Source organism: Marinobacter sp. NFXS9 (genome assembly GCF_040148665.1).
Classification (GTDB): domain Bacteria; phylum Pseudomonadota; class Gammaproteobacteria; order Pseudomonadales; family Oleiphilaceae; genus Marinobacter_A; species Marinobacter_A mangrovi.
This window is the reverse complement of sequence record NZ_JAGDDW010000003.1, coordinates 57,672-114,679: the sequence shown is the minus strand read 5'-3', so window position 1 is coordinate 114,679 and position 57,008 is coordinate 57,672. Positions and strand designations below refer to the sequence as shown.

Annotated in this window: 54 protein-coding genes (2 of these 54 cut by a window edge); 32 read left to right on the top strand and 22 right to left on the bottom strand. The window is 61.2% G+C overall.

The features are described from left to right. Window positions 1-400: the 3' end of a DNA topoisomerase IV subunit B gene (gene parE / locus J3364_RS06425; protein WP_349557549.1), read on the top strand. Its footprint begins 1,496 nt before the window's first position; only the last 400 of its 1,896 coding nucleotides appear in the window; the start codon falls outside the window, past its left edge; its stop codon occupies window positions 398-400. Between the two features lie 307 nt (window positions 401-707). Here the strand turns inward: parE and J3364_RS06420 are convergent, their stop codons facing one another. Further along, window positions 708-1,976 carry an EAL domain-containing protein gene (locus J3364_RS06420; RefSeq protein WP_349557548.1) on the bottom strand — a complete coding sequence of 423 codons (1,269 nt, stop codon included), beginning with the start codon at window positions 1,974-1,976 and terminating at the stop codon, window positions 708-710. A gap of 204 nt (window positions 1,977-2,180) precedes the next feature. Between J3364_RS06420 and J3364_RS06415 the strand changes: the two genes are divergently transcribed. The 3 genes from J3364_RS06415 to J3364_RS06405 all read left to right on the top strand — a co-directional run bounded on the left by J3364_RS06415 (window position 2,181) and on the right by J3364_RS06405 (window position 3,847). Next, a complete protein-coding gene (locus tag J3364_RS06415) occupies window positions 2,181-2,558 on the top strand; it encodes a hypothetical protein (protein WP_349557547.1) in 378 nt (125 codons plus the stop codon). A 69-nt stretch (window positions 2,559-2,627) separates the two neighbouring features. Continuing rightward, window positions 2,628-3,197, top strand: a complete 570-nt coding sequence (locus tag J3364_RS06410) for a cytochrome b (protein WP_349557546.1) — start codon at window positions 2,628-2,630, stop codon at window positions 3,195-3,197. Between the two features lie 56 nt (window positions 3,198-3,253). Then, on the top strand, window positions 3,254-3,847 hold the full coding sequence (locus J3364_RS06405; RefSeq protein ID WP_349557545.1) for a YceI family protein: 594 nt from the start codon (window positions 3,254-3,256) through the stop codon (window positions 3,845-3,847). A gap of 252 nt (window positions 3,848-4,099) precedes the next feature. Here J3364_RS06405 and J3364_RS06400 read toward each other — a convergent pair whose 3' ends face one another. Beyond that, on the bottom strand, window positions 4,100-5,737 hold the full coding sequence (locus J3364_RS06400; protein WP_349557544.1) for a methyl-accepting chemotaxis protein: 1,638 nt from the start codon (window positions 5,735-5,737) through the stop codon (window positions 4,100-4,102). A gap of 94 nt (window positions 5,738-5,831) precedes the next feature. Next, complete coding sequence (locus tag J3364_RS06395) at window positions 5,832-6,077, bottom strand: hypothetical protein (RefSeq protein WP_349557543.1); 246 nt, start codon at window positions 6,075-6,077, stop codon at window positions 5,832-5,834. Between the two features lie 446 nt (window positions 6,078-6,523). Between J3364_RS06395 and parC the strand changes: the two genes are divergently transcribed. Beyond that, window positions 6,524-8,815 (top strand): DNA topoisomerase IV subunit A, encoded by a 2,292-nt coding sequence (gene parC, locus J3364_RS06390; protein ID WP_349557542.1) that lies wholly within the window; start codon window positions 6,524-6,526, stop codon window positions 8,813-8,815. Continuing rightward, window positions 8,808-10,040 (top strand): phosphoserine phosphatase SerB, encoded by a 1,233-nt coding sequence (gene serB, locus J3364_RS06385; RefSeq protein WP_349557541.1) that lies wholly within the window; start codon window positions 8,808-8,810, stop codon window positions 10,038-10,040. The genes parC and serB overlap by 8 nt, the downstream gene beginning before the upstream one ends. A gap of 295 nt (window positions 10,041-10,335) precedes the next feature. On the opposite strand, the gene J3364_RS06380 is transcribed toward serB, so the two are convergent. The 3 genes from J3364_RS06380 to epmB form a co-directional block, all read right to left on the bottom strand. Beyond that, on the bottom strand, window positions 10,336-12,420 hold the full coding sequence (locus J3364_RS06380) for an EAL domain-containing response regulator (RefSeq protein WP_349557540.1): 2,085 nt from the start codon (window positions 12,418-12,420) through the stop codon (window positions 10,336-10,338). Window positions 12,421-12,725: 305 nt separating this feature from the next. Further along, a complete protein-coding gene (locus J3364_RS06375) occupies window positions 12,726-14,516 on the bottom strand; it encodes a cyclic-di-GMP receptor FimW-related protein (RefSeq protein ID WP_349557539.1) in 1,791 nt (596 codons plus the stop codon). A gap of 310 nt (window positions 14,517-14,826) precedes the next feature. Further along, window positions 14,827-15,858: an EF-P beta-lysylation protein EpmB gene (gene epmB / locus J3364_RS06370; RefSeq protein WP_349557538.1), complete on the bottom strand. Its 1,032-nt coding sequence runs from the start codon at window positions 15,856-15,858 to the stop codon at window positions 14,827-14,829. Between the two features lie 45 nt (window positions 15,859-15,903). On the opposite strand from epmB, the gene efp reads away from it, so the two are divergent. Next, a complete protein-coding gene (gene efp, locus J3364_RS06365; RefSeq protein WP_349557537.1) occupies window positions 15,904-16,479 on the top strand; it encodes an elongation factor P in 576 nt (191 codons plus the stop codon). Between the two features lie 7 nt (window positions 16,480-16,486). Next, entirely contained in the window at window positions 16,487-17,467 is a 981-nt protein-coding gene (gene epmA / locus J3364_RS06360) for an EF-P lysine aminoacylase EpmA (RefSeq protein WP_349557536.1), read from the top strand. Here the strand turns inward: epmA and asd are convergent. Continuing rightward, on the bottom strand, window positions 17,464-18,321 hold the full coding sequence (asd, locus tag J3364_RS06355) for an archaetidylserine decarboxylase (protein ID WP_349557535.1): 858 nt from the start codon (window positions 18,319-18,321) through the stop codon (window positions 17,464-17,466). The two genes, epmA and asd, sit on opposite strands and share 4 nt — an antisense overlap. Before the next feature lie 5 nt (window positions 18,322-18,326). Next, window positions 18,327-19,142, bottom strand: coding sequence for a sulfurtransferase (locus J3364_RS06350; protein ID WP_349557534.1), 816 nt, complete (start codon window positions 19,140-19,142; stop codon window positions 18,327-18,329). Between the two features lie 248 nt (window positions 19,143-19,390). Between J3364_RS06350 and motA the strand changes: the two genes are divergently transcribed. Continuing rightward, window positions 19,391-20,242 (top strand): flagellar motor stator protein MotA, encoded by an 852-nt coding sequence (gene motA, locus J3364_RS06345; protein ID WP_203141684.1) that lies wholly within the window; start codon window positions 19,391-19,393, stop codon window positions 20,240-20,242. Between the two features lie 39 nt (window positions 20,243-20,281). After that, complete coding sequence (gene motB, locus J3364_RS06340) at window positions 20,282-21,241, top strand: flagellar motor protein MotB (protein WP_349557533.1); 960 nt, start codon at window positions 20,282-20,284, stop codon at window positions 21,239-21,241. Between the two features lie 13 nt (window positions 21,242-21,254). On the opposite strand, the gene rsgA is transcribed toward motB, so the two are convergent. Further along, window positions 21,255-22,289: a small ribosomal subunit biogenesis GTPase RsgA gene (gene rsgA, locus J3364_RS06335; RefSeq protein ID WP_349557834.1), complete on the bottom strand. Its 1,035-nt coding sequence runs from the start codon at window positions 22,287-22,289 to the stop codon at window positions 21,255-21,257. A gap of 137 nt (window positions 22,290-22,426) precedes the next feature. On the opposite strand from rsgA, the gene orn reads away from it, so the two are divergent. Next, window positions 22,427-22,972: an oligoribonuclease gene (orn, locus tag J3364_RS06330; RefSeq protein ID WP_203141687.1), complete on the top strand. Its 546-nt coding sequence runs from the start codon at window positions 22,427-22,429 to the stop codon at window positions 22,970-22,972. On the opposite strand, the gene queG is transcribed toward orn, so the two are convergent. Continuing rightward, entirely contained in the window at window positions 22,966-24,030 is a 1,065-nt protein-coding gene (queG, locus tag J3364_RS06325; RefSeq protein ID WP_349557532.1) for a tRNA epoxyqueuosine(34) reductase QueG, read from the bottom strand. The genes orn and queG overlap by 7 nt on opposite strands. A gap of 107 nt (window positions 24,031-24,137) precedes the next feature. Between queG and J3364_RS06320 the strand changes: the two genes are divergently transcribed. From J3364_RS06320 to J3364_RS06270, 11 genes are all read left to right on the top strand, one after another. Further along, entirely contained in the window at window positions 24,138-25,688 is a 1,551-nt protein-coding gene (locus J3364_RS06320) for an NAD(P)H-hydrate dehydratase (protein WP_349557531.1), read from the top strand. A gap of 50 nt (window positions 25,689-25,738) precedes the next feature. Further along, window positions 25,739-26,263: a tRNA (adenosine(37)-N6)-threonylcarbamoyltransferase complex ATPase subunit type 1 TsaE gene (gene tsaE, locus J3364_RS06315; RefSeq protein ID WP_349557530.1), complete on the top strand. Its 525-nt coding sequence runs from the start codon at window positions 25,739-25,741 to the stop codon at window positions 26,261-26,263. Between the two features lie 37 nt (window positions 26,264-26,300). After that, a complete protein-coding gene (locus J3364_RS06310; RefSeq protein WP_349557529.1) occupies window positions 26,301-27,647 on the top strand; it encodes an N-acetylmuramoyl-L-alanine amidase in 1,347 nt (448 codons plus the stop codon). 92 nt (window positions 27,648-27,739) lie between these two features. After that, window positions 27,740-29,635, top strand: coding sequence for a DNA mismatch repair endonuclease MutL (gene mutL, locus J3364_RS06305; protein WP_349557528.1), 1,896 nt, complete (start codon window positions 27,740-27,742; stop codon window positions 29,633-29,635). A gap of 2 nt (window positions 29,636-29,637) precedes the next feature. Next, the gene (miaA, locus tag J3364_RS06300) at window positions 29,638-30,642 is read left to right on the top strand and encodes a tRNA (adenosine(37)-N6)-dimethylallyltransferase MiaA (RefSeq protein WP_349557527.1); all 1,005 of its coding nucleotides are present in this window, start codon (window positions 29,638-29,640) and stop codon (window positions 30,640-30,642) included. Between the two features lie 179 nt (window positions 30,643-30,821). Further along, complete coding sequence (hfq, locus tag J3364_RS06295; RefSeq protein ID WP_123632609.1) at window positions 30,822-31,070, top strand: RNA chaperone Hfq; 249 nt, start codon at window positions 30,822-30,824, stop codon at window positions 31,068-31,070. 102 nt (window positions 31,071-31,172) lie between these two features. Next, window positions 31,173-32,507: a ribosome rescue GTPase HflX gene (gene hflX / locus J3364_RS06290; RefSeq protein ID WP_502882482.1), complete on the top strand. Its 1,335-nt coding sequence runs from the start codon at window positions 31,173-31,175 to the stop codon at window positions 32,505-32,507. A 175-nt stretch (window positions 32,508-32,682) separates the two neighbouring features. Beyond that, complete coding sequence (hflK, locus tag J3364_RS06285; RefSeq protein WP_349557525.1) at window positions 32,683-33,873, top strand: FtsH protease activity modulator HflK; 1,191 nt, start codon at window positions 32,683-32,685, stop codon at window positions 33,871-33,873. A gap of 2 nt (window positions 33,874-33,875) precedes the next feature. Further along, the gene (hflC, locus tag J3364_RS06280; RefSeq protein WP_349557524.1) at window positions 33,876-34,760 is read left to right on the top strand and encodes a protease modulator HflC; all 885 of its coding nucleotides are present in this window, start codon (window positions 33,876-33,878) and stop codon (window positions 34,758-34,760) included. 239 nt (window positions 34,761-34,999) lie between these two features. Next, window positions 35,000-36,187 (top strand): ATP phosphoribosyltransferase regulatory subunit, encoded by a 1,188-nt coding sequence (locus tag J3364_RS06275; protein ID WP_349557523.1) that lies wholly within the window; start codon window positions 35,000-35,002, stop codon window positions 36,185-36,187. A 38-nt stretch (window positions 36,188-36,225) separates the two neighbouring features. Continuing rightward, entirely contained in the window at window positions 36,226-37,524 is a 1,299-nt protein-coding gene (locus J3364_RS06270; RefSeq protein WP_349557522.1) for an adenylosuccinate synthase, read from the top strand. A gap of 81 nt (window positions 37,525-37,605) precedes the next feature. On the opposite strand, the gene cmoB is transcribed toward J3364_RS06270, so the two are convergent. The 6 genes from cmoB to J3364_RS06240 all read right to left on the bottom strand — a co-directional run bounded on the left by cmoB (window position 37,606) and on the right by J3364_RS06240 (window position 42,329). Then, entirely contained in the window at window positions 37,606-38,592 is a 987-nt protein-coding gene (gene cmoB / locus J3364_RS06265) for a tRNA 5-methoxyuridine(34)/uridine 5-oxyacetic acid(34) synthase CmoB (RefSeq protein ID WP_349557521.1), read from the bottom strand. 21 nt (window positions 38,593-38,613) lie between these two features. Next, window positions 38,614-39,384: a carboxy-S-adenosyl-L-methionine synthase CmoA gene (cmoA, locus tag J3364_RS06260; protein ID WP_349557520.1), complete on the bottom strand. Its 771-nt coding sequence runs from the start codon at window positions 39,382-39,384 to the stop codon at window positions 38,614-38,616. Further along, window positions 39,368-39,763 (bottom strand): PA3694 family proteiin, encoded by a 396-nt coding sequence (locus tag J3364_RS06255; protein ID WP_349557519.1) that lies wholly within the window; start codon window positions 39,761-39,763, stop codon window positions 39,368-39,370. Before J3364_RS06255 ends, cmoA begins: the two co-directional genes overlap by 17 nt. 1 nt (window position 39,764) lies before the next feature. Continuing rightward, window positions 39,765-40,778 carry a serine/threonine protein kinase gene (locus J3364_RS06250; protein WP_349557518.1) on the bottom strand — a complete coding sequence of 338 codons (1,014 nt, stop codon included), beginning with the start codon at window positions 40,776-40,778 and terminating at the stop codon, window positions 39,765-39,767. Between the two features lie 83 nt (window positions 40,779-40,861). Further along, window positions 40,862-41,284, bottom strand: a complete 423-nt coding sequence (locus tag J3364_RS06245; RefSeq protein ID WP_123632599.1) for a hypothetical protein — start codon at window positions 41,282-41,284, stop codon at window positions 40,862-40,864. A gap of 103 nt (window positions 41,285-41,387) precedes the next feature. After that, window positions 41,388-42,329: a DMT family transporter gene (locus tag J3364_RS06240; protein ID WP_349557517.1), complete on the bottom strand. Its 942-nt coding sequence runs from the start codon at window positions 42,327-42,329 to the stop codon at window positions 41,388-41,390. 117 nt (window positions 42,330-42,446) lie between these two features. Between J3364_RS06240 and J3364_RS06235 the strand changes: the two genes are divergently transcribed. Further along, complete coding sequence (locus J3364_RS06235; RefSeq protein WP_349557516.1) at window positions 42,447-43,553, top strand: NAD(P)/FAD-dependent oxidoreductase; 1,107 nt, start codon at window positions 42,447-42,449, stop codon at window positions 43,551-43,553. Here the strand turns inward: J3364_RS06235 and J3364_RS06230 are convergent. Further along, complete coding sequence (locus tag J3364_RS06230; RefSeq protein WP_349557515.1) at window positions 43,546-44,106, bottom strand: ComF family protein; 561 nt, start codon at window positions 44,104-44,106, stop codon at window positions 43,546-43,548. The genes J3364_RS06235 and J3364_RS06230 overlap by 8 nt on opposite strands. Window positions 44,107-44,367: 261 nt before the next feature. Here J3364_RS06230 and bioB point away from each other — a divergent pair, with 261 nt between their 5' ends. From bioB to J3364_RS06185, 9 genes are all read left to right on the top strand, one after another. Further along, on the top strand, window positions 44,368-45,435 hold the full coding sequence (gene bioB, locus J3364_RS06225) for a biotin synthase BioB (RefSeq protein ID WP_407944052.1): 1,068 nt from the start codon (window positions 44,368-44,370) through the stop codon (window positions 45,433-45,435). 8 nt (window positions 45,436-45,443) lie between these two features. After that, complete coding sequence (gene bioF, locus J3364_RS06220) at window positions 45,444-46,613, top strand: 8-amino-7-oxononanoate synthase (RefSeq protein WP_349557514.1); 1,170 nt, start codon at window positions 45,444-45,446, stop codon at window positions 46,611-46,613. Further along, the gene (locus J3364_RS06215; RefSeq protein ID WP_349557513.1) at window positions 46,610-47,347 is read left to right on the top strand and encodes an alpha/beta fold hydrolase; all 738 of its coding nucleotides are present in this window, start codon (window positions 46,610-46,612) and stop codon (window positions 47,345-47,347) included. Before bioF ends, J3364_RS06215 begins: the two co-directional genes overlap by 4 nt. Next, window positions 47,319-48,158: a malonyl-ACP O-methyltransferase BioC gene (gene bioC, locus J3364_RS06210; protein ID WP_349557512.1), complete on the top strand. Its 840-nt coding sequence runs from the start codon at window positions 47,319-47,321 to the stop codon at window positions 48,156-48,158. The genes J3364_RS06215 and bioC overlap by 29 nt, the downstream gene beginning before the upstream one ends. Before the next feature lie 15 nt (window positions 48,159-48,173). Continuing rightward, the gene (bioD, locus tag J3364_RS06205) at window positions 48,174-48,866 is read left to right on the top strand and encodes a dethiobiotin synthase (protein ID WP_349557511.1); all 693 of its coding nucleotides are present in this window, start codon (window positions 48,174-48,176) and stop codon (window positions 48,864-48,866) included. Between the two features lie 48 nt (window positions 48,867-48,914). Further along, window positions 48,915-49,163, top strand: a complete 249-nt coding sequence (locus J3364_RS06200; RefSeq protein ID WP_123633017.1) for a flagellar basal body rod C-terminal domain-containing protein — start codon at window positions 48,915-48,917, stop codon at window positions 49,161-49,163. A 25-nt stretch (window positions 49,164-49,188) separates the two neighbouring features. Next, window positions 49,189-49,845: a putative metalloprotease CJM1_0395 family protein gene (locus tag J3364_RS06195; RefSeq protein WP_502882481.1), complete on the top strand. Its 657-nt coding sequence runs from the start codon at window positions 49,189-49,191 to the stop codon at window positions 49,843-49,845. 221 nt (window positions 49,846-50,066) lie between these two features. After that, on the top strand, window positions 50,067-51,866 hold the full coding sequence (locus J3364_RS06190; RefSeq protein ID WP_349557509.1) for an acyl-CoA dehydrogenase C-terminal domain-containing protein: 1,800 nt from the start codon (window positions 50,067-50,069) through the stop codon (window positions 51,864-51,866). Between the two features lie 210 nt (window positions 51,867-52,076). Further along, window positions 52,077-53,867, top strand: coding sequence for an acyl-CoA dehydrogenase C-terminal domain-containing protein (locus J3364_RS06185; protein WP_349557508.1), 1,791 nt, complete (start codon window positions 52,077-52,079; stop codon window positions 53,865-53,867). Window positions 53,868-53,955: 88 nt separating this feature from the next. Here the strand turns inward: J3364_RS06185 and J3364_RS06180 are convergent, their stop codons facing one another. The 5 genes from J3364_RS06180 to leuS form a co-directional block, all read right to left on the bottom strand. After that, window positions 53,956-54,588 carry an endonuclease gene (locus J3364_RS06180; RefSeq protein WP_349557507.1) on the bottom strand — a complete coding sequence of 211 codons (633 nt, stop codon included), beginning with the start codon at window positions 54,586-54,588 and terminating at the stop codon, window positions 53,956-53,958. Between the two features lie 207 nt (window positions 54,589-54,795). Next, the gene (locus tag J3364_RS06175) at window positions 54,796-55,065 is read right to left on the bottom strand and encodes a hypothetical protein (protein ID WP_349557506.1); all 270 of its coding nucleotides are present in this window, start codon (window positions 55,063-55,065) and stop codon (window positions 54,796-54,798) included. A 133-nt stretch (window positions 55,066-55,198) separates the two neighbouring features. After that, entirely contained in the window at window positions 55,199-56,209 is a 1,011-nt protein-coding gene (gene holA, locus J3364_RS06170; RefSeq protein WP_349557505.1) for a DNA polymerase III subunit delta, read from the bottom strand. Further along, entirely contained in the window at window positions 56,206-56,784 is a 579-nt protein-coding gene (locus J3364_RS06165; RefSeq protein ID WP_349557504.1) for an LPS-assembly lipoprotein LptE, read from the bottom strand. The genes holA and J3364_RS06165 overlap by 4 nt, the downstream gene beginning before the upstream one ends. Before the next feature lie 36 nt (window positions 56,785-56,820). Beyond that, window positions 56,821-57,008, bottom strand: partial view of a leucine--tRNA ligase gene (gene leuS / locus J3364_RS06160; protein ID WP_349557832.1) — the final stretch only. Its footprint extends 2,398 nt past the window's final position; 188 of the gene's 2,586 nt are visible here — the last part of the coding sequence; the start codon falls outside the window, past its right edge; it ends in the stop codon at window positions 56,821-56,823.

The following is a 57,008-nucleotide window of genomic DNA, read 5'->3' as shown; positions in this document are numbered from 1 at the left end:
TGCCACGTTGCTGTGCGCGCTGTTCGTCAAACACTTCCGTCCGCTGGTCGCTGCCGGCCATGTGTTTGTGGCCATGCCGCCGCTCTATCGGGTCGATCTCGGCAAGGAAACCTTCTACGCCCTGGACGAACACGAGAAGCAGGGCATCCTCGATCGGATCGAAGCGGAAAAGCGCCGGGGCAAGATTTCGGTCACCCGCTTCAAGGGTCTGGGTGAGATGAACCCGCTCCAGCTGCGCGAGACCACCATGGCGCCGGATACCCGCCGGCTGGTGATGTTGACCCTGGCTGACAACGACGGCACCGACGAGCGCATGGACATGCTGCTGGGCAAGAAACGGGCGTCCGATCGCCGTTCCTGGCTTGAGGCCTACGGGAATATGGCGGACGTTCCGGTCTGATCCTCTCTTAAGGGGGGGGCAGGGTGCTCCGACGCTGAAGCGTCGGTGTAGGTTGGGCTGACGCAGGAAGCCCAACAACAGGTATCACCGGACGTTCCCGTTATCGAGGACATGCTAGATGCATGGGGTCTCATAAACCTGCTTGGCGACCACTGGATGAGATTGGTCGTGAACCCGGCTATTGGGCTTCCTGTGTCAGCCCAACCTACAGGTTTTGTGCATCGAAAGGGCACCCCTGTGGGCTGCGCCGAAGTTGCACATGACGTCCTGCCCCGGATATCCCTCCAATCCCTTCAATCTGAAAAAACTACCGCGAAATAATATCGCAGCACAGCACCTTGGTTGTGTCATCGTGCTGGAAGGCCTGGGATAGGGTGACGCACATATAGGCGCCGGTGACGGAGAGATAGGGGCGGGTGACCTGGAGGCGGTTGGGCTGGTTCAGGGCCTGTCTGAGGTAATGCTGGCGGAACCAGTCGGCGTTGTGGGTGTTTTCAAGCGGGCGGAAACGGGGGTCGAAGCACTCGATCATGTTGTCCGAGCGCAGGGTGTCTTCCGTTTGCACGCCCTTGTCGTCGATCAGGTAGCAGCGGGATACGGTATGGTGCCGGGTCAGTGGTCGGCAGGCGCTGGCAAACGTGATCCCGGCGCGAATCGATTCGGTGGCCTGCTGGAAACGATCCCGGAAGTAGCGGCTGAGTTCGTAGGTCGGGTCGAGTTCTGTTTCGCTGTTCTTCTTGTAGTCATTCAGCAAGGCATCCAGGTCGGACGCCGTGCGAGTAACGTCGGCCAGCTCGAGACCCGGGCGCCGAAAATAGAATCCCTGTACGAAATCCACACCGCCGTCGATGGCGATCATCGCCTGCTCCCGGGTTTCCACACCTTCCAGCAGCACCAGGCAGCCGGATTGATGGAGCAGGGACACAATACCGTTTAGGATCTGGCGGGCGCGCTTGTCATTGGTGGCCCGGGTCAAAATTTGACGATCCAGTTTGACGATGTCCGGAGCCAGGTTCCAGATGCGTTCGAAGTTGGAGTGACCTGCGCCGAAGTCGTCGATAGCGGTCAGGCAGCCCAACTGCTTGTAGTAATTCACTGTATCGCGCAGCTGCTCGGCGTCGTCTGTGGGCTGCTCCACGATCTCCACCACGATACGATGGGGCGGAAAGCCAATGCGGGACAGTAACTGTCCGAAAAAGGAATCGTGCCGCCTGCCCGTGGCGACCACTCGGGGCGACACGTTCAGGAACAGCCAGTTCACGTCATCATCGAGTGTGGCGAAATTCTGTATGTGCAGGTAGCGGCAGAGCCGGTCCAGCAGGACGTCTTCCGGGTCGCTGGTCGGGAGCTGGAACAGGTGCAGTGGCAGGACGCTGGCGTTGTCGGTATCGAACGCGCGAATCAGGGCTTCGTAGCCGATGATGCGCTTGTGGGAAATACTGAAGATTGGTTGCAGCGCCGTGCGTAGCTTGAGGCCCTGGAAACTGGCCGTCCAGCCCGCATCAGCGTGGTTGAGCATGGGTGTGAGGAGATCCAGCTCGGGTTCGCTGCTTTGATTGACAACGCTTTTTGACATCGAGACTACTGCGCGCGTTAGAGCTTGCCCGTGCCCACCGTTTGAACCGGTTGGGTAATTTCATTTTTTGCAACGGGCGTTCGCTGAACGGTAAGAATGACCGTTTGTTCAGTTGCGAGCAGAATGCCAAAGATTACAAAAGGAAGCCAGTGGGAAACGCAAAATGGTTAAAAACCAGACGGCTTTCGCCGGGTAGAAGAGAGGGTGGCCGCCGTGGAAGGCGGCATCACCGGTACACGGCCGGACTGGCAATCCATCCTGCCGGCTATGCGGAATACGGGATCAGTTGTTGCTCGGGATAACAACGTCTTCGTCGAATTCGACTTCCATTGTTGTAGCTCCTGTGTCGCTGCTGGGCTTAATTCCGCTCGGCGGAATCAGACGATGTTCATTAACTATGATGTTAATAAGCATAGGCAACAATCAGTAAAACCCGTATTCGACCAAGGTGGCGTGTCGCCAGAAGTCTCCGTTTCAGGCGTTTTTCGGCCCTTCACCACATCAGAATTGCTTACATCCATCAGTATTTTTGAACGAAGCCAACAAAACATTTTGATTGGCCGCTGGCTGTTGCCTTTCTAAGATGGGCGTATTGGCTGGACAGACATCGTGATCCGATAAATCACGAAGGGCAGCGGAGGCTGAATCCATATGGCGCTTCAAACGATGAATACCCGGCAGCAATTCGGCTGGGTCATGATCCTGATTCACTGGCTGGTCGCCATCGCGGTGTTCGGGCTTTTCGGCCTGGGCCTGTACATGGTTGATCTGACCTACTACGACGCCTGGTACAACGAAGCTCCCCATATTCACGAGAGCATTGGCTTCTTGGTGATGCTGGTGATGCTGTTCCGGGTTGTCTGGCGACTGGCGTCTCCTCCTCCCGACACGCTGCCTTCCCACAAGGCCTGGGAAAAGGCCGGCGCCCATATGGCCCACCTGGGCATGTACCTGCTTTTGTTTGTCGTGCTGATTTCCGGTTATTTGATTCCGACGGCGGACGGTTCTGGCGTTGAAGTCTTCAACTGGTTCACCGTGCCCTCTGTGACCGGTCAGCAAAAGGGGATGGAGAGCATTGCCGGTGATGTTCACTACTGGGCGGCCTGGGCACTGGTTGTGCTGGCCGTGATTCACGCCATTGGCGCCATCAAACACCATGTCGTGGATAAAGACGAAACGCTGCGCCGCATGATTGGATTGAAAGGGCGCCCGGGACACTAGATTCGATGTAAACCAGTAAGGCCCTGATGGGGCCTAAACCATTAAGGAGAGCAATGATGTTGAGGAAACTGGCTATCTCATCCGCGGTATCCATGGCGGTGCTGGCAGGCGGTGCCCAGGCGGCAGACGGGGACGGCACTTACGCGTTCGATACCAAGGGCGACCATCAATTCATCATGTTCAAGATTTCGCACTTGGGCTACAGCTATATTTATGGCCGCTTCAATGAGTTCGATGGCCAGTTCACCTACAACGCCGAGGACCCGTCCAAGAACTCGGTGCAGGTGACAATCGACACCAGCAGTGTCGATTCAAATCATGCCGAGCGTGACAAGCATCTGCGCAGCGATGACTTCCTGGCGGTGGATGAGTTTCCGCAGGCCACCTTCAAGAGCAAGAAGGTGATCTTCGATGGCGATGACAAGGACGAGGCCAAGATTGTCGGTGACCTGACTCTGCGCGGTGTCACCAAGGAAATCACGCTGGATGCGGACATGGTTGGCCATGGCAAGGATCCCTGGGGTGGCTACCGTATGGGCTTCGAGGCCGAAACGGACCTGCGCCTGAAGGACTTTGGCATTCCCATGGATCTGGGGCCGCAATCCGAAACGGTGGAGATGATCATCACCGTCGAAGGCGTGCGTCAGTAAGCCGAGTGATCCCCGTAAAAACGGGGTAGATGACAAAACACCGCCTGGTTTACTATGGCGGTGTTTTTCGTTTTCAGGACTGTTTTATGGAGCGCGTCAGGCGCAACCGATCCCTTCGCTTCGTGACCTTGAGTATGACGCTGGTGCTGCTGGCACTGGTAGTTGCGAACGCCTCTGGTCTGTCGGCCTGAGTTTCCAGGGTTGTCAGGGTCAGTCCTGAGCCCCTTGGGCGCCAGGACTGACCATTCTCTCCTAAACCCGATAGCGGCCAACCTGAGTGGTCAGTGTCTGCGCATGTCCAGCCAGCAGTTGACTGATCTGGTCGATCTCGACGGAACGGGCGTCGCTGTTCTGGGCTAGATCGTTGATCCGGGTAATGCTTCGGTTGATCTCGTCCACCACCTGAGTCTGTTCCTCGGTCGCTGACGCCACGCTGGCGTTGACGTCGCTGATGCTGTTCATGGCGTTCAGGATTTCCGTCAACTCCCGTTCGGCTTCGCCGGAGAGTTTGACCGTCTGCTCCGCCTGCTCGTTACCGGTTTCCATGACCGAGACGATATCGGAGACCCCGGTCTGCAGGGTGGTTATCATCGACTGGATGTCCGACGTGGATTCCTGCGTGCGTTGGGCCAGGGTGCGGACTTCATCCGCCACCACGGCAAAGCCGCGGCCCTGCTCGCCGGCCCGGGCGGCCTCGATGGCCGCGTTCAGGGCCAGCAGGTTGGTCTGTTCGGCAATGCCGCGGATGACGTCCAGTACGGACGTGATGTTGCTGGAATCTTCCGACAGCTTCCGGATCACGCCCACCGCCTTCTCGATCTGATCGGAGAGTCGGTTCACTTCTTCCGAGGCGTTGTGAATGATGCGGGCGCCGGATTCGGTATTGCTCTGGGCGCTACGGGTCACATCGGCGGCGGTGCCGGCATTGGCGGCCACTTCCTCAATCGCGCTCTGCATCTGGTTGATGGCCGTGGCGACCTGCGTGATAGCGTCGGTCTGTTGGGTGATGCCCTCCCGGTTATCCGCGGCGGCGCGGTCGAGTTTTTCGGCGCCGTCCTTGAGCTCCGTCGACAGCTCCTTGATTTCCCGCACCATGCTCTGAAGGTTGCCGATTACGGCGTTAAAGCTGTTGGCCAGGCGTCCGAGGTCGTCATTGGATTCCACCGGAACACGGCTGCTCAAGTCGCCTTCGCCTTCGGCGATATCATCCAGGCGCGTGCGCAGTTCGTTGATGGACTGGATGATCAGACGAGTTGCCACAAAGAAGATCAGACTGCTAATGGCCAGCACGATGATGGTGACGACAACGGTCGTGGTCATGCTTTGATGGCCGGCGGCGGTGGCACCTTCCGAGGTGGCCAGGGCATTCTCGTCGGCGAAGGCGCCAGCCACGTCATAATATTCCCGCAGCGAGGAGAACAGCGGCAGAACGGTCTTGCTGATGGCTTGCCGCGCATCATCGACATTGCCGTTGCCGACCATGGTGTTGACTTTGTCGGCAGCGGCTTTCCATTTCTGGTAGGCGGTTTCGAAGCCATTGAGCTCCTGGTCCACGCCATCTTCCGCCAGGAGGGTGCGGACGGTTTCCATGCGGTCGATCGCCTGTTTGGCATTCTCGTCAAAGTCAGCCTGGAAGCCGGCGGTGTCTTCGCCTCCCTGAGCCGCCAGGATCATATTCTGTTGCGCGGTATAGGCCTGGTAGAGGTCGCGATCCGCGTTGAGGGCGGCGCTAACCGCGGGTACGTAATTGTGGGAAACGCGATCGGTGTCGCCGATCAGGCCCTGGGTCGTAGTCAGATTGACAATACCCAGCGCGATGATGGCCAGTGCGGTGAGTGCAAACGGTAGAACAATCTTGGTTTTAAGACCCAGTTTGCGGATGACATTCATTATTATTCTCCCCGACGTTAATGACTGACAGGCTTATGTCAGAATAGCAGGGAAGAGCGAGGCGGGTGTGGGTAAAGTGTTTCGGTGTGCCAAATCAGGACTGGTGGTGGTGCGCACGCTCACATTGGCAAAGACGATATTGGCGGAACATCTGCCCGCTGAAGACCACGATCCAGATCAGCAGGCCAGCATAGAGATAGGCATTGGCCAAGTGCAGCCCACCGCTGATGGCAAATTCGACGAGCAGCATCAAAACCAGGGCCAGCCCGGCATTGATGGTCGCAGCGGCCATAGCGCGGCCACAGGCTTTGAGCGACAGTTTCAGCGTATGTGTCTGCATAGGGATAACGAAATACCTTATCTGTAGACGACGCGTCCGCTGCGCCTGATGTAGTCGGGGGAGATCACACCTTTGGGGGTGACCTCCGCACTTTGGATGTTTCCATCCGGCGACATCACAAAATTGAGAATAAAGAGCACCCCCGGGGGGCTCCATTCGTGGATTCCGCTATTCCATCTTCGGGTTTTCACCTGAAAAAGCGTGCTAAAGCCAGTGATTACGCCGCCTGTGGCGCGATCCCCAGCATCCGGCTTGGAAGGGCGTATTGCGGATAATCTGTATGCGTTTTGAACAATATGGGCGTTCTTGGGGCGTTTTTGAACGCTTGAGTTCAACGGATGCGCCTTAGGGTTGGTGTGTTTGCGACGGCCTTTCTATAATGGCCGCTTGCTGTCTGATCGGGACAGCTGTACCCGACCGAACTTTGTCCAGGAGAAGGGGCCACTATGGCTGAATTTCAGACGACCGACGAAGGCTTTGAGCGCGTATCGCTGCGTGACTATACGGAGAAGGCGTATCTCGATTACTCCATGTACGTCATTCTGGATCGCGCGCTGCCCCACGTGGGCGACGGTCTGAAGCCGGTACAGCGGCGCATCATCTACGCCATGAGCGAACTGGGACTCAAGGCGACCGCCAAGTACAAGAAATCGGCCCGTACCGTGGGGGATGTACTGGGTAAATTCCACCCTCATGGCGATAGCGCCTGTTACGAAGCCATGGTGCTCATGGCCCAGCCGTTCTCATACCGCTACCCGTTGATCGACGGGCAGGGCAATTGGGGCTCGCCGGACGATCCCAAGTCCTTTGCCGCCATGCGTTATACCGAATCCAGGCTGGCACCGTTCTCGGAAGTCCTGCTGAGTGAGTTGGGGCAGGGCACGGTCGACTGGGTGCCGAACTTCGACGGCACCATGGACGAGCCCGCGAGTCTGCCCGCGCGTTTGCCCCACGTCTTGCTCAATGGCACCACCGGTATTGCGGTGGGCATGGCGACGGATATTCCGCCGCACAACGTCCGTGAAGTGACGTCGGCGTGTATTCGTCTGCTCGATGCGCCGGACACCACGGTCGAACAGCTGTGTGAACACATCAAGGGACCGGATTTCCCGACCCGCGCTGAAATCATCACGCCGCGCAAGGATCTCCGCCAGATGTACGAAACTGGCCGCGGCTCCCTGCGTATGCGCGCCAAGTGGTCGCAAGAGAGTGGCGAGATTGTGGTCACCGAGCTGCCGCATCAGGTGTCCGGTGCCCGGGTACTGGAGCAGATCGCCCAGCAGATGCAGGGCAAAAAACTGCCGATGGTGGCGGACCTGCGGGACGAGTCGGATCACGAAAACCCGACGCGACTGGTCATCGTGCCCCGCTCCAACCGGGTGGATATGGACGGTCTGATGACCCACCTGTTCGCCAGCACGGACCTGGAGAAGACCTACCGGGTGAACCTGAACGTCATTGGTATCGATGGCCGCCCCCAGGTCAAGGATCTGCGGACCATGCTGACCGAGTGGCTCAGCTACCGCACCACCACCGTCCGCCGTCGGCTGCAGTTTCGCCTCGACAAGGTGCTCTCGCGCCTGCATATCCTCGAAGGTTTGCTGGTTGCCTTCCTCAATATCGACGAAGTTATCGAGATCATTCGCTACGAGGACAAACCCAAGGACGAACTGATTCGCCGCTTTAACCTGAGCGCCGATCAGGCCGAAGCCATCCTCGAGCTGAAACTGCGCCACCTGGCCAAGCTTGAGGAAATGAAGATCAAGGGCGAGCAGGCCGAGCTGTCCGAAGAGCGCGACCACCTGCAATCCATTCTGGGTTCTGAGTCCAGGCTGCGGGACCTGATCAAGTCCGAGCTTGAAGCCGATGCCGAGACCTTCGGGGACGAGCGCCGCTCGCCGATTGTCGAACGGGAAGAAGCGCGCGCCTTCAGCGAAGTGGATCTGGTTTCCAACGACCCGGTGACGGTGGTTCTGTCCGAGAAGGGCTGGGTGCGAGCGGCCAAGGGCCACGATATCGATCCGGAAGGCCTCAGCTACAAGGCCGGTGACCGCTTTGCCCTGTCCGCCCGGGGGCGTAACAACCAGCAGGCCATTTTCCTGGATTCCACTGGCCGGGCCTATGCCCTGATGGCGCACTCACTGCCATCCGCGCGTGGGCAGGGGGAGCCGCTGACCGGTCGGATCAATCCGCCGTCCGGAGCCGACTTTGCCGGGGTGCTGATGGGCGAACAGAGCCAGCGGGTGCTCCTGGTGACTGATGGCGGCTATGGCTTCGTCACCAATCTGGAGAACATGATCAGCAAGAACCGTAACGGCAAGACGGTGGTCAGCGTTCCCAAAGGGGCGCGCATCATGGCGCCGGTGACCGTGCCCAAAGGTGACGATCAGCATGTGGCGGCCATCACCAATGAAGGTCGAATGCTGGTGTTCCCGCTGGAAGAGTTGCCGGAGCTGGCAAAAGGTAAAGGCAACAAGATCATCAGTATTCCATCGGCCCGGGTCCAGAACCGGGAGGAATTCGTGGTGGCGATCGGCGTGTTCAGCGCGGCCGACCAGCTGCAGATTCAGGCCGGCAAGCGCAAGATGACGCTACAGTTCAGTGATCTGGAGCACTACATCGGCGAGCGTGGCCGGCGTGGCCACAAGTTGCCCCGCGGGCTGCAGCGCGTCGACTCTCTGGAAATCGTTGCCGCCACACCGGCGCAACCGGAAGAGGGGACCGACGAGAGTGAGTGAGCTGGTTCTGATCAACGTGTCCGGGCGTGACAAGCCCGGCCTCACCTCGGAAATTACCGGGATCATGGGGCGCTATGATGTGCGCATCCTGGACATCGGTCAGGCGGTGATCCACGATCATCTGACCTGGGGCATCCTGGCGGAAATCCCGGATGAATCGAACGCGCCGCACGTCATCCGGGACGTGATGTTTCGCCTGCATGCCCTGGATCTCCAGGTGCACTTCGCGCCGATCACGGAGGCGGAATACCAGCAGTGGGCCGCCGGCCGTAACCGGGCCTGTTACATCGTGACGTTGCTGGCGCGTGACATCAAAGCCGAGCACATTGCCCGGGTGTCGGAGATTACGGCACGTCACGGCCTGAACATCGACAACATCACCCGGCTGTCTGCCCGCCCGTCGCTGAATCCGGCGGACAACCGCATTGCCTGCATCGAGTTTTCCGTACGGGGCACACCGGACGATCTGGAAACGCTGCGCACGGATTTTCTCAAGATCGCCGGTGACCTGAATGTGGACATCGCGTTCCAGGAAGATTCCATCTTCCGGCGCAATCGCCGCCTCGTGGTGTTCGATATGGACTCCACGCTGATCGAGGCGGAAGTGATCGATGAGCTGGCCCGGGAGGCGGGCGTGGGCGATCAGGTGGCGGAGATTACCGAGAGAGCCATGCAGGGTGAGCTGGACTTCAGTGAGAGCTTTGCCGAACGTCTGGCCCTGTTGAAGGGTCTGGATGAGGCGGTCCTGCAGTCGATTGCCGGGCGTCTGAAAATGACCGAAGGCGCCGAGCACTTGATTCGTACCCTGAAGGCGCTGGGCTATCGCACCGCGATCCTGTCCGGTGGCTTTACCTACTTTGCCCGTTATCTGCAGGAACGGTTGGGGATCGACTTCGTACACGCCAACGAGCTGGCGATCGAGGATGGCAAGGTCACCGGGGCGGTGTCCGGTCGTATCGTCGACGGTCAGCGCAAGGCCGAGTTGCTGCTCGAAATTGCGGCGCGGGAAGGTGTGTCCCCGGAGCAGGTTATTGCGGTGGGCGACGGTGCGAATGATTTGCCGATGCTGAGTCAGGCGGGGCTGGGTGTGGCGTTCCGAGCGAAGCCGCTGGTCAAGGAATCGGCTCGCCATTCCATCTCGACCCTGGGGTTGGACGCCATTTTGTACCTGATTGGTTTCCGCGAGAGTGATGCGGTCCATACCCTGAAGGCAACACAATCTTAGTCTGCCCGCCAAGCTTGATCGAAGCCAATGGGCGCCATCGCTGGAGAAAAGGACAGGGATGTCCTTGACCGCAATAGCGGGCCAGGGATGGCCCTCTAGGGCGGCGGAAGCGATGGCGCCCATTGGCTTTAGCCCCCCGATACCGGAAGATCCCGAATCTAAGAGCTAGCTGAGTTCCTTTGCCGGACTTTGGGGGCCGTACTTAAGCAGTGGGGTAAGCTTAGGGCCCATACGGGGCCCTGGAATATACGTTTAGTGCTCGAGTGGGCGGACATGGCGGGAATGCGGGGACCGCTTACTGGTCCCCGAAGTCGTAATCCATCTCCGGTACCGGTGCCTGCAGGTAGTAACCCTGGATGTAGTTGACGCCGGCTTGCCACAGGGTGGCAAGTACAGAGGCGTTTTCCACCAGCGGGATTATGGTCAGTTTGCCGTTGTTTTGCAGGGACGCCACCATTTCCTTCACCTCTTCCTTCACTTCGTCGCTCTTCTGGATTTCCTCGGTGAAGGAGCCGTCGATCTTCACGTAGTCCACATCCACATGCTTGAGCGTGTTGAAGGGGTTCAGGGCACAGCCGAACTGGCAGATGGAAACTTTGCAGTGCAGCTCACGCAGGGCTTTGGCGAACTCCCGGGCCTGCTTCATGTAGTTGTTGGCATCGCCTTCGCGAAGCTGGAAGATCAGTGAGTCGCCGGGCAGGCGGGCGGCCTTGAGCGCCACGCTGAGCCAGGGGGTAAAGGTCTTGTCCTGGATCGTTTCGGCGGTGACATTAAGGAACAGCCGTGTGTCATGGCCCTTGGAGCGATGGCTGGCCAGATGCTTGATCGTTTGCAGGATCACCCAGCGGTCGATCTTGGCTGCCATGTCCGACGGCCCGGTGGGCGGCAGGAAGTCATACGGTGAGACTTCCTCGTTGTCCTTGTCCAGCATGCGGACAAAGGCCTCGTAGTGTTCCTCGCCTTCGCCACGCAGGTTGATGATCGGCTGGAACAGCAGGCGGAAACGATCCTCGTCCAGGGCCTTCTGGATGGCTTCGACAGAGTTGTTGTCGTTGAGGTTCTCGTAGGTGGCCGGATTGTAGACCAATACGCCATTGCCGTTTTCGTGGCCTTCCAGCTTGCGCACTTCGGATGACGCGGTGTGCGCGCGGCCCAGCAGATCCGGGGCCTTCGGTGCGTTCTCGGTGATGGCGGCAATGCCGATGCTGACGGAGATCTGGACCGTCTTGCCGGAAATCTCGAACAGGTGGTCTTCGATGGTCTTGCGGATCGACTCGCAGATGTCCGCCATGCGGTTTTCCTGGCAGGGCAGGGCGAGCAGGCAGAAGGCATCATCACTCAGGCGGGCCAGGGTCATGTTGTCGTCGACCGCGTCGCGCAGGATGTTGGCCACATCCCCCAGCATCAGGTCGGCACCGGCGATGCCGACCTGGCCGCGCACCTGCATGAAGTTGTCCAGTGCGATGTAGGCCAGGCCGCCGGTTTCCTTGGATTCACCGGCCCTGACGATCACACGGCCCAACTCATCCATCAGGTGTTGGCGATTGTAGAGACCCGTCAGCAGATCCTGGGTGCTGATCTGTTTGAGTTTCTCTTCCAGCTCAGCGTTGTCCTGCTCCGGTTGCACCACAATCTGGGTGCATGGCTCGCCGTCGTAGGTGGCGGCCGACACGCGCATGACGATGTTCAGCTCATTGCCGTCGCTGCGTTTGGCGACGCAGTTGAGCGCCATGCCGTCTTCCTTGTGCTCGGCAAAGGCCTTCATGAAGATCTTGTAGTCCTCATGGCTGGACGGGGCGAGCGTGTCGAGGATCGGGATGCAGATCATCTCGTCGATGTCGTCGTAGCCGAGGAAGTCCATGTAGGACTGGTTGGCGTAGATGTGCATCCCGTCGTTGATGTAGGCGATGGCGTCCTTGGAGCTTTCCAGCAGCAGCTGGCAGCGTTGCTCCGATTCACGCAGGTGCGATTCCAGGATGCGACGCTGGTTGCGCGCTTCCAGGCTGGCCAGTTCCCGGTTGACGGTCAGCATCACCAGATCTTTCTGGCCATCGGGGACCGCTGCCTTGGCGCCCAGTTTCATCACCTGGATGGCGCGATCCGTGTTGAACTCCGGCGTGATCAGGATGAACGGGATGTCTTTGTCCAGCCGCTTGATCAGCGACAGTGCCGTATCCGGGGACACTTCCTGGTCCAGGTCCCGTGCCAGCATCAGGTCCCAGTTTGACGTCCGCAAGGCTTCTTCAAGATCTTCCTCGGAGGTGACCCGGTGTGCCCGGGTGGCCCGGCCGGAGTTCCTGAGGAGACTGACCAGGGTTTCGGCATCGTTTTGGGAAGGGTCGAGGATCAGCAGATGAACCGTCGTATTCTTCTTCTGCATTCGTTAACCATCTCGCACAGCCCGTTCTTCCTCGATCCTTGGGAAAGAACGGTGATTTATTCGGGTGTCTCAGCGCTCAAGGCGAGCCTGTCGCAGAACGACGGCAACGATCCTGTGACGTCGGGCGATAACACTCAGGTTAGCACTCGACCGGCCCGATCGCGCCTGCGATTGTGTTCCCGGCCGTAACCGGACGTTGTCCAAGGTGTTACAGCACCCGGGCTGCACCGTTCTGGCAGTGAGCCCGCACCGGCCCATCGTAAGTCGATAAAGCCGATCTTGGGCAAGCTCGCCGACTGTGCAGCTTACAGGGAAGGCCAGAGAGAGTCGAATTCGTCTTCGCTGGTGTTGGGCCCGGGGCCTTCTGAGTCCTGGCTGCTGGGGCTGCTGCTTTGCAGGCGCAGTTCGAATTGGCTGATGCTGCCGGTTGCCGAAAGACGCTTGGACAATTGGCCGTTGTCTTCACGGTCGCCCTGGCGCAGCACGATCCGACTGCCCTGTTGGAAGGGCAGGCGCGGCGTAATCAGGGTTGCGGGCTGACCGATCACAGACACCTCCGGTAACAGGAGGCCGCGCAGGAATTCGCTGCTGTTGCCGACTTTCTGAATCAGGCGTACGCCGCACGGGGTGGCACTTGGTGCCAACAATTCAACGCCGATCTGGGTGCCTTGCTGGCGTAATTGTCGAATCCAGCGAACTACGGCCACGCTCCAGGGATGGGAGGCCTGCTCGCGAACGGCCAGCACTTCGCCAGCTTGCAGCGATGGTGGCATCTCGCTGGTCCAGGACACGCAGTAGCCCCCGGGACTGGTGTTCACCAGGGGCGTCTTGTAGGTCTTCGGCCGGCTGCCGCCTTCATCGCGGGTGCCGGCGCTGGTCTTGAAGTTGATGGGGGTGTCCGCCGAGGACATGAAGTCGCCGGTAGGCGCAGCGTCGTGGGCGCCGGCCCAGGCATCGTTATTGCGCTTGGCCCGGGCGATGAAATAGTTCTCCTCGTCGTCCGAGGTTGCGCCGCTCTCGATGAATGCCTTGAAGGATTTTTCGCCGGCGATGTAATAGTGCGCGGCCGAGAGGCCCACGGCGACCTGCAACTCGCCCTGCGTGGTGATGCGCTTGAAGTTGCGCTTGGTCAGGACGCCGAAGGCCTGGGATAGATGCGCCAGCAGGTTTTCCGAGACGTTGGCCGGCATCGGCAGGGAATGACCGGCCTGCTTGTCCTTCTCGTTGCGGCGGTTCTGGTAATCGGCGATGTCCGCGGACAGCTCTACCGTGTTAAAGCCAAAGCTGTCGCCATTCCGTTCTTCCGGGCCCAGCAGGCTGCTGTAGATCGGGGCCGCATCGCGCTCCATGTTCACCAGGAACAGCGATTCTTCGCCGATCTCCTGGGAACAGGTCACCCGATCGGTCCAGCACTCAAACAGCTCATACGCTTGCACCAGCTCATTCTGGCGCAGCTGGTTCGGTCTCGCGCACCCCAATAGCAAGAGGCGCTTGTAGGCATCTGCAATGGTGTTGCTCTGGCGGTGCATCAGGTTTTCGTCTTCGACCTGAACGTCATACAGTTTGTTGCGCAACGCAAAACGGTAGACACGGTGGCATTCCAGCCAGCTTCGGGTCGGGCTCGGGCAGTAAAGCTGATGCGCGCGCAGGATGGTCTGCCCCAGGTCGGTCACGATGCGGTGGCAGGCCATGGCAATGGTCTTGCGGTTCTTGTCGATGGCGCCGCTGTCGAGCAATTCAATCAGCGTGGTTTTGTAGCCATTGGCCAGGTGCAGCTGAAGAGCCTGGGATAGGTTGGCAATCTTACGCTGTTTGTCGGGCAGGGCGATCGCCAGTCCCAGATAATGCCGGGACAGCTCCTTGCACACGAAGTTGATACGGTGACGGATCAGCTCAAGCAGGGCCAGGCGTTGCTGCGGCGCGATAATCAGCTGGTTGAGTTCAATGATCGCGTGGTACAGCTGACGGGAAGTCTCACCAATATTGGCCACAGGCAAAGCGCCGACCCACCGACCAAAGGCTTTGGGTGTCGCATCGCAGAAAGACAGGTTCGCTATCTTCTGTTCCGGTAGCGTGAGCTCAGGTTTTAAAGTCATACCGTCCGTATGCCCCTCTGCCTTGGGCGAATTGGCGCTTGCACCGTCCCTTGATGCGTTGCTTTTGTTGGCGCGTCTCAGCTTTGATGAGCGGCGAGAAAAAGACCGGAAATACATATCTTTATATACCTCACCACGACTTTAAAATAGCAAAGACCATTCACAAAGCCAGAAACCTGAAAGTTGACATTGTTTGACAAAAAAGTCGATGTATCCTCCCGAACGCCCCATTCTCAAGGCTTTTGCGACGCTTTTGAAGACACACCGGGGCGGTTTCACGGTCAACCGATTGTCGAATTCTGGACCTGGGTCACAGGTTGAGTGGTGTCTTGCTGGCTTCTCCCGGCACTTCCCGTACCAGTCGCGGCACCAGGAAGCCAGGCAGGCGTGTCAGTAAGTCGCGAACCAGCTGCCGCGCCTGATCGTCGCTGACGTCGAAATGCGCTGCCCCGGCCACCGGGTCGAAGGCATGCAGGTAATAGGGGAGGATGCCGGCGGCAAACAGTGATTCGCTGAGTTCCGCCAGGGTGTCGGCGTCATCGTTGACGCCGCGCAGGATGACGCTCTGGTTGAGGAGGGTGGCGCCCGCCTCCTGCAAGCGGCGCATGGCCGCCCGGACGGCGTCGTCGATTTCCCGGGGATGATTGATGTGGACGACGATGACCTTTTGCATCGGCAGGCCTTCAAGCCAGGCCAGCATGGCGTCATTGACGCGCTGGGGGATGACCACCGGCAGGCGGGTGTGAATGCGCAAGCGGGTCAGGTGTGGAATGGCGGCCAGATCGGCGGCCCAGTCGGCCAGCCGGTTGTCGTTCACGGCCAGAGGGTCGCCGCCGCTGAAGATGACCTCGTTGATCTCAGGGCTGGCGTGGAGTGTGGCCAGGGCCTCGGTTCTGGCATCGGGCGAGAGCCGGTTGTCGGCATAGGGGAAATGACGACGGAAGCAGTAGCGGCAATTAATGGCGCAGGTGCCGGTGACCATCAGCAGGGCGCGACTGCGATACTTACGGATCAGACCCTGTTGCAGTGTGTGCTCGGCCTCTTCCAGCGGATCGGTGAGGTAACCTGGCGCCGGCCGGCTCTCCGCATCCAGCGGCAGGACCTGACGCAGCAGCGGGTCGTCCGGGTCGCCATGGGTCATGCGTTGGAGAAACGGCCGGGGAACCCGGATGCTGAACAGCCGGTCACCGGTACGAGCGCCGGCCAGCAGATGATCCGGCAGGCCCAGCTCCCGAAGCAGCTGCTCCGGATTGTTGATGGCGCGAGCCAGCTCCTGCTGCCAGGCGAGTTCGGAATCGGTAACGTCCCGGGCTTCTACCGGGGTGGGGGTTCGCTGTATCATGAGCCCCTTTGAATTTCCAACAGCGATTTTTCAGGTGAGATTTTCATGGCTTCGTATTCTACCAATGAATTCCGCGGTGGTCTTAAGGTTTTGCTGGACGGCGACCCGTGTGTGATCCTCGAGAACGAATTCGTCAAGCCCGGAAAGGGCCAGGCGTTCAACCGCGTCAAGCTGCGCAACCTGATGAGCAACCGGGTCTGGGAGCGCACCTTCAAGTCCGGCGAGAGCCTGGAAGCGGCAGACGTCATCGACCAGGAGATGGAATATCTCTACACCGACGGCGAATTCTGGCACTTCATGGCCACCGACGGTTCCTTCGAGCAGCACCCGGCCGACGAGAAGGCGGTGGGCGACACCATGAAGTGGCTCAAGGAACAGGACGTCTACACCGTCACGCTCTATAACGGTACCCCGCTGTCGGTGACCCCCCCCAACTTTGTCGAGCTGGAAGTGGTGGACACCGATCCGGGCATGAAGGGTGACACCGCCCAGGGTGGCTCCAAACCGGCGACCCTGTCCACCGGCGCTGTGGTCAACGTGCCTCTGTTCATCGTCATTGGTGAAGTGTTGAAGGTAGACACCCGTTCCGGCGAGTACGTGAGCCGGGTCAAAACCAACTGATCCGGATATGTCCCGGGAATCGGACTGGCAGCCAACAGCATCCCGGGCCGCCCTGCGCGAGCGGGCCGGACTGTTGTCCTACCTGAGGCAGTTCTTCGCCGCCCGTGATGTGCTGGAAGTGGAAACCCCGCTGCTGGCCCGTCACGGCGTCTCTGATCTCCATCTCGACTGTATTACGGCCCATCCGGGCCCGGCGTCCGATTTTCCGGGCGGTACGGTCTATCTCCAGACCTCCCCTGAATACCACATGAAACGCCTCCTGGCTGCGGGCAGTGGTGCCATCTACCAGGTGTTCCGGGCGTTCCGCGATGGCGAGCGCGGCGTGCGCCACAATCCGGAATTCTCGCTGCTGGAATGGTATCGGCCGGATTTTGACGATCGGGCCCTGATGGATGAAGTCGGTGAGTTGGTGTGTGGCTGGCTGGGTATTGATGTGCCCGCACGGCTCACGTACCGCGAGGCGTTCCTGCAGCACGTCGGCCTCGATCCCTTTACGCTACCACTTGATGAGCTGCGCGATGCGGTGTCCGGTCGGGCCGGCAACCCGGTGTTTGCGGACGACTTCGATCGCGATACCTGTCTCGATTTCCTGATGACTCACGCGGTTGAACCTGCACTGGTGGGCGAGGGCGCGGTGTTCATTCACGACTATCCGGCCAGCCAGGCCGCGCTGGCGCGTACCCGGGACGCTGGCGGATGCGCCGTGGCCCACCGCTTTGAGCTGTATCTCGATGGGTTGGAGCTGTGCAATGGCTATTGGGAGCTGACGGACGCGGCGGAACAGGCGCGCCGCTTCGAGGCGGATAACGCCTTGCGGCGGGCGCACGGCAAGCCCGAAATGGCTGCGGACGACTATTTGCTGGAGGCGCTCCGGCATGGCTTGCCCGCGTGTTCGGGCGTGGCCCTGGGGCTGGACCGTTTGTTGATGTGCAAGCTGGGAACGCGAGACATCCGGGATGTCGTCGCGTTCCCCATCGAGCGGTCTTAGACCACTTTCGAGCCGATCCGCTGGCCCATACGCAGCACCGATTCAGGACCCAGTTCATCCGACCACTGCATCACATCCTTCGGGAACAGCAGGATGACGGTTGAGCCCAGTCGGAAACGGCCCATCTCGTCCCCTTTATCGAACCGGATCGGTTTGTCGGCACTGTAGTCCACGCTGCTGACCCCGTCCGTGCCCGGTGCCACCACGCCGGCCCAGGTGGTTTCCACGCTGCCGACGATCATCGCGCCCACATGCACCATGGCCATCGGCCCCCATTCCGTGTCGAACAGGGTGACGACCCGCTCATTGCGGGCGAACAGGTTGGGCACGTTGGCGGCCGTGACGGGATTGACGGAGAACAGCCGGCCCGGCACATAGGCCATTTCCTTGAGGGTGCCCGCCAGCGGCATGTGGATGCGGTGGTAGTCCTTGGGCGCCAGGTAGATGGTGGCGAACTCGCCGCCGGCAAACGGTTTGGCGCGCTGTTCGTCGCCGCCCAGCAGTTCGGTCAGGTTGAACGACTGACCCTTGGCCTGGAAGATGCGGCCGTCCTTGATGGCGCCGAGTTGGCTGATGGCGCCGTCCACGGGGCTGGTCAAGGCATCCGTTGCCTCATCGACGGGGCGCAGCCCGGGTTTCAGGGCCCGGGTGAAGAAGTCGTTAAACGTGGCATAGGATGCGGGGTCGGCATCGACCGCTTCGCTCATATCGACGCCATAGCGCTCGATGAACCAGCGGACGACCCGGTTCTTCAGGGCCGGCACCTGATCGTTGTCGGCCAGTCGTCCGGCCAGTCGCGACAGCCCGAGCTGGGGCGTCAGGTACTGGCTCATCACAAAGAGCTTGTCTCGCATCGGTTCTAGATCTCCACAGGTGTGTCAGGATGGTTGCCCCACTCGGCCCAGGAGCCCGCATAGGCGCGCACCCGCGGATAGCCGAGCACCTTGGCCACCAGGTAGGTCAGGCCGGACCGGTGGTGGGTCTGGCAGTGAGTGATCAGGGTGTTGGCCTCGCCGATCCCCTGGGCATCGAGCAGGGCGCGCAGGTCGTCTGACGGGCGCAGGCGGAAGTGGCGTGCCGGATCCATAAGCCGGGTCCACTCCAGATTGCGGGCACCGGGAATATGGCCGGCCTTGGCAGCGGCAATGCGGGTGCCAAGGTATTCCTCCGGTGATCGGGCGTCCCAGATCACCGGGTCATCCGCGTTGAGGCCATTCAGCACTTCTTCCAGTGTCGCGGTGGGCTCCGGGTGCACCACAATCGGGTAGTGACTCGGTACCGGTTCGGGAACGTCGGTGGACAGTGGATGGCCCTCTGCCTGCCAGGCAATCCAGCCGCCATTCAGGTAGCTGTAGCGGGTGTGGCCAATGCAGTCGAGCAGCCAGATAAAGCGCCCGGCCCAGCCGCCGCCTTCGTCGTCGTAGACCACCACGTGCGTGTCCGGGGTTAGCCCGATGCGCGTGGTTAATGCCTGCAGCGCCTCCACCGTCGGCAACTTGCCCGGCGCCGGCGGGTAACCCAGCAAGGTCTCCTGGGGATGCACGTAGACGGCGCCCGGAAGGTGTCCGCCCAGGTAACGCTCGGGGTGGCTGAGGTCGACCAGAAGAAGCTTGTCCCGGGTCTCTAACAGGGGCTCCAGGTCGTCCGGTTCGATAATCAGGGGCAGCGTCTGCATACGCGTCTCAGCGGGCCGTTCAGGGTTTGGGCGCATCTTAACAGATTGAAGGCAGGACGGGTGGCGTTGGCGTCTGAGACTGGGCAAGGCGTTTTTTTCGCGATACTTTCAGGCTCTTGCTATGATTCCCGAAAATCAGAAACATCTGAAACGTCTTTTACGCGCGTCCTGTTAGGGTTTCGGAGGCAGTCTCCGACGGGCCGGTTTGTGCCGGCTGGCAGGCAGTTCAGGGAGCAGTTTTAACCGCTATGGCCTTAATACTCGGTGCGATCATCGTTTTTGCCTGTGTGCTGGGCGGCTTCGTCTTGTCCAAGGGGCAGCTGATGGCGCTGTGGCAGCCGCTGGAGGTGTTGATCATCTTCGGGGCGGCAACCGGTGCGTTCATCATCTCCAACCCGATGCACACCATCAAGGAAACCGTCGCCGGCATCCTGCGACTGCTGACGGGGTCTCCGTTCAATAAAGCCTTCTATCTGGATTTGCTCAGTCTGCTCTATGACCTGTTCGACAAGTCGCGCAAGCAGGGGGTGATGGCCATCGAAGAGGACATCGATAACCCCACCGAAAGCCAGATCTTCACCCGTTATCCGGCGGTGATGAAGTCGTCCAAGCTGCTCGCTTTCGTGACCGACTACATGCGCATCATCAGCGCCGGCAACATGGCGCCGCACGAGCTTGAAGGCCTGATGGACAAAGAGCTGGATAATCGTGAGCTGGAACTGAACGAACCGTCCCACGCGCTGGCCAAGGTCGCGGATGCGCTGCCGGGGCTGGGGATTGTGGCGGCGGTCCTGGGGATCGTCATCACGATGAGTCTGTTGGGCGGTCCGCCCGAGATGATCGGGCACAAGGTGGCCGCGGCACTGGTGGGGACGTTCCTCGGTATTTTTATGGGCTACGGCTTCGTGGGGCCGACCTCCACCGCCATGGAGCACCAGGCGCAATACGAGCTGCGTGCCTACGAGTGCGCCAAGGCTGCCATTCTCGCGACCGTCTCCGGGCAGGCCCCGCAGATGGCGGTCGAGTTCGGTCGCAAGGCGTTGCCCAGTGACAAACGTCCCGGATTCCAGGAGCTCAACGACCATGTGCGTTCCAAGTAACCGCACCGGATTCGTCGAAACGGGGCACTGAGGTCCATCGTGGAAGAACAACCCATCATCGTCAAACGCGTCAAGAAGGTGTCCGGGGGGCATCACGGTGGCGCCTGGAAAGTCGCTTTTGCCGATTTCGCAACGGCGATGATGGCCTTTTTCATGGTGCTTTGGTTGACCATGACCGCAACGCCGGAGGAAAAGCAGGCGATTTCCGGTTACTTCAAGGACCCGGTCGGCTACATGGACGCCGCCAGCCGCAATCCGATCGATCTGGGCGGCAGTGCGTCGGTGGTGGATTCCACCAGCGAGGATGTGGCGGATTCCCAGATCAAACTGGAAGATCAGACCATCGAGGACATGGCGGATACCCTGGAACAGAAGCAGATGCAGCAGCTGTTCCAGGACCTCAAGGACCAGATTGAGAGCAGTGAGACGCTGCAGAAGTTCAAGGACCAACTGCTGATCGACATTACTGACGAGGGGTTGCGGATCCAGATCGTGGATCGCTCAAAGCGTCCGATGTTCGACAGCGGCAGCGCCCGCCTCAAATACTATTCCCAGGATATCCTGTTCGAACTGGCCAAGCCGCTGAGCGAGGTCAACAATAAACTCAGCATTACCGGTCACACCGATGCCACGCCATTCGTCGGGCGCCCCGGCTACACCAACTGGGAGCTGTCGGCGGACCGGGCCAATACCGCGCGTCGGGCGTTGGTCGCCGGGGGTGTACGGCCCGAGCAGATTGGCAAGGTGGTTGGGTTGAGTGATTCAGTGTTGTTCGACAAGGATCACCCGCAGGCACCGGTCAACCGGCGTATCGCGATAATCGTGCTGAACAAGAAAGCTGAGCAGGCAATCCAGTCCGATTCGGGCGCCAATGCCCAGCCGGTGATCGACCTGACGGCGCCGACCGAGGAACAGTCCCAGGAAGCCCAGAAGAAGCTGGAATCCGGCGACTGGTTCAAACAGCCGCCGGAGCCGGATGCCGGTGAAGTGAACTGGTAAGGCCCGAGGCGCCTTACCAGTCTGAATTCTCGATTTCGGTATAGATACGGCGAAAGCTCTGCATGCGCTCCGGGCTGACATCGCCTTTCTCTTCCGCCTCCAGCAGGGCGCAGCCCGGTTCGGCCTGATGCCGACAGTTGCGGAAACGGCAGGTGCCGATCAGCGGCCGGATTTCCCGGAAGCCGTATTCCAGGTGCGCCACATCCATATGCCAGAGCCCGAATTCCCGGATGCCTGGGGAGTCGATCAGGTTGCCGCCGCAATCAAGATGGAACAGGCGGGCGGTGGTGGTCGTGTGGACGCCCTTGCCGGTGCTTTCGGACACGGCGCCGATCCGGATGCTCTCATCCCCCAGCAGTCGCCGGATAATGGACGACTTGCCCACGCCGGACTGGCCGACAAACACGCTGGTCTGTTCTTTCAGCAGGTTATCAATGGTGCGGTCGTCTTCCGGAGCCTTGTGGGCTGACGTCTGCTCGATTCGATAACCGAGGCGGGCGTACCGGTCGAGTAAGGCTTCGATATCGGCCCGGTTGCCATCGTGGATCAGGTCGGTCTTGTTGAGCAGCAGCACCGGCGTGATGTCGCAGTTTTCCGCGGCCACCAGGTAGCGGTCGATCAGGTTGTCGTGGGGTTCCGGTTCGGGCGCAATCACCAGGATGATCTGATCGATATTGGCGGCCACCGGCTTGAGCTGGCCGAATTTGTCCGGTCGCTGGAGCAGGTTGTCCCGCTCCTGCAGCGCCACGATGACGCCAAGATCGTTGGACCCTGGGCACCAGACGACCCGGTCGCCGGTCACCAGTGACCCCAGGTTGGCCCGGACGTGGCAGCGAATCACGTCGCCCCGGTGTTCGCCCTCCAGCGCCTCCACATCAATCTGCTTGCCGAAATGAGCGATGATCAGGCCGCTTTGCTCGTCGCCCAGCTCGCCGGCCTGTAGTTGGCGGTCGATATCGCGATCCCGGCGCGAAGCCCGCGCGGCGCGTTCTTCCTGGATTTTTTCGATGCGCCACTTCTGCTGCCTGTTAAGCCGACGTTTTGCCATGGAGTCCGTCTTTGTCTGCTGGATTTCTGCCTGTCCGGGTAAGTGTGCCATGATAGCAACGCTCCGGTGCGCCGATTATACGGGGCCGCCGGCGACCATTCACACCGTCTTGGCATCTTTTAAGCAGGAGTACCTTCATGGCTGCAACCGATCGGCTGGTCTGGATTGATCTGGAAATGACCGGGCTGGATCCCGACAAGGAGCGCATTATCGAGATCGCCACCATCGTCACTGACTCCGATCTCAATACCATTGCAGAAGGGCCTGTGATTGCCATCCACCAACCGGACAGCGTGCTTGAGGCGATGGACGAGTGGTGTACCCGGACCCACGGTGAAAGCGGGCTGACCCAGCGGGTCAAGGACAGCGCGGTATCGGAAGTCGACGCCGAGCAGCAGACGCTCGAATTCCTGGCGGAGCATCTGGAAAGCGGCCAGTCTCCGCTGTGCGGCAACAGCATCGGTCAGGACCGCCGCTTCCTCGTGCGCTATATGCCGGCACTGGAGGCGTTCTTTCACTACCGCAACCTGGACGTCAGTACGATCAAGGAACTGGCCCGGCGTTGGCGGCCGGATGTGCTGGAAGGCGTGAAGAAAAAGGGCTCGCATCTGGCTCTGGACGATATTCGCGACTCGATCGAAGAGCTGCGCCATTACCGCGAGCATTTCTTCCGCCTTCAATAAGGCTCGATGTTGTGCCGGCGCAACGCCCAATGCACGTGCTCGCGAACCAGGGCCGACGGATGGTCGGCCCGCTGTTTCAGCGCCTCGATCACAGGAATGGTCGACGGCGCGTTGCCCAGTCCCACCGCGAGGTTGCGTAGCCAGCCTTCATAGCCGGTACGCCGAATGGCCGAGCCTTCGGTCCGTTTGAGGAATTCCGCTTCGGTCCACAGGAACAGCTCGGCCAGTTCGCTGTTATCGAGGTGATGCCGTGGCTGGAAGTCATCCTTGTCCGTCGGCTTGCTGAATTTGTTCCAGGGGCAGACCAGCTGGCAGTCATCACATCCGAAGACGCGGTTGCCCATTCTGGCGCGTAAATGCTCCGGAATAGAGCCCTTGAGTTCGATGGTCAGATAGCTGATACAGCGCCGGGCATCGAGCTGATACGGCCCATCGAAAGCGTCCGTGGGGCAGACGTCCAGGCAGGCTGAGCAACTGCCGCAGTGTTCTGTGGTGAATGGCTCATCGACCTGCAGCGGCGCACTGGTAAAGATTTCCCCCAGAAAAAAGAACGAGCCGGCTTTCGGGTGGATCAGCATGGTGTTCTTGCCGATCCAGCCCAGGCCGGCGCGCTGGGCCAGCGCCCGTTCCAGGACCGGCGCGCTGTCGACGAACGCGCGGTGGTTATGCCCCGCCAGCGCCTCGTCAATGCGACGGGCCAGCTGGGCAAGACGTTTCCGCACCAACTTGTGGTAGTCGCGCCCCAGCGTGTAACGGGAGATATAGGCTTTCTCCCGATTCTGCAGCACCTGGGCCGGACTGTCCGGGGAGGGCAGGTAATCCATGCGCACGGAAATGACCCGGCGGGTGCCCGGCACCAGCTCATCGGGGCGATACCGTTTGGTGCCGTGGTCGGCCATGTAGCTCATTTCGCCGTTCATCCCTGCGTCCAGCCAGGCCTTCAGGCGCTCGCCGTGGGCGCCCGTGTCGGCATCGTTGATACCCACCGCCTGGAAGCCCAGTTCCTGGGCCCAGTCGCGGATCTGGTCGGCCAAATTGTCGAGGGTGGCGGTTAACATTGATTAAGTTATGACCTTCCGGTTCGTTTTGCTATGCTTAACAGGCATCTGGCTGGATGAGTTCAACCGGATTCTGTTTATCGGATCATGAGGTGATGGATAGCCCCATGTGTGCTGCTGCTAACGCCAGTTTACCAGAGAGCCTGTACGCTGCGGATGGGGTGCGGGCGCTCGATCGCTGTGCCATCGATGATTTTGGCACGCCCGGATTTGAATTAATGCAGCGCGCAGCGCGCTCGGCCTTTCGTCAACTGGCCCGACACTGGCCGGAGGCGCGCCGGGTGTTGGTCCTTTGCGGTGCCGGCAATAATGGTGGTGATGGTTATCTGGTCGCCGCCTCCGCTCAGCGTCAGGGGCTCCCGGTTCGGTGCCTGGCGGTGGCCGACCCGGCCAAGCTCAAGGGCGATGCCGAGTCCGCCTACAAAGCTGCCCAGGATACCGGGGTCTCCATCGAGCGGTACGACGGTTCGGCTGCCTCGCTGCTGACCGAAGCCCTCGCGGAGGCCGACATGGTCGTCGATGCCATGTTGGGGACCGGGATTACCGGCGCCTTGCGGTCGCCTTTCGATAAGGTGATTGCTGCGCTGAACGAAAGTGGGCGACCGGTGCTCGCAGTCGACGTGCCCTCAGGGCTTGATGCGACCACCGGCTGGATTGAGACGGAGGCCGTCAATGCGACAGTCACCGTCACGTTTATTGGCCTCAAGGCCGGGTTGCTGACCGGGCGTGGCCCGGATGTCGCCGGAGACGTCGTATTCGACGATCTGGGCGTCGACCCGGCCGTCTACGACCGGGTGCCGGCGGTGGCCCGGCGTACCGACTGGCGTATCGAGGCCCGTGGTCTGCCGGTGCGCCGACGCGGGGCGCACAAGGGCGACTGTGGCCATTTGCTGGTGATCGCCGGCGAACGGGGATTTGGCGGCGCGGCGCTGCTGGCGTCGGAAGCGGCGGCTCGTACCGGGGCTGGCCTGGTGACGCTGGCGACGCGACCGGAGCACGTCAGCGCCGCCCTGACGCGTTGCCCGTCGCTGATGGTGCACGGCCTGACCCACGGCAACGAACTGGATGCGCTGCTGGCCAAAGCCGACGGCATAGTCTTCGGCCCCGGAGCCGGGCAGGGTGCCTGGGGGCAGCAAATGTTGCAGCGCGTCATGGCCTTTGACGGGCCGGTCCTGATGGATGCGGATGCCCTGAATATGCTGTCGTCACGGGCGCCCGGCAAGCACAAAAACTGGATTATGACGCCCCATCCGGGTGAGGCGGCCCGACTGTTGGGCGTGGCCAATGCCGTGATCAACCGCAACCGGCTGGATGCCGTGGCGCAGTTGGAGCAGCGCTACGGTGGCGTCATTTTGCTCAAAGGCGCAGGAACGCTGGTTCTGGCCGACGATATGCAGCAGCCGGCCCTGGTTCAGGGCGGCAACCCGGGTATGGCAACCGGCGGTATGGGCGATGTGCTCTCGGGAGTCATCGGCTCTTTGGCAGTGCAGGGATTGAGTCCCTCCCGGGCAGCGGTGATGGGAGCCAGTCTTCACGCCGAATCGGCGGATCGTGCCGCTCAAAGCAAAGGGTTCATGGGGTTGTTGCCGATGGATCTGATCGATTGGTTGCCAACGGTGCTCGGCGAGGCCGAAGGCGTCTTACCGGGTTGTCGTTGAGCCGGCCCGGAAACGGTTCATCAAGACATCGATAAAGGAGTTTGCAGGGCGTGAGCGGGGCGGGAAACACGGCGCAGGAAAATGACCGGATCAGTGTGCGCCTGCCGGACGAGTCGGCCACCATGCAGTTCGGTGCATTGGTGGTTCAGGCGGTTCGCTCCGTCGGTGACGGTGTGGTCCTGCACCTGACGGGCAACCTGGGAGCCGGCAAGACGACGTTCAGCCGTGGTTTTATCCAGGGCCTGGGGCATGCCGGCGCGGTGAAAAGCCCAACCTACACGCTGGTCGAACCCTACGAGGAGCTGGAACCTCCCGTTTACCATTTTGACCTGTATCGCCTGGGCGATCCGGAAGAACTGGAATACATGGGCATCCGCGATTATCTCGCTGAAGGGGCCCTGTGCCTGATTGAATGGCCGGAGCGGGGCGCGGGTGTGCTCCCGGAACCGGACGGCGTGATTGAACTGGCGTTGGCCGGTGAGGGACGCGAAGCCCGGTTTACGGCAACAACGCCGGCCGGACATCGATTATTGGAACGTTTACGCGCCAGTCTGACCAACGGTTGGCTGGCCTGAAGTTATTTTTTAGGGATTGAGCAGGGTGAATCGCGGTATGCAGCATCTCCTGACCAGAATCACAGTATGGCCTCTCCTGGCGGTGCTCTGGCTCCTGGCCGGTCACGCCCAGGCAGAGACCAACGTACAGGGGGCCCGGATCTGGCCGGCGCCGGATCATACACGGCTGGTGCTGGACATGGGGGGCGAGGTGGATCATTCGATCTTCACGCTCAATAATCCCTCACGTCTGGTCATCGACATCAAAAACACCCGGCTGAAAACCAGCCTCGGTCGGCTGGATCTGTCCGGCAGCCCGATTCGCCGCATTCGCAGCGCGCCCCGCAACGGCGATGACCTGCGCGTGGTGCTGGACCTCAAGCATTCGGTGGAACCCCGCAGCTTCCAGCTGGCCCCCAACGATGAATATGGCAATCGCCTGGTTGTGGATTTGCTCGAACCGGGCGGCGGTCAGGAGGAAGCGCCCAGTAAACCGGTGTTGTCCGAGGATCCGAACGGCAAGCGGGACATCATCGTGATGGTGGACCCCGGCCACGGCGGGGAAGATCCGGGGGCCAGTGGGCCCGACGGCACTCACGAGAAGGATGTAGTGCTGCCGCTGGCGCGACGCCTGCAGGCGCTCATCTCGGCCCAGCCCGGCTTCACTGCCAAGCTCACCCGCAACGGCGACTATTACATTGGACTGCGTCAGCGCACGCTGCTGGCGCGTAAGGAAAATGCGGACCTGTTCATATCGATCCACGCCGATGCCTTCCGGTCGCCCCAGCCGCGTGGTGCCTCGGTCTTCGCCCTGTCACGGCGGGGCGCGACCAGTGAAACCGCTCGCTGGCTGGCCCGCAACGAAAACCAGTCGGACCTGATCGGCGGTGTCGGTGGTGTCTCGCTGGACGACAAGAACGAAGTGCTCGCCGGGGTGCTCCTGGATCTGTCCATGACGGCCAGCATTAACGCGTCGGTGGGTGTTGGGGACCACGTTCTCAGCAACCTCCGGCACGTCACGCATCTGCACAAGCCGGGCGTCGAGCAGGCGGCGTTTGTGGTGCTGAAATCTCCGGATATCCCGTCGATCCTGGTGGAGTCGGGGTTCATTTCCAATCCGCAGGAGGAGCGCAACCTCAAGTCGGCCAGCTATCGCAATAAGTTGGCTCATGCCATCTGGCAAGGGGTGTCCTCCTATTTCGAGGACACGCCGCCCCCGGGCACGTTGCTGGCCTGGCAAAAACGGCATAACGGCACCATTGCCTCCTATCGCATCCGCCGGGGCGATACCCTGTCGGGCGTGGCACGGCGTAATTCGACAACGGTCAATCGCCTCAAGGAGCTGAATAACCTGTCCAGCGACCAGGTGGTGATTGGCCAGATGCTCAAGATTCCCACCTCTTAAGGCGTAAAGTTATGGCGTCGGGCCTGAGATCTCGGGCCCGTCTTTGCTATGATGTGCCGCTCAGGAATTCATCGAGAGGCGCACCGTTCCCCATGTCCGAGATCCGACTGCTCAGCCCCCGCCTTGCCAACCAGATCGCCGCCGGTGAAGTCGTTGAACGGCCGGCGTCTGTGGTCAAGGAACTTGTCGAGAATGCGCTGGATGCCGGCGCCGAGCGAGTCGAAGTGGACATCGAGCAGGGGGGCGTCAAACTGATCCGCGTGCGGGACACCGGCTCGGGGATTGCCGAGTCCGACCTGCCGCTGGCGTTGAGCCGGCATGCCACCAGCAAGATCGTCGATCTGGATGACCTCGAGGCGGTGGCGTCACTCGGTTTTCGCGGTGAGGCGCTGGCCAGTATCAGTTCTGTTTCCCGCCTTTCCCTGACGTCCCGCACCGAAGGTAACGATGCGGCGGCCCGGGTGGAGGTCGAGGGGCGTGATATGGACGCTCGTATTTCGCCAGCCGCTCATCCCGTCGGCACCACCGTCGAAGTGCGGGATCTGTTTTTCAATACGCCGGCCCGGCGTAAATTCCTGCGCACGGAAAAAACAGAGTTCGGCCACATCGAGGAATGTGTGCGACGCCAGGCTTTGGCCCGTTTCGAGACCGGCTTTACCCTGCGCCATAACCAGCGTGCAATCCAGAGCCTGCGGCCGGCCATGACGCCGCTCGACAAGGAACGCCGGATCGGCGCCCTGTGTGGCCAGCAGTTCGTCGACAATGCGGTGGTCATCGATGCCGAGGCCTCGGGTCTGCGCCTGTGGGGCTGGGTGGCGCTGCCGACCTTCTCCCGCAGTCAGGCGGATCTCCAGTATTTCTTCGTAAACCACCGGGTGATCCGGGATCGTCTGGTGGCTCACGCGGTGCGTCAGGCCTATCGCGATGTGCTCTACAACAACCGGCACCCGGCGTTCGTACTTTATCTGGAGCTGGATCCGGCCAATGTGGACGTGAACGTCCACCCCACCAAGCATGAAGTGCGTTTCCGGGATGGTCGGCTGGTGCATGATTTTATTTTCCGGACCCTGCATCGCGCCCTGGGTGAAGTGAAACCCCAGGACCACATGCACGGCGCCGTGGCCCAGTCGCTGAGCCGTGAAGCCGGCTATGCCGGGACTCCGGATGGCCAGCCGGCGCCTGTCGCCTCTGCTCCCTACGGCACGAACGGCGGCGGTCAGGCCTATGGTGGCCAGAAGCCGGTGGCCTGGGAGGCTCAGGACCAGATGGCGTTCTATCAATCGCTCAATGCCGGTGGGGGCACGGCGGAAGCCTCTGTGTCACCATCGCAGGCGGCCGCCGTGGCGGAAGCTCCCCAGAGCTTTGCCCAGCCCGCGCCGACGCCGCCCCAGGACAGCGAGGCGGAGCCGCCCCTGGGATATGCCATCGCCCAGCTGCATGGCATCTACATACTGGCCCAGACCCGCCAGGGTATGATTGTGGTCGACATGCATGCTGCCCACGAGCGGATCACCTACGAGCGCATGAAAACGGCGCTGGATGCCCAGGATCTGAAAAGCCAGCCGCTGCTGGTGCCTGTGACCCTGGCCGTGAGCCAGCGTGAAGCCGGCGTTGCGGAGAGCCACGTTGAGGAGCTGCAGTCGCTGGGCCTGCAAATCGAGCGGATGGGGCCGGAAACCCTGGTGGTCCGGCAAATTCCTGCGCTGCTGCGGGGGGCAGACACTGAGCAGCTGGTGCGCGATGTGGTCTCCGATTTGATGGAACACGGTCAGTCCGACCGGGTGAAAGCCGTCACTAATGAGCTGCTGGGTACGATGGCTTGCCACGGCTCGGTGCGGGCCAACCGCCAGCTGACCATTCCCGAGATGAACACCCTGTTGCGGGATATGGAAGCCACCGAGCGCAGCGGTCAGTGCAACCACGGTCGTCCGACCTGGACCCTGGTCACGATGGGTGAGCTGGACAAACTGTTCCTGCGTGGCCGCTGATCATGACGGCTGACACCCAACGGCCCGCCGCGATCTGCCTGATGGGCCCGACGGCGGCCGGCAAGACGGACCTCGCCCTTGAGCTCTGCGACGCCTTGCCCTGCGACATCATCAGCGTGGATTCGGCGATGATCTACCGGGGGATGGATATCGGCACGGCCAAACCCTCGGCTGAGGAACTTTCCCGCGCCCCGCACCGTCTTATCGACATCTGTGATCCGGCGGACCGTTATTCGGCTGCGGATTTTCGGGCGGACGCGCTTCGTGAGATGGAGGCGATCAGTCGCCAGGGCCGGATTCCGCTGCTGGTCGGCGGCACCATGATGTATTTCAAGGCCCTGTTGCACGGCATGGCGGATCTGCCATCAGCCGATCAGGCCTTGCGTGCCGAGTTGGTAGCAAAGGCCGAGAGTGAGGGCTGGCTGGCGCTTCACGAACAGCTCAAGGCGCTGGATCCGGTCGCGGCCGAAGCCATCCATCCGAACAATCGCCAGCGTGTGCTACGGGCCCTGGAAGTGGTGCTGGTATCGGGGCGCCCGATTTCCGAGGCCTGGGCCGGCAACGGTGCCGGAAGTGACGTGGATTACCCGTATTTAACCCAGTGGCAGGCAGACGCGTCGCCGGACCTGCCGTATAATGTTATCCAGCTATCGATTTCACCGGGCAACCGATCGGTCCTGCACGATCGCATTCGGCTCCGATTCCATAAGATGCTGGAGCTGGGTTTTATCGACGAGGTCCGGGCCCTGCGTGCCCGCGGCGACCTGCACAGCGGGTTGCCGTCGGTACGATGTGTGGGGTATCGCCAGGCGTGGTCATGGCTGGACGGCGATGTGGGTTACGAAACGTTCGTCGAGAAAGGGATTGCGGCAACCCGGCAGTTGGCCAAACGCCAGCTCACCTGGTTGCGAAAGTGGCCGGACCTTCACTGGATCGACAGCGAGGCGTCAGGTTCTTTGTCCCGCGCCTTGAAAATCCTCCAATCTCGCACCACATTGATTACATAACGCTGGGCTATTGTGGCCCGGGTTATACATGCCGGTCTTGAAGAGTGGCCGGTTTCATTGTTCAGGGATGGCCAAAGGCGTGCTCATAACCTCCCTGACTGGAATCCCTGCAAGCAGTCAATGCAGCGGAGCTCCGCTTCTACCAGACGATCTGCGATTAAAAAAACAGGAGAACTGATATGTCAAAAGGGCATTCGTTACAAGACCCTTACCTCAATGCCTTGCGCAAGGAGCGCATTCCGGTGTCCATCTTCCTGGTCAATGGGATCAAGTTGCAGGGACAGATCGAGTCTTTCGATCAGTTCGTGATCCTGTTGAAGAACACGGTAAGCCAGATGGTATACAAGCATGCCATTTCAACGGTTGTGCCTGCCCGAAATGTACGTATTCCTCAACAGAGTGCAGGCGAGGGTGAGGGCGAAGCCTGAACCTGACGTGCTGCCGGTTTGACCGGTCGGTTCTCATGATGGGACCGACCGCCAGTCCGCATCTTTTACTGCCCGCCGGGACTGATCGTCCGATCCGTTCCGATGGGTGGATCCCATTGTTATATCCGGAGTTTTCTCCCTTTGTTTGAGCGCCCTGATGTCGGTGAGCGCGCTGTCGTCGTTCACCTTGAGTTTTCGTCCCATAACGAATCCGAAGACCTCGGCGAATTTATCGAGCTGGTTCGCTCGGCCGACGTGGATGCCGTCGAGACGGTGACCGGCAGCCGGAATCAGCCCAGTCCGAGACTGTTCGTTGGCGAGGGCAAGCTGGATGAGATCCGCTCGGCGATCCAGGCCAGCGAGGCCGATGTGGTCCTGTTCAACCACGCCCTCAGCCCCAGCCAGGAGCGAAACCTGGAGCGGGAGCTGAAATGCCGAGTGCTGGATCGCACCGGTGTGATTCTCGATATCTTCGCTCAGCGCGCCCGGACCCACGAAGGTAAGCTACAGGTGGAGCTGGCGCAGCTGGATCATATGGCCACCCGACTGGTCCGGGGCTGGACGCACCTGGAGCGCCAGAAGGGCGGTATCGGCCTGCGGGGTCCGGGTGAAACCCAGTTGGAGACGGACCGCCGGCTCCTCCGTGCCCGCATCAAGGCCATCCACAAGCGCCTCGACAAGGTGCGTCGACAGCGGGAACAGGGGCGTCGTGCCCGCAAGCGGGTGGACATCCCGACTGTGTCCCTGGTCGGTTACACCAACGCGGGCAAATCCACGTTGTTCAACCGCATTACCACCGCACACGTCTATGCCGCGGATCAGCTGTTCGCGACTCTCGATCCGACGTTGCGCCGCCTGGAGTTGCCGGACGTGGGTCCGGTGGTGCTGGCCGATACCGTTGGTTTCATCCGGCACCTGCCGCACAAACTCGTGGAAGCGTTCCGCGCCACCCTGGAAGAGACCACGGAGGCGTCGCTGCTGCTGCACATCATTGACTGCGCCGACGAGCGTCGGGACGAGAACATCGAGCAGGTCGAGGATGTGCTGCTGGAAATCGGTGCCGACGAGGTGCCGGTGTTGCAGGTCTATAACAAGATCGACCTGCTCGACGACTTCCGGCCGCGGGTCGATCGGAATGAAGATGGTGTGCCTGTGCGCGTGTGGGTGTCGGCCGTCACCGGTGAAGGCATCGATACGCTGTTTGACGCCGTGGTCGAGCGCCTGGCCGAGGATGTATTGAGCCTGTCGCTGCTGCTTGGTCCGCACGACGGTAAATTGCGGGCCCTGTTGCACGAAGCCGGCGGCGTGGTCAGCGAGGAATACCTGGACAACGGCGACGCCCAGGTTGAGGCTCGTCTCCAGTCCCGTGACTGGCATCAGCTGCTGAGTCGGGCCGGTGTCCGGCCGGAGCAGGTGCGTTATGCATCCGCGGAATAATCCCGTCGTATAACAGAGAGTCACGGGCTTAAGCCTGATACAGTACATCATGTCTGCCTGACCACGTCTGCAAATGGTTGGTTCCCGGAGCTTTCGGGCCGGGTTGGTATTGCCCGGGGACGCATTAATCCCTAGTATTTGCAGCCATTCGATGAGTTTGCGAACGGAGAAAACTATGGCCTGGAATGAACCGGGTGGTAACCGGAACGACAACGATCCCTGGGGCAGTGGGGGGCGTCGTGGCAATGATCAGGGGCCGCCCGACCTGGATGAGGCGCTGCGCAAGGGTCTCGACAAGCTGAACAAGCTGCTCGGCGGCAAGAAAGGTGGCAGCAACGGAGGCAGTTCCGGCGGCGACGGCAGCAGCAGTGGCTTCGGTGCCGTCCTGGCCATCCTGGGTATCCTGATTGTCGGCTATGTCATTTACCAGTCGTTTTACACGGTGGACGAACAGGAGCGTGCCGTCGTGCTGCGCTTTGGTAAATACCACACCACCGAAAATCCGGGTCTGCGCTTCAAGGTGCCCATCATTGACGACGTCACCAAGGTTCGCGTGACCAACGTCCGGACAGCCGAGTCCGAAGGTCAGATGCTGACCCAGGATGAAAACCTGGTGTCCGTCGATCTCCAGGTCCAGTACCGGGTCGACAATGCCCGTGATTACGTGCTGAACGTGCGCGATTCCAATCAGGCCCTGGCGTTCGCCACCGACAGCGCCCTGCGCCACGAGGTGGGCAGCGCCGGCCTGGACGAAGTGCTGACTGAAGGCCGTGCCGCGCTGGCGATCAACGTCGAACAGCGCCTGCAGAGCTTCCTCGTGAAGTACGGTACCGGTTTGCAGATCGTGAAAGTGAACGTGGAGAGTACCCAGCCGCCTTCCGAGGTCCAGGAAGCGTTCCGCGAAGTGCAGCGTGCCAAGGAAGACGAGCAGCGTCTGGTGGAAGAGGCGGAAACCTACCGCAACAAGGTGGTGCCGGAAGCCCGCGGTCGCGCCCAGCGCCTGATCGAAGAGGCGAATGCCTACAAGCAGGAAGTGACCGAACGCGCCAAGGGTGAAACCGCCCGCTTTGTTCAACTGCTGAACGTATACAAGGATGCACCGGTGGTCACCCGCGACCGGATGTATCTGGATACCATGCAGAAAGTGTTCTCAAGCACCAGCAAGGTCCTGGTCGACACCGAAAGCAGCAACAACATGATGTACCTGCCGCTTGATCGTCTGGTAGGGAACAGCAAGGGCAGTTCCAGTGACAGTTCCACGTCGGACTATTCCGGATCAAACACCGACATCCAGAAACTGACGGACCAGGTGCTCGACGAGATCCGTCAGCGTAACAACAGCTCAAGTGTGCGGAGGGGGCGTTAATCATGAGTCCTAAAGCTGTTCTCGGACTGGCCGGCGCACTCATCGTTGTGCTGTTGGTGACGTCCAGCGTGTTCATCATCCCGGAAACCCATCGTGGCGTTCTGTTGCGCTTCGGTGAACTGGTTGAGACAGATATCCCGGCGGGCATTCACTTCAAGGTGCCGGTCATCGACAAGGTGCGTCAGTTCGACGTACGGGTCATGACCAACGACCTGCCGACCCGCCAGTACCTGACCATTGAAAAGAAACCGCTCGACGTGGATTCCTACATCGCCTGGCGCATCCAGGATGTGGATGAGTTCTACCGGGCGACCGGCGGCGATGAGCTGCGCGCCATCTCGCTGGTGTCCTCGCGGGTCGACAACGGCCTTCGGGACGAGTTCGGTATCCGCACCATGCACGAAGTGGTATCCGGTCAGCGTGATGAGCTGATGGAAAAACTGGTCGATCGCATCGATGACACCCTCATCGATGAGCTGGGCGTCAAGGTGATGGACATTCGGGTCAAGGCGATTGAACTGCCGCAATCGGTCAGTGACAACGTCTATCGCCGGATGCGCACCGAGCGTGAGAAGCTGGCCCAGGAATTCCGTTCCCGCGGTAAAGAGCTGGCCGAAGGCATCCGCGCCGATGCCGACCGTCAGCGCACGGTGGTACTGGCGGAAGCCTACGCCAAGGCGGAAACCACCCGCGGTGAAGGTGACGGCGAAGCGGCCAAGATCTATGCGAAAGCCTATCAGGGTGACGAGGAGTTCTACCGTTTCTATCGCAGCCTGACCGCGTACGAGAAGTCATTCGCTGACAAGAGCGACATGATGGTGATCGATTCCAAGAGCGATTTCATGCGCTACATGGAAAACCTGAGTGGCGCCAAGGCGAGCCAGTAACGGCACGATTGGGATCAGCCCGCACGGCGGGTAAAATAAACCGGAGCATGGAGCCATGCTCCGGTTTTTTTGTGCCCTTCAAATGTGTAGAATTGCCGGGTTTTGTGGTTCCTTTTCGTTTGCCCGATGAGGGCCTCCGGAAATCCCGATGCCCTGGCCGTTGGGCGCGGCATACCGGGACCTTCTAAATTCTGAAGTCTGCCTCAGGGCAGGCGCCAAGAACGGATTTTTAGCGACTCATGACTGCTTCCGACCGCTGGTTACTGCCTGATGGTGTGGAGGATATCCTGCCGCCCCTGGCCGGCAGAATCGAATCCCTGCGCCGCGATATCATGGACACTTACCAGCGCTGGGGTTACCAGTTGGTGATCCCGCCCCTGATCGAATACCTCGAGTCCCTGCTCACCGGCACCGGTAATGATCTGGCCCTGCAAACGTTCAAGCTGACCGATCAGCTGACTGGGCGGATGATGGGGGTGCGCGCCGATATGACGCCGCAAGCGGCACGTATTGATGCTCATACCCTTCGTCAGGATAGCGTGACACGCTTGTGCTACGCCGGGCATGTCCTGCATACCCGGCCCCAGCATATGCTGACGGGCCGTACACCGATCCAGGCGGGTTGTGAGCTGTTCGGCAGCGCCTCTGAGGTGGCCGACCAGGAAGTGATCCGACTGATGCTGGAAACCCTGCGCATCGCCGGGATTCCCCGTGTTCACCTGGACCTGGCCCATGTGGCCATCTACCAGTCGCTGATGTCGGAAGCGGATTTTGACGCACAGACCGAACAGGCGATTTTCGACGCCATGCGCCGCAAGTCCATCCCCGAGCTTGATGAGCTGTTGGGCGACAGTGCCGCCGCGACGCCGGCTGGCCGCTTGCGCAACCTGGCGCGCCTGAGTGGCGGCATTGAGGTGCTGGATGAGGCGCGTGACGTGCTGCAGGGCGCCTCCAGCCAGGCCTTGAAGGCGCTTGATGAGCTTTCCCGGGTGGCCGGCAGCATATCGAAGAGCTTTCCGGATGTGGATCTGGGCTTCGATTTCTGCGAGCTGCGCGGTTACAACTACCATACGGGGCTTGTGTTTGCGGCCTACGCGCCGGGCCACGGCCAGGCCGTGGCTCAGGGCGGGCGCTATGACGCCATCGGCCGTGATTTTGGCCGGCCGCGGCCGGCAACCGGCTTCAGCGCCGATGTCCGGGCCCTGGTGGCGCTGGGTGAGCGCGCCGGTGTGCCGGGACGCAGCATGATCTGGGCGCCGGTCAGCGATGATCCGGCCCTGGCAGACGCCATTGCGGCGCTGCGTCAAACCGAGACGGTACTGCAGGCCCTGCCGGATGATTCCGGCGCGACGCCAGAGGCGCGGGGCTGTACTCGGCAACTGATTCAACGGGACGGCCAGTGGGTCGTCGAGTCACTTAACGGATAGGGGCGGCCGCCCCGAAACGGGCGTACTGAGAGAACATCATGGGTAAGAACGTCGTTGTACTCGGCACCCAATGGGGTGATGAAGGCAAGGGTAAGATTGTGGATCTGCTGACGGATCAGGCGGCTGCGGTTGCCCGTTTCCAGGGCGGTCACAATGCGGGCCACACGCTGGTGATTGAGGGCAAGAAGACGGCCCTGCATCTGATTCCCTCCGGCATCCTGCGGGAACACGTAACCTGCCTGATCGGCAACGGCGTGGTGCTTTCCATGGAAGCGCTGCTCAAGGAAATGCGCGAGCTGGAAGAGAGCGGCGTCGCAGTACGCGATCGCCTGCGCGTCAGCCTGGCCTGTCCACTGATCCTGCCGACCCACATCCGCATTGACCTGGCCCGGGAAAAGGCCCGCGGTAACGACAAAATCGGTACCACCGGACGCGGTATCGGTCCGGCCTACGAGGACAAGGTCTCCCGTCGTGGCCTGCGTGTCGGCGATCTGTGCGATCCTGCCAGCTTCGAAACCAAACTGCGCGAGATCATGAAGTTCCATAACTTCGTGCTGACCGAGTACTACGGTGAGGAAGCGGTGGACGTCGACCAGGCGCTGGCCGATCTGCTGGGCCTGGCGAAGGAAATCCTGCCGATGGCGGCGGATGTCACCGATATCCTCCATGACCTGCGCAAGAAGGGCGAGCATATCCTGTTCGAGGGCGCCCAGGGTTCTCTGCTGGATATCGATCTCGGCACCTACCCGTACGTGACATCGTCCAACACCACAGCCGGCGGTACCGCCACCGGCAGCGGCTTTGGCCCGTTGTTCCTGGACTACGTGCTGGGCATTACCAAGGCCTATACCACCCGTGTCGGCTCCGGCCCGTTCCCGACCGAACTGTTCGACGATTTTGGCCAGCATCTGGCTGAGAAAGGCCGCGAATTCGGCACGACCACCGGTCGTGCCCGCCGTTGTGGCTGGTTCGATGCGGTTGCCCTGCGTCACGCCATCCAGATCAACAGTGTATCCGGTATCTGCCTGACCAAGCTGGACGTGCTGGACGGCCTGGACACAGTCAAGGTCTGCATCGGCTACAAGACGCCTAACGGTGAGATCCAGCGTCCGCCGATCGGTTGCGACAACTACACCGACATCGAGCCGGTTTACGAAGAGCTGCCGGGCTGGAAAGAGAGCACGGTAGGGCTGACCAGCCTCGATCAGCTGCCGGACAACGCCAAGGCGTATATCCGCTTCCTCGAGCAGCAGATCGAAGCCCCGATCGATATCATTTCCACCGGTCCGGACCGTGTGGAAACCATCGTCATGCGGCATCCGTTCGGCGAGAACTGAGAGTCGCCCGCCATCGGGTCATCGAAATGAAAAAAGGCGAAGCGTCTGGCGCTTCGCCTTTTTTTGTGCGCGATACCGGGGTCAGCCCTTGGTGGCCACCAGGGTCGCCCGCTTGGGGCCGGGATAGCCTTCGATCGTCCGGGTCGGGTCGTCCGGATCCAGGAAGTCCTTCAGGGACTGGAATCGCATCCAGTCGGTGGATCGCTGTTCCTCGGTGGTGGTCACGGAGACATCGACGACCCGGGCGTCTTTGAAGCCGGTGCGATCGAGCCAGCGCAACAGCGTATCGCAGCTGGGCAGGAACCAGACGTTGCGCATCATGCCGTAGCGGTCCTCGGGCATCAGGCTGTAGCCTTCAGGCCCATCAACCACCAGCGTCTCCAGAACCACTTCTCCACCGTCACGCAGGGTATCCCGCAGCTCCAGCAGGTGATCCAGCGGGGAGCGCCGGTGGTAGAGCACGCCCATGGAAAAGGTGGTGTCAAAGCAAGCCAGCTTGGGGGGGAGGTCTTCCAGGCGCGCCGGCAGCATGTGAACCCGGGGTTCACTGATGTAATCCTTGACGCTGAAGAACTGCATCAGGAACAGCAGGCCCGGATCAACGCCAATCACTTCCTCGGCGCCGGCGCCTGCCATGCGCCACATGTGGTAGCCCGAGCCACAGCCCACATCCAGTACGCGCCGGCCGTCCAGATCACTGATATACGGCGCGACGCGGTCCCATTTCCAGTCGGAGTGCCATTCAGTATCGATGTGGGTACCGAAAAAATCGAACGGGCCTTTGCGCCAGGGCATCAGGCCCCGCAGTCCCGTTTCCAGATCTTTTTGCTGGGTCGGGTTTAGTGGCGTCTGCGTGCGCAGGGTCACGGCGGGGGCGTTGAGGTCTGCTTCCACCTCGTGCAGTACGGGTAGCTCGGACAGCGCGGCGTTCCAGCGCTGCATGTCGCCATGGGGATTGGATTCGAAACGCCGGTAAAGCTGGTCGGCAATCTGGGCGGCCCAGTCCTCCAGACCGTTGGATTCCAGGTCGCTGAGCAGGGGCTGGTAACGGTGTTTCCAATCGAACACGAGGTACGGTCTCCGGCAGGTTCAGGGCTGTTTCAGGGCCAGCAGGGATACGAAGTTGAAGTTCTGGTACCACAGGGTGACGCGGTCAAAGCCGGCGTCCAGCAGGCGTTCACGGTGGGTGGTGATGGTCTCCGGGATCAGGACCTGCTCGATGGCCGAGCGCTTGCGGCTGATCTCCAGGTCGGAATAGCCATTGGCCCGCTTGAAATCGTGGTGGAGATCGGTCTGCAGGGTCTGCTCCCAATCCATCTCAAAGCGGATCTTTTCCGACAGGATCAGGGCACCACCCGGCTGCGTCGCCCGGGCGACCCGGCCCAACAGCTCCGGACGCTGATCCGGTTCGATGAACTGCAGCGTGAAGTTCAGGGTCGTCACCGACGCGTTCTCGAGCTGGCTGTCGAGGATGTCCTCGCAACGCAGCTCCACCGGTGCGGGGTGGTCGTCCAGCGCAATGAAATGACGGCCGCGTTCGATCATATCCGGTGAGTTGTCGATGCCGATCACCTTGCAGTTGCGGTCGCCGACACCATGGCGCATGGCCAGTGTCGACGCGCCCAGGGAGCACCCCAGGTCGTAGCAGAAGGTGCCGTCCTGGGCAAAACGCTCGGTGATGATGCCGATCATGGGAATCAGGGTGGTATAACCGGGCACGGAGCGTCGAATCATGTCGGGGAAAACCCGGGCCACGGCCGCATCAAAGCGGAAATCGCCACCCTGCGATGCCGTGTCGGTGTAGATGCGGTCCGCCTCGAACAGGGGCTCACTGGATTTCGGATCACTGGGTTTGCCCATCGTCGCCTCCTGTGTGGTTAGATGCTTCCGGAGCGGGTGCTTCAGGGGCAACCTGGGGTGGTCGGGGCGCCACCGTGCAGCGGATGCCACGGTTCTTGTAATCCACCAGCACGCCCTTGAGGGTGATGTCGGTGTCAGAGCCCACGGCCAGGTAGCCGTCGTAGCACTCGGCATGGAGTTCAGAGGGTTTGGGCGACATTCGATAGTCTTCGCGGGGGCCGACATAGACCGCCCTGAATTCACCGACCTGCACCTTGTTCTTGTCGCGGGTGTGGCTGATCAATCCGGCGGTCTCCAGTGTCAGCACCGTACCGAGGATGGCCACAAAGGTGACGATGATCAGGGCCCGGACGCTGTAGCGGCGTTCGTCTTGTGCCATATCAGAAGGGCCCACCCGGATTGATCGGCGGCGCCTGCAGCGCAGCAAGCTGTTCTCTCAAGGCCAGCACCTGGTCGGACCAGAACCGGGGTTGGGCGAACCAGGGAAAGAATTTGGGGAAGGCCGGGTCATTCCAGCGGCGCGCCAGCCAGGCGGCGTGGCTGATCTGGCGGTAACAGCGCAGCGGCTCGATCAGGTAGCGCTCGCGGCGATTGAAATCGCGGAAGGTTTCGTAGCCTTCCATGAGCTCACTGAACTGCAGGGAACGCTCGGTCTCGTCGCCGTTAAGCAGCAACCAGAGATCCTGGATGGCGGGACCCTGGCGGCAGTCGTCCAGATCCACAAACAGCATCTGCTCATCACGCACCAGAATGTTACCGGCATGACAGTCGCCGTGCAGGCGCACGGTATCGACGGGGCCGGCCTCTTCCACCCGCTGCTCGGCGTGGGTCAGCAGATCCGGAATCAGTGAGTCCCAGGCCGGTCGCAGGTCGGTGGGGATCAGGCCGCTGTCCGTCAGGTAACGGGCTTCCTTCTCCAGGCCCGTTATCAGGTCCAGCGTTGGACGGTGCTGGAACGGCGTCCGCGCGCCCACGTTGTGCAATTGGCCCAACCATTGCCCCAGACGCCAGAGCATGTCCGGTTCGCTGGTGTCCGGCGCCTGGCCGCCGCGCTGCGGGAAGACCGCAAACCAGAAGCCGTTGTGTTCGCCGATGGTATCGCCGTTTGCGAGTTTCACAGGTGCGACGATAGGCACTTCTGCATCAACCAGCTCGAGTGAAAAGGCGTGTTCCTCGGCAATCTGTTCCCGATTCCAGCGGCCCGGGCGGTAGAACTTGGCGATGACAGACGGGCTGTCTTCGATGCCGACCTGGTAGACCCGGTTCTCGTAGGAGTTCAGGGGAAAAATGCGGCCGTTGATGTGAAAGCCGGCCTCTTCCATGGCGTCCAGCAGGACGTCGGGCGTCAGGTGATCGTAGGGATGTCCAGTGGTGTCGAGTCCGGTGTCAGACATAGTTCAGGCGGATCGTGAAGTATGGCGTCGCAATATACCACAGGCCGGGTCGTCACACAGGTCTTCGAGCCTGTGCGGATCGTTCAGTAGGCCAGCTTGCCGCGGGGATCCATTCGCTTCAGGTGATACCAGTTTTCATCCAGTTCCCAGCGGATCTTGTCGATACGGTCGTCGGCAAGGACCAGATTGCCGGCATGGGCCTGGAGGTGGGCAAATTCGCGTTCGGCCCGCTGCCAGTCACGGTGGTCGTCACTGAGTGAACGCATGCTGGGAAACAGGGTTCGCAGCGCATCCTGGGTGCTGACTTCGTAAGACCGGGGCGACGACATGATGGCCGTATCGCCTTCAACCCGGAGCACCCGGAACTGGTACGGATAGCTGCTCAGTTTCGGGTCATCCTGCAAATGGTTATTCAATGAGATCACTTCGATACCGCGCCAACTCAGCCATCCGATAAAGACGGCCGCGACCAGCATCACGATCAGGAACTGCTTACGATCCGACATCTGTACTGCACTCCTTGCCTGCACATCCATTGGCGTCGCCACGTCCGCCGGATGGATTCATCCCAGAGTATACCGGCTTGGCCGCCTGTTGTGTGTGATTATCCTACCTATCGCCTTCCTGCGATCGGGTCAGTCGATCCGCGACGATTTCCGACTTGGGTCGACGGGATGCTGCCAATAGTCCCGCCAAAACCAACAGGCCGCCGACAGCATGATAGCCCTCGATCGACTCGCCCAGCACGGGCACGGCGATCAGCGCCGCAAAAACCGGGATCAGATAGGCGAACAGCCCGGCCATGCCCGGGCCCAGGGTGCGCACGCCGTTGTTCCACAGGAAATACGCGGCGACGCTGGGCAAGGTACCCACGTAGAGCAGGGCGGACAGGTTGCCCACGTTGAGGACAAACCCGCCTTCGTTGTGCAGTTCCCACAGGTAGAACGGCAGGATCATCGGCGTCCCCAGCGTGATCAGAATGCAGAGCAGCGGGAACAGCGGGATATCCAGTGGCCAACGCTTAAGCAGCACCGAATACAGCGCCCAGCTGCTGATGGACAGGATCATCAGCAGGTCGCCGGGATTGAAGTTCACTTTTAAAAGAGTATCCAGGTTGGCACGGGTCAGGATCGTCAGTACGCCACAGAACGCGAGAATCAGCCCTGCCAGTTGGCGATGTTGGGGAAGCGTTCGCAGGATGATGGCGGAAAAGAGCACGATCATCAGTGGCATGGTGGAGCTGACCAGGGCGATGTTAATCGCGCCGGTACTCTGGGCTGCCAGGTAGAGAATGGTGTTATAGGCGCCGACACTGAAAAAGGCGAGGGCAATGACCTGTTTCCAGTGCGCCCGAAGGATATGGCGATAACGCCGCACGGCCTGGAAGGTGAACGGTGCAAGGTAGATTGTCGGGATCAGCCAGCGCCAGAACGACAACGCGAACGGAGGGATCGACTCCGACGTACCGCGGGCAACCAGCGCGTTACCGGCCCAGAACAGCGTCGTCAATACCAGGCCCGCCATGGCCCATTGCCGTCCAGAGTTGCTCACATTCCCCCCTATCCCTCATCCGATGAAAGGTAACGGGGCATAGTAGCATTGTCAGGGGGGCGCGCCGATGCTTGTATGGACGCCACGTAAACAGACTTTAGAGGATCGGCCGATTCGATGAGCGTAGAACAGTTTTCCGTGGATGCGGTCGTCATTGGCGCGGGTGTGGTCGGCCTGGCTGTTGCCCGTGAACTGGCGTTGGCCGGCCAGAGCGTCGTGGTGCTGGAGGCGGGCGATCACTGGGGCGAGGGGACATCATCGCGCAACAGTGAGGTGATTCACGCCGGTCTCTACTATCCACCGAATTCCCTGAAGGCCCGGCTGTGCATCGACGGCAAACAGGCTCTGTACCGCTATTGCGAGGAGCGCCGGGTCCCCTTTCGTCGCACGGGGAAGTGGATTATTGCCACCGATCCGCAGCAGGCCGACGTGCTGGTGGACATCGAAATGCGAGCCAGCGCCTGTGGTGTGCCGTTGCAGCGGGGAACGGGCGAGAGGCTCAGGCAGGCGTTGCCGGACGTGTCCGCGGCCGATGGCCTGTTTTCCCCGACCACGGGGATCGTCGATAGCCACGCGCTGATGCTGTCCCTGCTGGGCGACCTGGAGGCCGCGGGCGGGTATGTCATCTGCCGGGCGCCGGCGGTTTCGGTCATCAGTGACGGTATGCATCGGGTGCGGGTTGGCGGTGATTCGCCTTGCGAGTTGGTGGCCCCCAGGGTGGTGAATGCTGCAGGCCTGGACGCCATTGCGCTGTTGGAGCGTTGGGAGGGGTACCCGGCGTCGATTCGACCGCAGGCCTGGTTTGCCCGCGGTTGCTATTTCAGTTACTCGGGGCGCCATCCATTCGACACGCTGATTTATCCGGTCCCCGAGCCCGGCGGGCTGGGCATTCACCTGACGCTGGATCTGGCAGGACAGGCGCGCTTCGGGCCGGATGTGGAGTGGATCGATCGTCTCGATTACCAGGTTGATCCGGCCCGCCGTGATCACTTCGCTGAATCCATCCGCCGTTGGTGGCCGGCGCTGGATCTGGCGCGGCTGCAGCCGGCCTATGCCGGTATCCGGCCCAAACTGGCCGGTCCGGGAACGGGCTTTCAGGACTTTCGGGTCCAGGATGAACGGGAGCACGGTTTGGCGGGCGTGGTGCAGCTCCTCGGTATCGAATCCCCGGGTCTGACCGCCTGCCTGGCTCTGGCCCGAGAGGTTGCGGGCCGTCTCAGATAGCACGCTCCGGAATTTGAGGCGTTCGGGCCAGTGCCCAGACCTGCACGCGGTTGACTCCGGCCCGCTGCAGGGCGCTGGCCATCTGTTGCACGGTCGCACCGGTCGTCATGACATCGTCGACAATGGCGATATGATCCGGGAGGTCGGTGCCGACCTCGAAGGCGCCACGCAGATTCTGTAACCGCTGGCGCCGGTTCAGGCCGGACTGGGCGCTGGTCTCCCGCCGGCGTCGGACCAGTTCCGCGCGCACCGGAATCTTCAGGCGGTCCGACAGCCACAATGCGATTTCCTCAGCCTGATTGAAGCCCCGCTCTCGCAACCGCTGTTGATGCATGGGAACCGGGACCAGGCAGGACGGGCGATCGACCTGTGCCTGCTCCAACTCCGTCGCCAGCATCTCGGCCAGTGGCCGTCCGAAGGTACGATGCCCACCAAACTTGAATCCGCTGATCAACTGGTTGACGGGGAAACCATAGAGCCAGGGGGCCACGGTGGCTTCAAAGGCCGGCGGTCTGGTCAGGCAGGGGCCGCACAGCTCGTTACCGACCAGCACACCGGGGTTAACCAACGGAAGCGCGCAGCGTCGGCAGGCCAATGAATTGCGGGGCAGGTCGGCGGCGCAGTCCTTGCAAAGGCCCGGCTCGCGGGTGGTTGCAAGGCATGTGATGCAGGGATGTCCGGGACGCGGCCAGTTGTTAACCTTTCGTTGTATGAAGGTTGACAGCGTGGTCAGGCAATTTATCATGCGTTCAATCCTTGAACAGAAAATAAAGGGCGGGCCCAGCCTGGCCCTGATGAGAACCATACAGGACCGATTCCCATGACAGCATCACCGATCCGCCACGACTGGACATTGGACGAGATCCGCGCGCTTTTCGACCTGCCGTTCAACGACCTCGTCTTCAAAGCGCAAAGCGTACACCGCGAGCACTTCGATCCCAACGAGGTGCAGGTCAGCACGCTGCTCTCCATCAAGACCGGTGCCTGTCCCGAGGACTGCAAATACTGCCCGCAGAGCGGTCATTACAACACCGGGCTGGAAAAGGAAAAGCTGCTGGAAATCGAAAAAGTGGTGGCCGAGGCCCGTGCCGCAAAAGACAAGGGCGCGTCCCGGTTCTGCATGGGTGCGGCCTGGCGCAGTCCGTCCAAGAAGGACATGCCCTACGTCCTGGACATGGTGCGGCAGGTGAAATCCCTGGGTCTGGAAACCTGTATGACCCTGGGCATGCTCCAGCAGAGCGAGGCCGACCAACTGGCCGAAGCGGGGCTGGACTATTACAACCACAACCTCGATACCTCCGAGAAATACTACAACCACATCATCACCACGCGGACCTACCAGGACCGTCTGGATACGCTGGACAATGTGCGTAAGGCCGGAATGAAGGTCTGCTGTGGCGGCATCATGGGCATGGGGGAGGATGAAGACGACCGGGCCGGGCTGATCATGCAGCTGGCCAACCTGCCGCACCATCCGGAAAGTGTCCCCATCAACATGCTGGTCAAGGTGGCCGGCACACCGCTGGAAGACGTCGACGACCTGGATCCGTTCGAATTCGTGCGCACCATCGCGGTGGCCCGGATCGTCATGCCGGAATCCCACGTACGCCTGTCGGCTGGTCGCGAGAACATGAACGATCAGATGCAGGCGCTGTGCTTCCTGGCCGGTGCCAACTCCATCTTCTACGGTGAGAAGCTGCTCACCACCACCAACCCGGAAGCGGATCACGATCGGCAGCTGTTCAAGCGTCTGGGTATTCGTCCCGAGCAGCGCGGCGAAGCCCACACTGACGAAGAGCGCGAAGCCGGCCTGGTGGATGCGATGGAGAAAGAACGCAACCGCCACCTGTTCTACGACGCCACCGATCGTCAGACCGCTTGAGGTGACCCGTGCGTGATTTTCGGGCCGAACTGGAACGGCGCCAGGCCGATGGCCTCTATCGCTGGCGCCGTGAGGTACAGACGCCGCAGCAACCGGAAATGGTGGTTGACGGGCGGTCCGTATTGTCGTTCTGCAGCAATGACTATCTGGGGCTGGCGAACCATCCCGACAGCGTCTCGGCGGCCCGTGAGGCGCTGCTGGATACCGGGCTGGGCGGCGGCGCCTCCCACCTGATCTGCGGTCATCACAGCGCGCATCATGAACTGGAAGAGACGCTGGCCCGTTTCACCGGTCGCGAGGCGGCACTGTTCTTCTCTACCGGTTACATGGCGAATATGGGCGTCATCAGTGCCCTGGCCGGGCGTGGTGACACCATCTTTTCAGATCGATTGAACCACGCCTCGCTGATTGACGGCTGCATTCTCAGTCGTGCCCGGGTCCGTCGTTATCCCCACGCTGACGTTGAGTCACTGGAGGCGATGCTGGCGGAAACCGACGGCCACAAGCTGGTGGTGACCGATGGTGTCTTCAGTATGGATGGCGATGTCGCGCCGCTGCCGGAGATCGCTGCGGCTTGTCGGCATCACGATGCGCTGCTGGTGGTGGATGATGCCCATGGCTTCGGTTGTATCGGAACCGGGGGGCGAGGCAGCGTCGATCATTTCGGATTGAGTGCGGAGGACGTACCCATCGTCATTGGCACGCTGGGCAAGGCGTTTGGAACCAGCGGCGCCTTCGTCGCCGGGTCGCAGCTGATGATGGACTACCTGGTCCAGAAGGCCCGTACCTACATCTACACGACCGCCATGCCGCCGGCCATAGCAAGGGCTACCTGCACCAGCGTCAAGCTGTTGGAGCAGGGCGATGATCGCCGCGACCACCTGGCGCGACTGATCGCCCGGTTTCGTCGGCAAGCGAGCGCCATGGGGTATACGTTGATGCCTTCGGATACCCCGATCCAGCCCATACTGCTGGGCGACGCGTGGTCGGCGCTGGCCCTGAGCCAGGCGCTGGAAACCCGGGGCATCTGGGTCACCGCCATACGCCCACCGACGGTGCCCGAAGGCGAGGCCCGGCTGCGGGTGACCTTCAGCGCGGCGCATACGGAAGCGCACCTCGACCGGCTGTTGCAGGCGCTGACCGAATGTCGGGAAACGCTCTCCGGCACGGCCGCATGAGGGCGCCCGTCGACCGGCTGACACTGATCAGCGGCTGGGGCGCGCCGGTCGATATGATTCGGCCGCTTGTTGATGGTTTGGCGACCGAGGTGACGGCGTTTTCTCTTGATGACTCGCTCCTTGCCGGCATTCCTTCGTTCGATGCCGCCGCCGATGCCCTTCTCGACCGCCTCGGTGATCGCGAATGGCTGGTGGGCTGGTCGCTGGGCGGTCTGTTGGCTATGGCGATCGCCCGTCGCGCGCCAGAGCGGATCGCCGGCGTGATCACCCTGTGCACCCATCCCTGTTTTGTGGCCCGCGAGGCGGGCGCTACCGGCATGGCGCCAGACACCTTCGCCGGATTTCGGCAGGGGCTTGAACGTCAGGCTGCCCGCCAATGGCAGCGATTCATGTTGTTGCAGGTTCACGGGGCGCCGGCAGGTCGGCAGGCGCTGGACTCCTGGTTGACGTCAGGGCCACCAGCCAGCAGCACCGTGTTGATCCACAGTCTGGCGTGGCTGGCCGAAGTGGACCAGCGTCAGGAATGGGCCGAATTAACCGTGCCGACGTTGCACCTGTTTGGTCGTCGTGACCCGCTGGTCGATCCGGCCTGCGCCGCCCTGTTGCAGTCGCAGGGGCGACCTGTCCGGCTGCTGGAGAATCTCTATCACTGGCCCTTCGGCGACGCGGCAACGCAAGTCCGTCGGGCAATCGAGGACTGTCTGAATGAATACCGCGCTGGTCAGGCGGCCTGATCTCGACGCGTCCATGGCTTCACGTCGTGGCACCCGAGCGAGCATTGCCCGGGATTTTGGCGCGGCCGCGGCCAGTTATGACCGGGCGGCCCGCCTGCAACGCCACATGGGGCAACGCCTGCTGGGGTTGTTGCCGGGTGATCGGGCCGACAAGGTGACAGACCTGGGCTGCGGCACCGGGCTCTTTCTGGAACCGTTGCAACGAAAGCTGCAACCGGAGTGGCTGAACGCCATCGACCTGTCTCCGGATATGCTGGATTATGCCCGCGCCCACCGGGCGGTGTCGGCACGCTGGGTGGCGGCGGATGCCGAAGCCATTCCGCTGGCGGATGCGAGTCAGGATGTGGTGTTTTCCAACCTGATGATCCAGTGGTGTGACGATCCGGAGCCGGTGCTCAGAGAGGCGTTCCGAATCCTGCGTCCCGGGGGCTGGCTGGTGTGTTCCACGCTGCTGGACGGCACCCTGTGTGAACTGGACCAGGCCTGGCAGGCGGCAGACCCCGGACAATCCCACATTAATGAATTTGAAGCACCTGCAATGATTTACGATGCGCTGGCGCGCGTCTTCGGCGGTGGTGAAGTCCGGCAGGAGCGCATTGTTCTGGACTATTCTCACCCGGCTGTCTTGTTGCGGGAACTCAAGGACCTCGGTGCCCATCACAAGGCGCCAGACCGACGGCGCTCCCTGACCGGCGCGCGTCGTCTCAAACAACTCTACCACTGTTATCCGCGCCAGGACGGCGGGAGTGTGGTCGCCAGCTATGAAGCCGGTTACCTGATTGCCCGTCGACCGTCAGGCGCTGCTGTATAGGATTCTGACCAGACCATGGCCAAACGTACTTTTTTTGTGACCGGCACCGACACCGGTGTGGGAAAAACACTGGTATCCGCCGTTCTGTTGCGCGCTGCAGCAAAAGCCGGGCTGCGCACGGTGGCGATCAAACCCGTGGCGTCCGGCTGCGAGGTGACGCCCGAGGGATTGCGTAACGAAGACGCCCTGGCGCTTCAGGCGGCCATGACGGAGGCGCTGTCCTACGACCAGGTTAACCCGGTGGCGCTGGAGCCGGCCATCGCGCCCCATATCGCGGCGGTGCAGGCGGGACGTCAGGTTACCGCACAGCGTCTCGTTGGCCTCTGTCGCGGCATGCAGATGCGGCCGGCGGATGTCATGCTGGTGGAAGGTGCCGGAGGCTGGCGAGTGCCGTTGAACGATCGGGAAACCTATTCCCGGGTGGCCCAGGAGCTGAACACGCCGGTGATCATGGTCGTGCCACTGCAACTGGGCTGCATTAACCATGCACTGCTCACGGCCGAAGCGATTCGTGCTGACGGTCTGCCCGTGGCGGGTTGGGTCGCCAACCGCCTGGCGCCTGAACCGATGCCGGTTGAGGCTGAGAATCTGGCCTATCTGCGCCAGCATCTGCCTGCGCCCATGCTGGGTGAGCTGCCGTGGCAGGAAACGCTTGATATAGAGGCGCTGACAAATTGTATCGATTTGAAACCGTTGATTGATAATTGAACAGCGCTCTGCTTCAATGCAGTCATGGTTCAATAGGTGGTCACCATGATGATCAGTAACAACAGTTTCGCGATCGGTGTTCAGGGCGTCCAGGACGGGATGGCGGGGATGGAAGCATCCGCCCGCAAAATCGCGCGTGCCGGTACGGATGGCCCCCAGGGCAGCGCCGAGAGCAGTAACGATCTGATTGAACCCATCGTCGATATGAAGCTGTATGCACGCAACGTCGAGGCCTCTGCGCAGGTGGTGAAAACCGCCGACGAGACGCTTGGATCGTTGCTCGACGTCATGGCCTGATCCGCATAGCTGATGGAGCCCTGCGGTGACCGTTTCTCTCGGGTCTATTGGAACATCGCTTCCTTACGCTAGATCGTCGGCGTCCGGACAACGCTCCGGCGCGCCGTCGAATACGGCGGATGCCAGTCCCGCCAAGGCGGATTCTCCCACCGAAGCCATTAAAGCCCGCGCCCAGGGCGCAGAATCGGATGCATCGCTTGATGATTCGGATCTGGCTGAACTGCGTGACCTGAAGTCGCGCGACAGGGAAGTGCGGGCTCACGAGTCGGCGCACCAGTCCGCCGGGGGCCAACATGCCGGCGCCGCCAGTTTTACCTACACCCGTGGTCCCGATGGCGCCCAGTACGCGACCGAGGGTGAAGTCCCGATCGATATCTCACCGGTATCAGGTAACCCCCAGGCAACGATCGACAAGATGCGCACCGTCCGAGCGGCGGCTTTGGCGCCGGCACAGCCGTCGTCCCAGGATCGGCAGGTGGCAGCGCAGGCCATGCAGATCCTGCTGCAGGCCCAGGTCGAAAGGGCGGAAGAGAGCGGTCGCGCAACGTCTTCAGCGGGCGCTGAGGGCAGTGATTCTCCGGTGTCCGCCAGTCGTGCCGCAGGGGCCACCTATCGCCGTGTCGAAGGGCTGACCGGCCTTGAATCGGACGAGCCAGCTACGGCATTCCAGGCGACCGCCTGATCCCTCCCTGTAAGGCCTGCCACCCCGGCAGAGGCACTCTCCAAGGCATGATACGGATCGCATAAATTGCTCATCGGACTCTTGACATGCGCCCACTTACAAACGTATGTTTCAAACAACCGTTTAATTAACGGGTAGAGCGCCTGCGCCTGCCCATGTGCCAAACCAAGGCCGGTGCTCCGCGGATCCCGCCGGACACGACCGAGAATGAGGTGTAACCCATGCCTGAGTACAAAGCGCCCCTGCGTGACATTAAATTTGTGATGTCCGAGCTTCTGGACAGCGAACAGCATTACGCCAACCTGGAAGGTGCCGAAGACGCGACTCCGGATATGGTCGACGCGATTATCCAGGAAGGTGGCAAGTTCTGTGAGCAGGTCCTGTCCCCGCTGAACCAGGTGGGCGACCAGGAAGGCTGTACCTGGAGCGAAGATGGCGTCAAGACGCCAACCGGCTTCAAGGAAGCCTACCAGCAGTACGTGGAAGGCGGCTGGCCGTCCATGACGGCCGATCCCAACTACGGCGGTCAGGGTCTTCCGAGCTCCATCGGCATCGTGATCAGCGAGATGGTCGGCACCTCCAACTGGTCCTGGGGTATGTACCCGGGGCTGAGTCATGGTGCGACCAACACCATCGAGCAGCACGGCTCCGAAGAGCAGAAGCAGGTCTACCTGACCAAGCTGATCAGCGGTGAGTGGACCGGTACCATGTGTCTGACCGAGCCGCATTGTGGCTCAGACCTGGGCATCCTGCGTTCCAAGGCCGAGCCGAACGCCGACGGCTCCTACAGCATTTCCGGCACCAAGATCTTCATCTCCGCCGGTGAGCACGACATGGCCGAGAATATCGTCCACATCGTCCTGGCGCGTCTGCCGGGTGCACCGGAAGGCACCAAGGGGATTTCCCTGTTCATCGTGCCCAAGTTCCTGCCGAGCGAAGACGGTTCCGTGGGCGAGCGCAACGCCGTGTCCTGTGGTTCCATCGAGCACAAGATGGGCATCCACGGTAACGCCACCTGCGTCATGAACTTCGACGGCGCCAAGGGCTGGCTGATCGGGCCGGAAAACAAGGGCCTGAACTGCATGTTCACCTTCATGAACACCGCCCGTATCGGTACCGCGATCCAGGGTCTGGGTGCGGCGGAACTGGGCTTCCAGGGCTCACTGACCTACGCCAAGGAGCGTCTGGCCATGCGCTCGCTGAACGGTGCCAAGAACCCGGACGGCCCGGCGGATCCGATCATCGTTCACCCGGACGTGCGTCGCATGCTGCTGACCCAGAAGTCCGTGGCTGAAGCCGCACGTGCGCTGATCTATCTCGCTGCTCAGCAGGCGGACATCGTTCACCAGGGCAAGACCGAGGAAGAGCGTAAGGCCGCTGACGAAATGCTCGGCTTCCTGACCCCGATCGCCAAGGCGTTCCTGACCGAAATCGGCTACGAGTCCGCCAACCTGGGTATGCAGGTCTTCGGTGGTCACGGTTTCATCTCCGAGTGGGGCATGGAGCAGAACGTTCGTGACGCCCGGATCGGCATGATCTACGAGGGCACCACCGGTATCCAGGCGCTGGACCTGCTGGGCCGTAAGGTCCTGATGAGCCAGGGCGAGTCGCTGAAAGGCTTTACCAAGCAGGTTCACGTATTCTGCAAGGAAAACGCCGACAACGAACAGATGAAGGAATTTGTTGAGCCGCTGCAGGCGATCAACAAGGAGTGGGGCGATCTGACCATGAAGATCGGCATGAACGCCATGAAGAACCGGGACGAAGTGGGTGCGGCGTCTGTCGACTACCTGATGTACTCCGGTTACGCGGTCTTCGCCTACCTGTGGGCCCGCATGGCCAAGGTCGCGCTGGACGCCATGGCGGAAGGCACCTCCGAGGAAGCCTTCTACAACGCCAAGGTCCAGACCGCGCGCTTCTACTTCAAGCGCCTGCTGCCGCGCTCCAAAGGCCATGCAGAGAGCATGCTGGCCGGCGCCGACAGCCTGATGGACCTGCCGGAAGACCACTTCGCGTTCTGATGTAACGCGCAGGTTGTAAGGCAAGGAAAGCCCGCACTCCGAAGGAGGCGGGCTTTTTCGTAGGCTACCGGTTCTTTGGGGCCGGCGACTCATCCAAACGGGTCTTTTCGACGAAGATCAGTCAGTGAGAGCCGGTCCGGTTTTCGGTTAGAATCCCGATCAATAATAACGGTTACGTCTGTTCACGCCCGTACAGAGAGGAATTGATTGATGGCAGATTATCAGGCACCCCTGCGTGACATCCGATTCGTCATGAACGAAGTCTTTGACGCTCCGGCCCTGTGGGCCTCCCTGCCCAAAGTGGCGGAAAACGTGGACCCCGAGACCGCGGACGCCATTCTCGAGGAAGCCGGCAAGATCGCCGGTGGCGTTCTGGCTCCCCTGAACCGTGAAGCGGACGAACAGGGTTGCAAGTGGAATGACGGCGAGGTCTCTACGCCGGAAGGTTTCAAGGAAGCTTACCAGACCATCGTGGAAGGCGGCTGGAACGGCCTCGGTGGTAACCCCGAGTTTGGCGGCATGGGGATGCCCAAGACTCTGGTGGCCCAGTTCGAGGAAATGATCCAGGCCTCCAATATGGCCTTCGGCCTGGCGCCGATGCTGACGGCGGGCGCCTGCCTGGCGCTGGACGCCCACGGCAGCCAGGAGCTGAAAGAGAAATACCTGCCCAACATGTACGCAGGCACCTGGTCCGGCGCCATGAACCTCACCGAGCCGCACGCCGGCACGGACCTGGGCATCATCCGCACCAAGGCTGAGCCGAACGACGACGGCTCCTACAACGTCACCGGGACCAAGATCTTCATCACCTGGGGCGAGCACGACATGGCGGAGAACATCATCCACCTGGTTCTCGCCAAGCTGCCGGACGCGCCCAAGGGGCCGAAGGGAATTTCCCTGTTCCTGGTGCCGAAGTTCCTGGTCAACGAGGACGGTTCGTTGGGCGAACGCAACACGCTGGCCTGTGGCTCGATCGAGAAGAAGATGGGCATCAAGGCGTCCGCCACCTGTGTCATGAACTTCGACGGCGCCAAAGGCTGGCTGGTGGGCGAGCCCAACAAAGGCCTGGCCGCGATGTTCACGATGATGAACTACGAGCGTCTGGGTGTGGGCATCCAGGGTATCGGCGCCGCTGAGGCGTCCCTGCAGAGTGCCCGGGAATATGCCCTGGAGCGTCTGCAGAGCCGGGCTCCGACCGGTGCGCAAGAGAAAGAGAAAGCGGCGGATCCGATCATTGTGCACCCGGACGTGCGCCGGATGCTGCTGACCATGAAGGGTTACGTCGAAGGCGGTCGCGCCTTCTCCACCTATGTGGCCCAGTGGCTGGACATCGCCAAGTATGCGGAAGACGACGAGCGTCGCCAGCACGGCGAAGCCATGGTGGCCCTGCTGACGCCGGTGGCCAAGGCGTTCCTGACCGATCGCGGCCTGGACGCCTGCGTGATCGGTCAGCAGGTGTTTGGTGGCCACGGCTTCATCCGTGAATGGGGCCAGGAGCAGTTGGTCCGTGATGTACGCATCACCCAGATCTACGAAGGCGCCAACGGCATCCAGGCACTGGATCTGATGGGCCGCAAAGTGGTCGCTAACGGCGGTCGCTTCTTCGAGCTGTTTGCCGAAGACGTAGGCGCGTTCATCGAGGCCAACCAGAACGATGTAGCCCTACGACCCTATCTGGAGCCGCTCGCGGCCTCCCTGGAGCGTCTGGCGGATGTGACTGAAAGCGTGATCAAGGCGTCGGCCGAGAACCCGAACGAAGTCGGGGCGGCGTCCGTGGACTATCTCGACCTGTTCGGCCTGACGGCACTCGCCTATATGTGGGCGCGCATTGTCAAGGCCGCGGCGCCGAAGGCCGAAGGTGATACGTCCGGTTTCTACACGGGTAAACTGAAGACGGCACGCTTCTACTTTGACCGGATGCTGCCAAAGACCGTGTCTCTGGCCGAGGGCATCCGCAGTGGCAGTGCATCAATGATGGACCTGACCGCGGAAGAGTTCTAATCGCTCTTTGAGGTTGACCACATCAAAAGGGCCGCCGGGTGATCAGGCGGCCCTTTTGTTTGGGGGCAGGAAAAGGTGTGCTGACGGGTCAGATATTGCTGTCCAGCAGATCGGGTTGACTGATGAAGGGATTATCGCTGCCCTGAATGTCCGAGATGCGTCGGTTGCGGGCCAGTTCTTGGTCGTCGGGCGGATCGCCCGCATTCCAGCTCGCCAGCACTTGTGGTGAGGTAATCAGCGGCAGATCATAGGTCTTGACCATATAGGCCACGCCACGCGCCACATCGCCCTTGATGGCATCCGGCGGCTCGATGTTCTGGAGGCTTTCGCGGATACCGCATTCGTTGACGTCAACGCGCTCACCCAACTGGGCATATTTGGCACTGCGTCGTCGCATTTCCACCTGGGTTTCCACCGGAATCATATTATGCAGATCCGACGCAATATAGCGGTAGACGTCGCTCTCCCGCTCACATTGGCTGGGAGACCCACAATGAAGGGCGTTACGCACATGACTCAGCGGATAGATATAGCCCGCTGACAACAGGAACGACTTGCCGTTGAACGGCTTCTGGCAGAAAAAGGTCTTGCCGCCGTCCTGGTAGAGCTTGTTCCAGAAAATATCGTTGGCCACCGCGTCCGGGTCAGAGAACGTGGTTTGTGAGCTGGCCTGGCCACTCAGCACCAGAGCCACGGTCATCAGGATGTGTCGTGTTTTCATGGTGTCTTTTTAACCTGACTCGCCTTTTATTGTCATTGCCGATTGGGCCTCATGTGCCCGAGAGCACCACGCCTTCCATCAGATGGATGAAGATCGTGTTGTGTATAAATTTTAGGCAAAGCGGTCGCCCCGTCTGTGAGGCGGTACCGCATTTTTTACAAAAATTGGCAGTCGGCATTGAGTTGGCCGGATCGGCCAAGAGGCGGGCTACTGGTCTTTCAGGCGGCTACGGATCCGCTGGTAACCGTCTTTCAGGTCCTCGCCGATGTCATGAGCGGTGCGATAGGCTTCCTCGGACGCGTCCGAGGCGTCGTGCAGCAGATCATCCAGCTTGCGCTTGAACTGATTCCAGTAGTCTTCCATGTCGTCCCACTCGTCCCGCACATCCTGGCGGGCGAGGTGGAGCTGCAGGCGGAGCTCATCCCGCTGCTGTTTCAGGGTGTCCGAGAGCTTTTGCAGATCATTTTTCCAACCCATCGTTGTTCCTCCGGCTGGGAATGTCAGCGTTGGTTAAACGATGCGCCTGAGGCCGACGACCTGTCAACAGAAGCCGGACACTGAAGGGCTATGTACTCATTTATCGGGCAATTTCTTGTCCTGAATCAAAGATTCAGCGGCGGATCGCCGCCAGTTCGGTGGTAAGCGTGCGCAGGTAGTGCCAGGGGGACAGGCTGTCATAGCCCTTGGCGCTGCGATCGATATCGCTGCAGCGGATCAGCGCCTGGCGAATCTGGGGCGGGCGCAGTCGCCGGGCGGCCTGTTCGAGTTGGCGCATGCGCTGGGGCTGGCGGATGTTGTTGCTGCGGAAAAAGTCCTTGGCGGTTTCCCGGCGTTGCAGGGCGGACTGAAGTCGGCCGGTCATGCGCAGGTCCCGGCTGAGAATGGCGAGGAGGCCCAGGGGGTTATCCTCTTCCTGCTGCAGGATGCCGATGATCCGATGGGCCTGTTCGGCTTTGCCGGACAGGATGTCACCTACCAACTCGAACACGCTGAAGCGGGCGCTGTCCAGAACCGCCTGGTTCACGATCTCTTCGTCGACGGTCTTGTCCGGCGCCAGTAAGGCGAGTCGATCAATCTCCTGGCTGGCGGCCAGCAGGTTGCCTTCCAGGCGTTCAGTCAGCTCCGTGAGGGCACCTTGGGTGAGCGTCAGCCCGTGAACCCGGGCCCGCTGCTGCAGCCAGCCTGGGAACTTGTCCGCATCAATGGGCCACACCGGCACATGCACGCCTTTGTCCTGGAGTTGCTTGTACCACTTGCGCCGGATTTCAGCGGCATCCAGGCGGATGCTGATCAGGATAAGGATGATGTCGTCGGGAGGCGACTGGAGCACCTGTTCCAGGACCTTGCGGCCGTCGCCCAACTTGCCGGTCGGCAAATGGATTTCGATGCGGCGACGCTCTGCAAACAGGGACAGGGCGTTGAGCTCTTCACCGACCTGGTTCCAGTCCATGCTGCGGTCGTTATGGAAGATCTGACGGTCGTTATAGCCGGCTTCCCGGGCTTTGGCCCGAATCTTGTCGCAGCACTCCTGTACCAGCAGCGGCTCGTCCCCGGACACCAGATAGACCGGTGCCAGCCCGCGGGACAGGACCTGATCGAGCTGGGCGGGGTTGGTCTTCATTGCGACTCCGCGGGCTGCTGGGTCTGGGCTTTTTCGTAGTCGTCCCGGATGACTTTCAGGCGCTCATCGGTGAGCGGCGCCAGCCGGAAGATCACCTGCTGGGCCAGGCGCTGGTGGAGTGTCTCGCGAATCGTCTCTTCCTCGCGGCGCTTGGCCAGGACGTTGGTGTCGTCATAGCTGTAGATTTCGCTGGTGCGTACTTCCGCGTCTGCCAGTACCGGTATCTGGTCGTGGCTGACGACGTTGACGTTCAGGGACTGGCGCAAGTCGTATTCGGCGGCCGACGCATCCAGCTGGATGGCGCTGGCTCGCCGGCTCTGTTTGAAGCCGTTGAGCTTGACCCGGTAGGCCGCATCGGCCGGTTCGGCCATTTTGATACCGCCATCGTCAAGTTGCTGGCGAACGGTCTCACACAGCTCGTAGGGCACGCTGCCATCGCATTCCAGACTCAGCGGTTGCAGCGCCTCCGCAACGGGTGGCGCGCCCCGCAACTGGAAGCCGCAACCGCTAATCAGCAGTGCGGCGCCCAGTAGCAGTGGCGTGCGAAATGACAGCTTTTCCGATTTCCTTGCCATGACAGCTCCCGGCCCGGCGATGACTGTATTGTCCGATCAGTTGGCGACGATATTCACCAGCTTGCCCGGCACCACGATCACTTTGCGGACGGTTTTGCCGTCGGTAAAGCGCTGGACGTTTTCATCATCCAGGGCCAGGGATTCCAGGGCATCCTTGGGCAGGTTGGCCGGCACGTCCACCTTGGAGCGCACCTTGCCGTTGACCTGCAGGACCATCTGGATGG

What these genes read in the sequence shown, in the direction of transcription:
- queG (WP_349557532.1), bottom strand. Translation starts at nt 24,030, where the DNA reads ATGTTAACCGCCACCCTCGACAATTTGGCCGACCAGATCCGCGACTGG.
- J3364_RS06410 (WP_349557546.1), top strand. Translation starts at nt 2,628, where the DNA reads ATGGCGCTTCAAACGATGAATACCCGGCAGCAATTCGGCTGGGTCATG.
- J3364_RS06275 (WP_349557523.1), top strand. Translation starts at nt 35,000, where the DNA reads ATGACTGCTTCCGACCGCTGGTTACTGCCTGATGGTGTGGAGGATATC.
- bioC (WP_349557512.1), top strand. Translation starts at nt 47,319, where the DNA reads ATGAATACCGCGCTGGTCAGGCGGCCTGATCTCGACGCGTCCATGGCT.
- J3364_RS06255 (WP_349557519.1), bottom strand. Translation starts at nt 39,763, where the DNA reads ATGGCACAAGACGAACGCCGCTACAGCGTCCGGGCCCTGATCATCGTC.
- J3364_RS06400 (WP_349557544.1), bottom strand. Translation starts at nt 5,737, where the DNA reads ATGAATGTCATCCGCAAACTGGGTCTTAAAACCAAGATTGTTCTACCG.
- J3364_RS06215 (WP_349557513.1), top strand. Translation starts at nt 46,610, where the DNA reads ATGAGGGCGCCCGTCGACCGGCTGACACTGATCAGCGGCTGGGGCGCG.
- J3364_RS06250 (WP_349557518.1), bottom strand. Translation starts at nt 40,778, where the DNA reads ATGTCTGACACCGGACTCGACACCACTGGACATCCCTACGATCACCTG.
- mutL (WP_349557528.1), top strand. Translation starts at nt 27,740, where the DNA reads ATGTCCGAGATCCGACTGCTCAGCCCCCGCCTTGCCAACCAGATCGCC.
- J3364_RS06270 (WP_349557522.1), top strand. Translation starts at nt 36,226, where the DNA reads ATGGGTAAGAACGTCGTTGTACTCGGCACCCAATGGGGTGATGAAGGC.
- J3364_RS06190 (WP_349557509.1), top strand. Translation starts at nt 50,067, where the DNA reads ATGCCTGAGTACAAAGCGCCCCTGCGTGACATTAAATTTGTGATGTCC.
- J3364_RS06165 (WP_349557504.1), bottom strand. Translation starts at nt 56,784, where the DNA reads ATGGCAAGGAAATCGGAAAAGCTGTCATTTCGCACGCCACTGCTACTG.
- J3364_RS06235 (WP_349557516.1), top strand. Translation starts at nt 42,447, where the DNA reads ATGAGCGTAGAACAGTTTTCCGTGGATGCGGTCGTCATTGGCGCGGGT.
- holA (WP_349557505.1), bottom strand. Translation starts at nt 56,209, where the DNA reads ATGAAGACCAACCCCGCCCAGCTCGATCAGGTCCTGTCCCGCGGGCTG.
- efp (WP_349557537.1), top strand. Translation starts at nt 15,904, where the DNA reads ATGGCTTCGTATTCTACCAATGAATTCCGCGGTGGTCTTAAGGTTTTG.
- J3364_RS06375 (WP_349557539.1), bottom strand. Translation starts at nt 14,516, where the DNA reads ATGACTTTAAAACCTGAGCTCACGCTACCGGAACAGAAGATAGCGAAC.
- J3364_RS06420 (WP_349557548.1), bottom strand. Translation starts at nt 1,976, where the DNA reads ATGTCAAAAAGCGTTGTCAATCAAAGCAGCGAACCCGAGCTGGATCTC.
- J3364_RS06310 (WP_349557529.1), top strand. Translation starts at nt 26,301, where the DNA reads ATGCAGCATCTCCTGACCAGAATCACAGTATGGCCTCTCCTGGCGGTG.
- asd (WP_349557535.1), bottom strand. Translation starts at nt 18,321, where the DNA reads ATGCGAGACAAGCTCTTTGTGATGAGCCAGTACCTGACGCCCCAGCTC.
- J3364_RS06185 (WP_349557508.1), top strand. Translation starts at nt 52,077, where the DNA reads ATGGCAGATTATCAGGCACCCCTGCGTGACATCCGATTCGTCATGAAC.
- J3364_RS06200 (WP_123633017.1), top strand. Translation starts at nt 48,915, where the DNA reads ATGATCAGTAACAACAGTTTCGCGATCGGTGTTCAGGGCGTCCAGGAC.
- J3364_RS06395 (WP_349557543.1), bottom strand. Translation starts at nt 6,077, where the DNA reads ATGCAGACACATACGCTGAAACTGTCGCTCAAAGCCTGTGGCCGCGCT.
- J3364_RS06245 (WP_123632599.1), bottom strand. Translation starts at nt 41,284, where the DNA reads ATGTCGGATCGTAAGCAGTTCCTGATCGTGATGCTGGTCGCGGCCGTC.
- epmB (WP_349557538.1), bottom strand. Translation starts at nt 15,858, where the DNA reads ATGATACAGCGAACCCCCACCCCGGTAGAAGCCCGGGACGTTACCGAT.
- motA (WP_203141684.1), top strand. Translation starts at nt 19,391, where the DNA reads ATGGCCTTAATACTCGGTGCGATCATCGTTTTTGCCTGTGTGCTGGGC.
- cmoA (WP_349557520.1), bottom strand. Translation starts at nt 39,384, where the DNA reads ATGGGCAAACCCAGTGATCCGAAATCCAGTGAGCCCCTGTTCGAGGCG.
- rsgA (WP_349557834.1), bottom strand. Translation starts at nt 22,289, where the DNA reads ATGGCAAAACGTCGGCTTAACAGGCAGCAGAAGTGGCGCATCGAAAAA.
- J3364_RS06380 (WP_349557540.1), bottom strand. Translation starts at nt 12,420, where the DNA reads ATGCAGAAGAAGAATACGACGGTTCATCTGCTGATCCTCGACCCTTCC.
- J3364_RS06175 (WP_349557506.1), bottom strand. Translation starts at nt 55,065, where the DNA reads ATGGGTTGGAAAAATGATCTGCAAAAGCTCTCGGACACCCTGAAACAG.
- hfq (WP_123632609.1), top strand. Translation starts at nt 30,822, where the DNA reads ATGTCAAAAGGGCATTCGTTACAAGACCCTTACCTCAATGCCTTGCGC.
- miaA (WP_349557527.1), top strand. Translation starts at nt 29,638, where the DNA reads ATGACGGCTGACACCCAACGGCCCGCCGCGATCTGCCTGATGGGCCCG.
- J3364_RS06405 (WP_349557545.1), top strand. Translation starts at nt 3,254, where the DNA reads ATGTTGAGGAAACTGGCTATCTCATCCGCGGTATCCATGGCGGTGCTG.
- hflC (WP_349557524.1), top strand. Translation starts at nt 33,876, where the DNA reads ATGAGTCCTAAAGCTGTTCTCGGACTGGCCGGCGCACTCATCGTTGTG.
- hflK (WP_349557525.1), top strand. Translation starts at nt 32,683, where the DNA reads ATGGCCTGGAATGAACCGGGTGGTAACCGGAACGACAACGATCCCTGG.
- bioD (WP_349557511.1), top strand. Translation starts at nt 48,174, where the DNA reads ATGGCCAAACGTACTTTTTTTGTGACCGGCACCGACACCGGTGTGGGA.
- orn (WP_203141687.1), top strand. Translation starts at nt 22,427, where the DNA reads ATGGCTGCAACCGATCGGCTGGTCTGGATTGATCTGGAAATGACCGGG.
- J3364_RS06320 (WP_349557531.1), top strand. Translation starts at nt 24,138, where the DNA reads ATGTGTGCTGCTGCTAACGCCAGTTTACCAGAGAGCCTGTACGCTGCG.
- epmA (WP_349557536.1), top strand. Translation starts at nt 16,487, where the DNA reads ATGTCCCGGGAATCGGACTGGCAGCCAACAGCATCCCGGGCCGCCCTG.
- J3364_RS06350 (WP_349557534.1), bottom strand. Translation starts at nt 19,142, where the DNA reads ATGCAGACGCTGCCCCTGATTATCGAACCGGACGACCTGGAGCCCCTG.
- hflX (WP_502882482.1), top strand. Translation starts at nt 31,173, where the DNA reads ATGGGTGGATCCCATTGTTATATCCGGAGTTTTCTCCCTTTGTTTGAG.
- J3364_RS06180 (WP_349557507.1), bottom strand. Translation starts at nt 54,588, where the DNA reads ATGAAAACACGACACATCCTGATGACCGTGGCTCTGGTGCTGAGTGGC.
- parC (WP_349557542.1), top strand. Translation starts at nt 6,524, where the DNA reads ATGGCTGAATTTCAGACGACCGACGAAGGCTTTGAGCGCGTATCGCTG.